The organism is Algoriphagus iocasae (assembly GCF_014206875.1).
In the GTDB taxonomy this organism is placed as follows: domain Bacteria; phylum Bacteroidota; class Bacteroidia; order Cytophagales; family Cyclobacteriaceae; genus Algoriphagus; species Algoriphagus iocasae.
This window is the reverse complement of the sequence record NZ_JACIJO010000001.1, coordinates 1,608,379-1,666,049: the sequence shown is the minus strand read 5'-3', so window position 1 is coordinate 1,666,049 and position 57,671 is coordinate 1,608,379. Positions and strand designations below refer to the sequence as shown.

Genomic DNA, 57,671 nt, shown 5'->3' with positions numbered 1-57,671 from the left:
TCCTACTTATTATTACTGACCGCTAGTTAATATTAAAATAGCGACTAAGTTTACACCAAAGCCTATAGCCCAATTGGTCCAAACCTTTCCTTGCTTTACTTTTTTAGCCTTTTTGGTATAACCGTTGTAATAATCTGCCTTCTTTATCAGCTCTGAATTTGGATAGCCCAGGTTCTCGTCTTTAGGCTGGGTGGAAGAAGTAGCAATTGCCGGCACTAAACCAACTACCGGAGAAACCAAACTTGCAATCAAAGTTCCAGTTCCAGCCCCTTTATATCCTTTATAGTGATTACCTGCATCCATCTGGCCCTTTACAAACAGGTCTTCATTATTGGCTTCAGAATAAAACTCAATAGATTCTGGAGTTTCATTTTCAAAAATATCTTTGGTTCCATTTTCATATCGGATCATCACAATCATTGACTTCTTCAAGGTATAGCTAGGTCCCTCTTGATTGTCAAATTTTTTATAGGTCACTTCCTTTTCGTTCACCTCCAATACTTTTGATTCTATATCTTCTCCTTTTTTTGTGGTGATGATATCCTGAGTATATCCAATGGAACTGATACCTAGAAATGCTAAACAGAAAATAAAATTGAATTTCATACAGTGATTTAAATTTTGAAACTTTTAGATATTATTGAATTAATGCTTTCTGATTAATCCAAAGTCAAAAACCAAAGAGCGACCAGAAAGCCACGAAATTCTTTCTTTTTTTAATAAATAAAAATAATTCACCTAAAGATTTTGTAATAAAATTTTTCCTTTCCGATCATGTCAATTTATAATGCTAAAAGTACTGGAATAGTCAGTTTTACTCTTGTGAATTCCCCATCCCGCCAAAGTCCTAATTTCTTTGACCCAAGGTTGAATTTGTCCAAACAATTGGCGGGGATTCTATCAATATATTCTTGCCAACCTGTATTTATTTCGTGAGGCACTTGGTTATTTATGCTATCTCCCATTATTTCCGAAATAATCGGGACTGGCTTTAAAGGAAGAACTATAATCCTCTAAACATGATTAATCAGAACATAGTTGAACCTTGTTCAATATGGAGTGATAATTATTTACTCTGTTTTCAAACTCAACACAGGATTAATATATGCTACTCGGATCACCTGATACCCCACTGTCAATGCAGCAATAATGATGGAACTTCCTATTGCTAAGGCAAAGGTCCATACATCCAAGGTAATCTTGAATTCAAAATCCTGAAGCCATTGGTTCATAAACCACCAGCCAATCGGTGCAGCGATCAAAAAGGCAATCAAAATCAAGCGCACAAACTCCTGACCGAATAACCAGATGATATGGGCTACGCCCCCTCCCATTACTTTGCGTATTCCTACTTCTTTGGTCTTCTGGGAAATCATAAAGGATATTAATCCATATAGACCCAAACAGCCGATGAATATGGCAATAAATGAAAAGAACTGAATCCCTTTCAGCAAGGTGTCCTCAGCGGTATAAAACTGGGCGATCTCATCATCCACAAAGGAATATTCAAATAGCTTGTCTGGGTTCTGCGCCTCCCATAGCTCCTCTATTTCTTCCAAGGTCGTTTTTACAGATTGCCCGTTGATTTTAATGGCATAATTGAAATACATATTACCTGCTGTAGTAATCAGCGCTGGAGAAATTTCTGCATGCATAGACCTATCATGGAAATTACGTACTATACCGACTATCGGTCCCACCATATTTCCCCCATTGGCATAGATCATTTCTCCCAAAGCATCCTCGTAGGAAGTGATTCCCAGACTTTGCAGCAGGGCTTCATTGACCACCATCTCTCTCACTGTATCGGAAGGAGTGAGATTTCTCCCTGCCAACAATTCCAGGTCAAAAGTGGAAATGTAATCCGCATCTGCCAGCTTCATATTGGTTGGGAAATTCACCTCTTCGGTATCTGAACCAAAGCGGATGGAATTATTCCAGGAGTTTTCAGAAGCAGGAGGTTGATAGCAAAGGGAGACTTTTTCTATTCCCGGTAAGCGCAAAAACTCATTTTTCAAGGATTTCATACTGTATAAGGAATCGCTTCCTATTCCCACCATCACGATGGACTCCTTGTCAAAACCAAGTTCCGCTTGCTTGGCATAGCGCATCTGGTTCATGATCACGATCACCCCGATGATCAATACTTGGGATATGGCAAACTGCATCACGATGAGCGAGCGGCGGGTATTGAATCCTCCCAATTGCTGCATGGAAAGCTTGCCTTTAAGTGCTGTTACAGGCTTGAATCCTGTGAGGATAAATGCGGGGTAGCATCCTGCCAAAAGCGTAATGAGCACATCTAAGCCTATGATAAATAAAACCAAGGTACCATCGGTCAAGAAATTGACAGGGATCTGTGTACTAAAAAAGTCATTAACATAAGGTACCAATGCAAAGGCAGCTACCAATGCAATCAAAATACTGAGGGTTGCGATAATGGCCGTCTCAAAGATAAACTGCCAGAAGAGCTGAGTTCTGAAGCTTCCCAATACTTTCCTTACTCCCACTTCTTTGGATCGTTTTAGAGCTTGGGCGGTAGCCAGATTCACAAAGTTGACACAGGCGGTAAGTAGTAAAAAGATACCAATGGCGATCAAAATCCCTATGTCTGATTTCTCCATGGCTCCTCCATATCTCCCGTCAAAATGAATGTCTGAAAGGGCCTGCAGCTTATAATGATGTACATTTTTACTCTCTGGTCTATGGAGCTTGACGTAAGGTGCCAGCGCTTCCTCCACTTCTACCGGACTCACACCTGGCCTTAGTAAAGCATAGCAATACATTCCTCCGGTGATTCCTCCCCAGGCTTCATCGCTTGCCAGCCAAGGATTAAAATCCTTCATACTGCTGTATGAGACAAAAATCTCAGTGGTTATATCTGTATTCTCAGGCAAATCCTCCAATACCCCCGTAATAGTGAAGGGCAAAAAATTGTCGTAAGTAATTACCTGCCCTATCGGATTTTGCTCTCCGAAGTACTTCTTTGCCAATCGCTCTGTAATGATAGCGGTATTAGGTTCAGCCAGGGCAGTCTTCATATTTCCCTGGGAAAGAGGAAAATTGAAAATATCAAAGAACTCAGGTTCCGTGAAAGCAAATCCCTGTGGTTCCTTTATCAGCTGTTTCTCACCATTTCTCTCAAAAGATATCACCGCATCAGCTTCCTGAAACATTCGGGCAACTTTCTCGGTATAGGAATGGTTTTCTCTCAAAACCATGCCTAAAGGAGATGGGACACTGTTGGTGAAGGATACTGACTCTCTATGTTGCTCCGTGACGATACGGTAGATCCTGTCTTCATTTTGATGAAAATCATCAAAACCTGAATGATGCTTTACCAGCACAAAAATCAAAATGCAACAGGTGATGCTGAGAGCCAGCCCTGCGATATTGATCAGCGTGTATTCCTTGTTTCTTAGGAGTGTTCTCCAGCCGATTTTAAAGTAACTTTTATACATGCCATAGGGGGTTAAGTTTTGATAAGGTTTTCTGGGGCGGATGATTCCGGGGCGAAATAGCAAAAGCACATCTTTGATAAAACGCCAATCTGCTTTCCGCTTTCCCAGAGTCTTTAAGTTCCGCTCATAAACTTCCAAGAGGTCGCCTTCTATATAATCCAGCATCCTAGGATGGCAGAACCAGCGGAAGAAGCGGAGAAAGAACTTTGGAGGAGTTGGGTTAGAATTCATAGGAATTACTCCGTTTTTAGGCTCCTAACTGGATTAATCAGCGCAGCTTTTAAAGATTGATAGCTAACAGTCAATAAAGTGATCAAAACAGCGCCAAAACCAGAGGCAGCGAAAATCCACCATGAAATTGGTGTTCTATATTCATAATTTTCCAACCAGCTACTTAGAAAATGGAAAGCGATCGGAATAGAAATTAAACTTGAGATGACAACAAGCCTTACAAAATCTTTGGACATCATGCTCCATAAATTGACTACAGAAGCCCCCATGACTTTTCTGATTCCTATTTCTTTTGTCCGTTGTTCTGCCATGAATGAAGCCAATCCAAAAAGTCCGAGACAGCAAATAAGCATGGCAAGTCCAGCAAAGGCGGAGGTCAGCTTGGCAATCCGCCTTTCGTTATCGAAATTTTTGCCATAATCCTGATCAACAAATGAATATTCAAAATCATTGGCAGGATCGTGTTTTTTGAATACAGTTTCAATCTTACTTAAAGCTTCGGTTGCGCTTACATCCGGATTGATCTTTATGTGCACCATATTCACGCGCTTATAGTTGAGGAAAAAAAGCATTTGCTTGACCGGAGAATATGGAGACTGTGTGACCATGTCTTTGACCATTCCGATTATTTTATATTCTCCATTATTTCCCCACTTGAGAGATTTGCCAACGGGATCCTCCATTCCAAGGTATTTCGCTGCTGATTCATTGATGATAAAAGCCATCGTGTCAGATGCAAAATCCCTTGAAAAATCGCGACCCTCCAGGATCTGCCAATCAATCATTTCCCCAAATTCATGGGTTACACGAAGCGTAGCAAACTCTTCTGCCATACCAGGATCTTTTCCTTCCCAGGTAAAGCCGCTATTTGTCACATTCGTTGCAGTCAATGGAGAATCTGTCAGGGCCACTTCCTTAACTGAACCAGTGTTTTGCAGGTCATTTCTGAAGGCATCAAAATGCTCCCTTATCCCTTCTGATCTTATTGGAGCCGAAATCACTCCCATATTATCGTATCCTATGGGGCGGTTTTTGGTAAATTGAATTTGTTTGAAAACAATCAAGGTTCCAATGATGAGTGTTATCGAAACTGTAAATTGAGCAACTACCAGAATCTTCCGAGGAACTGCCGAAAAACGACCTGCTTTAAATGCACCTTTCAAAACCCTAGCAGGATGAAATGATGAGATATATAATGCCGGAAAACTTCCTGCAATCATTCCGGTAAGAATGGTAAATCCAAGGCCAATGATCCAGAAATACGGATTCGACCATAGCAGGTCAATTTGCTTTCCCGAAACTTCATTGAACAAAGGCAAAGCCAGTTGGGCAAGTATCAGTGACAGGATAAATGACAGGATCACCACCATCATTGATTCTGTAAAAAACTGATTGATCAATTGAATCCTGACCGACCCAAGTGCTTTGCGAATGCCAACTTCCTTGGCTCTTTTTTCAGAACGGGCAGTGTTGAGGTTGATAAAGTTGATGCAGGCGAGAAATAAAACGAATACGCCGACTAACCCAAACAACCAAACATATTGAATTCCTCCTCCAACTGAAACCCCATTCTTAAAATCTGAATATAAATGCCAGCGGCTCATAGGATGGAGAAAAATCTCAGGTTTAAACAGGTCATCATTATCACCAGCTGCCACCACAGCATTGAGTTTCACATCTTTGATTTTGAGAGACACCTGATCCATGTCGGCATTGTCTTCAATTTGTGCAAGGGAATGAAACCAACTGTTGCCCCAGCCTGTTCGTTCTTCCAGATTTTCACTGGATACATACAGTTCCCAAGGAGCTATGAAAGTCAGGTTATGAAAACTTGAGTTTCTCGGCAAGTCCTCATATACACCAGTAACCATTACTTCCAATTTGTCATCCATCAGAATGGCTTGGCCAAGTGGTGATAAATCACCAAAAATGTCCTTTGCTGCGGATCCGGAAAGTAAAATGGAATTGGGATCGTTAAGACCATCGCGAGTTCCTGACAACATGTTGAGTGTCAACATTTCTGTCACTTCGGGTTCCATAAAACTCCCCTCTTTCCTCACATCTTTATCATCGAATGTGAATTTGTGAGATCCGTTCCAAGAGCTCATGATCACATACTTAAAATCACTTCCATAGTGATTTCGGAGTTCTGGAGCAATCTGCCTAGCCTGACTCCACCAGGTTTGTACCTCGCCATTGAAAGTCTGATTTTGTAGGACCTGAGCGATCTTGTCGTAGTTTTCGAAATTCTTGTTGAAGGACAATTCATCACGCACCCATAAGGCTATAAGAATTGCAGCAGTAAGCCCAACAGCCAGACCGCCTATGTTGATGGCAGAGTAACCTTTGTTCTTGATAAGATTCCTCCATCCGATTTTAAAGTAACTTTTATACATGCCAAAGGTGGTTAAGTTTTGAAAAGGTTTTCTGGGACGGATGATTCCAGGACGAAATAGTAAAAGCACATCTTTAATAAACTTCCAGTCTGCTTTCCGCTTTCCCATAGTCTTGAAGTTCCGCTCATAAACTTCCAAGAGGTCGCCTTCGATATAGTCCAGCATTCTGGGATGACAGAACCATCGGAAGAAGCGGAGAAAGAACTTAGGTGGAAAAGGTTGTTTACTTTTCATTTTTATATACCACCTAAGTTCGCTTGCCAAATCGTTTTAGGGATGGCAGCCCAGAGTTCATCCCGGGTATCTTTGGCATGTTGAATAGCTTTCTTACCCAATGCAGTGATTTCAAAATATCGTCTGGGTCGACCGGCCCTTTCTTCAGTTGATTCTCCGGAAAAGGATTTGAGATATCCTTTATCTTCCATCCTATTCAATGCTGTATGCAAAGCTCCCATGCTCACCGTCCTTTTAAGTCTTGCTTCAATTTCATCTTTGATGGCTACACTGTAGGCTTTGTTATTCAAAATGCCTACTGTTAGCATGACGATTTCTTCGAACTCCCCTAGTTGATAATCTTTCATAGAATTTTCCTTATTATCTAAATGTAGGAATAATAGTCGTGCCAAAAATTAAGCAGCTGTTTAGACGGTATTTAGGACATATTTTAAAAGATCATTGTACGCCAAAGGACATTGATGGTCGATACTGGGACTATAAACTCTATTTGGTTCTAAATCTGTGTAGTCTTATTCAAAAAGTAATTGGAGTTAAACCAGTTGGTGAAACGAACAGTTTTAGATACGCAGCCAATAACGGTTCAATATCAGCTTACTGAACATGGTCTCTCACTTAGTACATCTTCAATCTTCTTAAAATTGGGGATTGAAGCATAGGAAAGTGATTTAACCGATATTTAAATACAAAAGGAAAATAGATTTTCAAGAAATCTTAGGCCAGGTGTCTATTTTTCAATTTCCTCTCCAAACTTTTAATATAATCCTTCCTTTCAATCAGATCTTCCAGTTTTGCCTCAAAGGTTTTGGTGTCATCTATTCTCGGCCATGTCCATTTCCCCTTTGCCAGAGAATAGGAAATCAGGAGATTGAAGTAATTATAAACCAAAATGCACTTTTGTAAAAAATCAGTCTGAACGACCTTAAATCCTAATTTTTTGGCAGTCCTCTCATTAATAATGTAGCTAGTACCCCGAATGATCAGGTTCTCCTTATTTTCTTCTTCAAGGTGATCAATCAAATGAACCAATCCTTCAAGGTATTGGTGTAGGATGAAGTTCATTCTTTTCCTTCCATTTAGCTTTCTATCAATCACAAAGAAGTAATCAAACAAGGTTCCTCCATGGATGATTATCTTCTCCTTCTTTGGTTTTTCGGCCAAAAACAAAGGAGAATAATAGACCAAACCCCCAGTTTCTTTTAATGATGGCACATCAAAAAATGGAGCAATGAGGGATAATGTAATCGGAATGCAAATAATCAGCGGAAGAAAAAAACTGTACTTCCAGCAAATGAGAAATATGAAGAGAAGTAGCAGAAATGAAACAAGCCCTATTTTTACCTGAATCCAAACCTGTTCTTTTTTAGACTTCAGATAAAACCTATGATTCAACTTCAAGATTGAAAAGTTTTAATTTGATTAATTTAATGAGAGACCAAAACTTGCAAATAAGTGCATCAATACCATCGGTTTTTTTGAGATTATTTTCACTTGGCAAAAAGGAGCTTCATTAACTCTGTCAGGTTTATTGATCCAAGTGCAAAATTGCCTTTGCTACCCGAATAGGATAATCAGACTCCAATACATCAGCTCCATCTAAAAACACCTGCCTATATGCTTCATCCTGAGTATCTCCTCTTTCCATTTTATCATAGCTAGGAGCAGCAGACACCATTACTTTCACTCCTTTGGAGTGTAGCATATCATATAAATTCTTGTTTTCGGCTTTGCTCAATGAACCTACATATGCCATTATTTGAGTCCAAGGAATTTTGGCTTCTTCATAGGCTTCAAATTCTTCTACGGTTCTTATGAATGCAGAAAACATAAAACCCGGATGCTGGTCTAGATAATATCTTGCTTCGGATGGCTTGTGGACTGTAATCATGACATGGTCGAAGGCATCTAATCGCTTGATCAAGTCAGCGGTTACTTGCAATGGAACGTCTTTATGATCTAAATTAAGGATGGTTTTATCCTTACTCCAGCTAATAGCCTCCTCTAGGGTGGGAATTTTAAATGAGGTCAATTTGCCATTCACATCCTTCAAAAAAAGTTTGCTGGCATCTTCCCAAGTCAATTCAATCAAATTTCCTAATCCATTAGTTGTTCGTTCCAAAGAAGCATCATGCATCAAAACGACAACACTGTCCTTGGTCATACGGGGATCTATTTCAAAAATCGCCGAAGTATTTTTCAGTACATGTTCGAATGCTTCAATGCTATTCTCAGGATATCCAGCCTCCATCCCTCCCCTATGTCCACTAATCAATGGTGGATTTCCCTTTTTATAGCTAAAAAAATCATAAAGTTCTTTCGACGAATTGAACTCTAAGTAATTAACCTTATTCTCAGTTACTACCTGTCCATACCCATAGCTTACTGTAAAAAAAAGAAAGCAGATCAAAATTGATTTAATTGAAAAGATCATGAGACATCGAAAGGGTCTTGGTTTTAATAATTGTATTTCAATGGATAGTTTCATCTATTTTAACCTGTTTCAAGGCATGGAGTCTCAAAACAACAGTTTGGTCATCAACTCAGTATTACCTTTGGTTAAAATAATTATTAAATCCCTTTCCTCATTGACAAACTGAAGTAATTTCTTAAACCAAAAATAGATTGGATAGTAATGGTATTTTATAACTATGTTGAATAGAAGGACACTAATAGCAACCCTTTCGCAGTGATAAATCAACTTAATGAATGTCATTCATGTGACAATGATTTTACAGGGTTAATCATTGCTACCTTGATGGTATGAATACTGACTGTGGCCAATGTGATGATCACCACTGTCAAACTAGGAATTGCAAAAATCCACCAAGTCAAGGGGATCCGAGTAGCGAAATCCTGAAGCCATGAATTCATTATCCAAATTGATAGCGGTACGGCACAAATAATTGCTACAAGAATCAAAATGATAAAATCCTTTGATATCAACTGCAATAAGCCAGGGAGAGTAGCGCCCATAACCTTACGAATTCCTATTTCTTTGGTACGCTGAATGGCAGTAAGAGAAGACAGCCCAAATAATCCCAAACTCGCAATAAAAATTGCCAAAGCAGAGAAGATACTGAATATCGTCCCAAATTGTTGATCAGACTTGTATTGCTTGTCAAAGTGCTCATCCAAAAAGAAGTATTGAAATGGATTTCCCGGAAATAGCTCTTTCCATTCAGATTCAATACTTGTCATCAGACCTTTGATTTCATTGGGAGCTACTTTGACGGAATAGAATCCATTGGGTGCATCATTGTATCTGAAAATCATGGCATCGTAGGACTTTTTCAATGATTCCTGATGATAATCTTTCATCACACCTACAATTTTAAAGGTATCCCCCCAAAAGAAGATTTCATCATTGATAGCTTCTTCAGGAAAGTCAAACCCCATCAATCGGGTCGCTGTTTCATTGAGGAGCACATTCTTTTCCTCATTGGCCACCTCATCTGAAAATTCGCGTCCATGAAGCATTTCCAGTCCAAAACTTTCATTAAATGCCCCATCAGTCATGATGATTCTATATTGGTTTTGCTCGTCTTCAGCCTGACTCAACCTTCTTATCCCCCCGGCATTCCAACCTGGTTGGCTTCCTGGAACAGAGGTGGAAGCAGTCACAGATATCACACCGCTAAGGCTTGAAATTTTCTGTTTAAATACCTGGTATTTTTGTTTATAGGTAGAATCTGTCACACTCGGTGACTCAAACACCAGGGTTTGGTCTATATTCACACCCAAGTCTTGATTTTGCATAAACACCAGCTGCTGGTAAACTGTAAAAGTCCCGACCATCAGTGTAATGGAAGCGATGAATTGAGTAACCACCATGCTCTTGCGCAACCAAATACCGGCATCTGAATTTTTGAATTTTCCTTTTAGGACTTCCACGGGTTGGAAAGAGGACAACACAAATGCAGGATAAAGACCAGAAATTACAGCTCCTATCAGGATCAATCCCAGTAGAATCAACCAAAAAGCAGGTTGCATAAACAACTGGTATCCTAGTTCCCTCCCTGTGAGGCTACTAAACCAGGGTGTCAAAAGAATGGCAAAACCTGCTGCCAGAATTACTGCTATAAAGTTCAAAAACAGAGATTCGGTCAGGAATTGCTGTATGAGTTGGATTCGGTAACCTCCCATTACTTTTCTGATACCAACTTCACGTGCCCGTTCTATAGATTTTGCTGTTGAAAGATTGATGTAATTGATCCAAGCAATAATCAAAATCAATAAGGCCACTACAGACAAAAAATTGACAGACTGCCTGTTCCCATTTGCTTTAAATTCCATGATATAATCCGAATCCAGATGGATATCCGATACAGGTTGTAGATGAAATTCAAGACCTGCATTGTATTTTTTTAAATCTTCTCCCTTTTGGGTCTGAACAAAATCAGGCAATTTTGCTTCCAGTGATTGTGGATCGGTATTTTCTTCCAGCAAGATATAAGTGAGAAAACCATCCCAGTCCCAAGTCGTGATTGGTTCATCTGATAGTTTCTCCAAAGTGACAAATGATCCCAAAATATCTAGTTGCATATGAGTATTTACCGGTAGATCCTCAAAAACACCAGAAATTTCGAATTCTAGATTTCCATTTGCCCTCAATGATTTACCAACCGGATTTTCATTACCAAAGTATTTTTTAGCAGTAGATTCTGAAAGCACCATTTTATTAGGTTCGGATAGCACCAAAGAATCTACCCCCTCCAAAAGCTTGATAGAAAATATGTTAAAGAAATCTTCTGAGGCAAAATACAGATTGTCTTCTTTGAAAAATGTGTCTCCTGTTGCCAGTGTTGCCTCTCTTTTGGTAAGCCTGGTAAATGCCTTGACTTCAGGAAAATTAGCTTTTAGATCAGGCCCAATTCCAGCAGCTCCTGCTGCCCATTGAGTAGATAATTCACCTTTATCATAACGATCCTGTTGTATCCTAAAAATCCTATCATCTTTATCCAAAAAATTATCATAACTCAATTCATGAATAACAAATTGAGTAATCAGGATGCAAGCAAGCATGCCAATGGAAAGACCTGCTATGTTGATACTTGTAAAAACTTTGTTTTTGGAAATATTTCTCCAAAGAGAGGTGAGGTAGTTTTGAAACATGGCAATACCAAAAAGAAGTTATCAGGAAAGATTCCTGATAAGACCCCCATTTTTATACCGAAAGAAAAATCCTGCCCAGCAAACCGCAAATGCACAATATTTTATACGAGACATTGAATAATCGGACATTAATGACCGATGACGGTCAATAAAAAATCAACTCACCTCCTAAGACCGGAGGCAAGGCTTGTGGGAATTCACACCATCTTACATTTATTGAAAAAAGAATACATAGATCAAACCACAATCAGGTCTCTTTCCAAAAAAGGAACCATATTTATGCCCTCAAAAATGAGTGGATTTCAGCTTAAAGAAGCTGATTATATAAGAGTCAATTTTGATAGACACGGTTAGGTTTAACTTCGCCGCAAATCTGTCTCCTTGCTTTAAATTCCCAACGATTAATTACTAACGATCAGTCCTCCTTTGAAAGCTTTCTTTATTGTTCTTTTGAATGATACAAAAGAAGGAAAGATCAAGCCATGGCAAAGCTTTAGCCGCGCAAAATAGGCTTAAAGAGTAAGGTTAAGCGTATTTATACCTTCATTTAAAGGAATTAATTTACCATCTAAGGATAGATTTCCTTTTAAACCTTTAGGCAGCTCAATAACTGCCGTCAACTCTCCTCTTTTCACTTCATAACTGACATTAATTTTTCCATTAGGATGCGGCATAGAAGCTTTTAAATCTGTCAGGGAGCCCAAATGAGGTGAAATCAAAACTGATTTAAACCCTACTTCAGCTGATTTAATCCCTGCCACTGAGTTTAAAAAATAGTAAGCTGGATGGGCACTCCAAGCATGACTATCAGATCTATCATGAGAAGCAAAGCCCGTCTCCCCACAGGTTGTCAAGCCCCTGTCCAAGAAATCATACCAGAAATCCAGATTTCCCAGGTACAATTCCTCTTGGTCAGTTTTCTGCATGGCCTTAAATAAAAAGAATGAAAAATATGAACTTGCCATTTCATCAAAATCCTTGAAGGATAACACTCTTTTTAATAAGTCTTTTTGTTCATTTTCTGGAACTACATCAGAAAGTATTGCCAAAATATTGGTATGCTGAGAAAAAACCTGGCTGTTGGGATAGTCAGTGAAAAGTCCTTTTTCTTCATCCCAGCTGTTTTCCCGAATAGCAGATTTGATTTCTTCCGAAATTCTGGCCCATTGCATAGATTTTTCTTCATCACCCATGTAATTATAAAGTTTCACTGCACAATCTAGGGTATGGACATAATACATAGTAAGCATGGTGGACTGGACCATTTCCATTTGTTCATTCGCTCTGGGTATTGAGCCTTTTGTGATACTCCAATCAATGAAATTCTTGTTTCTAACAGTTCCAATAAGCCCTGTTTCTTCATCGAGATGCCTTTCATAAAACCCTAGAATTTTCTCCATATTGGGAACAAAAGGAAGTATAAAATCCATATCCCCTCGCATTTCATAATAATCCAACAAAGTTTGAATCCAGGCCATTGACCAAGTGCCTTGATCAAAATCAAATCGAGAGGGATAGGCAGACTTAAAAAGCCCCGTTTCATTATTCTCAGATTGCGTGTATAGTCGAAGTACCTCTCTTAAGAGTCGATCATCTGTTGAATTATAGGTAGAGATATTTGCAATGGGTCTATTATCACCACCATAACTTAATTGCTCGTAATAGGGTGTATCGTAGTATGTTTCCCCTGAGCACATTTGTAATGTTCGCTTACTGATCGTAAAAACCTCATTTAGTTTTGAATCATCACTTACAAATGTTGCCATATCTGGGTAAGGATAACCAGAATATTCATTTATAAATGATAAAATTTCCAGAGGCTTATCTTGAGTTTTTATTTCCAATTTGACGTATCGAAAAGTCCTTTTCCATAAGGGTCTAAACGTTCTGGATGGCTTTCCATCTGTCTGGAAAATATCCCAGACCCCATACATGGTCAAATTAGCCACCGAATCCCTATGTGCTTTGAGGTTTACCTCCTCGTATAGCGCCTCCGCATATTTAATTTTAATGGAACTGTTTTCTCCTCCTGAAGTAGTAAGCTCAGGATATCCCATGGTCAACACTTCAAAATCAATCAAAACAGTAGCCTCAGTATTGGAAGGAATGGTAATTTTACTTCGACCATTCCAAGCGCCTGATTTTTCATCAAAACCGGTTATTTCTCTGATACTTTGAGGATAAACCGAATGGGATGCCATAAAAGGAATTTTTCTAGGGACTAGATTCCAGGGAGCATTTCCATCAAAATGAAGGGGTTCAGCATTTAGCCAGGAACTTTCATCGAACTGTAATTCTTCCCATCCCCAAGGGTATTTGTTGCCATTGACTTGGTCTCCACCACCACAAGCATAAAACCCATAAAACCATCGCTCATCAAATAGCATTTCTTGATAAGAAATAACGGAATAGGCAGGATTTTCAAACACTTTCCAACTTGCATCTGTCCTCAAAAAGTCAAAATCTTCTTCTTCCACATCTAGCATAAAAGCAGTTTGAGCGGAGAAAAATGCCAAAGGTTTATCTTTTCCCCCATTGTAAACTAGTGCAGCAATTACATTATCCCCACTAGTTAAAAAAGGTGCTATATCCAAAACATCATAATTGTAAGTCTTGAAATCTCCTTTTGCAGGGCCATATGATACCCGTTGTCCGTTGACGAATAGGTTATATCTATTATCCGCAGAAACGTGGACAAGGAGATTTTCAGGAACCTCTTTTAAGTCAAATGTCTTTCTAAAGTGATAAACCCCGTAATCCGTCACATTTGCAGAAGGATAAGAAATCCAAGGAGCATTTTTTTTGGTTTGAGATTGCAGCAAAAATGGACTCAACAAAAAAACAAAGAGTGTTATATATCTTCTTAGCATGATAGATCTTTTAAATTTTATGTATTCCGAGTAAAATCTTTGGAAAAGTCAATAAGGAATTAAAGTTAATTTTAGAAAAAGCTCCTTTTAATTTTTCTGAAATACCCTCACTGGTTTATCTACCAATGATTGATCAACACCGATATCCCTTGGTTCGCAAAACCAAACCAACTTCCCTTCCAATGTTAGATTTTTGGGGCAATCAGCAGCATCTGGGTGAGTTTCCATAAATCGATTCAGCATTTCATTTTGCAATTCACTAAGTATTTTCCTGTTCTCAGGGTTTTTGGAAACGTCTTTTGACTCATTAGGATCTTCCTTTAGATCGTAGAGTCTATGTACAATACCAGAAGGTCCAAATCCAGTCTGGTAACCAATTCCTAAATCCCTACTCCCTGTGGTAAAAACATATTTCCATTCTGTATTTGCCACCATGGCCATGTTATCTTCCAAATATTCAGAGAAAACAAAAGTCTTATGATCGTCTTTTTCTTCGTTCAGGATTGGTAAAAAACTTGAGCCTTGCGCATTCTTCATAGTTTCCAATCCCAACCAATCAATAATAGTCGGAACTATATCTATGTATTCAACCAATGCTGATTTTTCAATTGAATTTACCTGATTCCCTGGTGTTTTAATGATTAAAGGTTGCCTAACTGCTTCATCCCACATCGTATGCTTCTCAAATCGTCTATGATCATTTAAAAGGTATCCGTTGTCGCTGATATACAAAATCATGGTATTTTCTTCTAAATTATTTTCCCTCACCGCATCAAGAATAATCCCTATGTTTTTATCCATGTATTCTGTTGAAGTATAATAGGCAGCTATAATACCTTTTCTCTCCTGATCAGATAACTCCCGAAATTTTGCAGGAATCCATCGTTCATCTTCCGGGCTGCCCACTGGAAGAGTCATATCTTCAGCTTGGTATATACCAGTATATTCAACAGGATAGTAGTAAGGATGGTGAGGTTGGAAGAAAGCCGTCCATAAGAAAAACGGTTTCTCATTGTTTTCAGAAATAAACTTTGCCGCCTCATTTGCATAAAAGGTTCCTTGGCTATACTCGTCTTGTATAGGATGAGGTAGATTTTGACTATTCATCCATTTCGCGATTTCTTTTGCGGGATCTCCTCCTTGATAGGTTTGAATGCTTGTAGTTATTTCTGGAGGATTACTCTTCTTTAAAAAATCCTGATAGGAAGCATTTTCTATCCAAGTATCAAAGCCATGATTAGGAAGACCATCAGGGTAAAGTTGTGACCAAAAACCATTGTTGAAATGACTCTTCCCTATCAACGCTGTCTGAAAGCCTTCGTCTCTTAGATATTCTGCTATAGTAACATTACTTTCATCTGGAAATGGAGTGAAAAGCAAATTTACTCCAGTGGCGTGGGGATATTTCCCAGTCAGCAAGGACTGCCTTGAAGCACTACAAATAGGAGAGTTACAGTAGGCATTAGTAAACTTCACTCCTTCTTTAGCAAGCCTATCAATGTTTGGAGTCCTGATTAAATCATTCCCATAGGTCCCTGTTACCTTAAGGGCATGGTCGTCTGCAAGAATTACAATGACATTCTTTATTGGCTTTAAGGGAGGTTCGGAAGGCTTCTGACAGGAATTAATTAAACAGATCAAGAAAAGTAGATTGATGGATCTTTTCATCTTAATTGACAGTTATTGATTCCCCTAACTCCTGAAGAGCCCATTCCAAAGCCCAACTTGTAAAAGATGCGAAATTGGCATCCTTATATTTCCTTTGAGAACCAGGTTGGCTTAAATTTTTATCAAGCACTTGGTACATTACTGGGATAGCAGGACGGGCATTTGGACCAATTAATAGCAAGTTCCTTGCAGCCATCAACGCTAACCATGGCCTATCATCCTGAACCCATCTTTCCAACACTTCTACAACACCTTCTTGATATCCAAAATGTGATAAGGTCTCAGCAGCTACAATTTGTACTGAAGCAGACTCATCTTTTAGAAGGTTTTTCAAAAGAACTGCAGTTTCCTCTTTGATACTTTTCAATTGCCTAATTCCCATAACCGCCCAATATCGTACCCCGCTCTCCTGATCTTTTAATCCAGAAATGAGTTTCTCTTCAGTCGCAATCCCTACTTTTTCGGCTTCCAAGAGAATTCTTTCAACAGCATAATCTTGACTTTTTCCATATTCGTAAGGAGTTGAGCTGCTACTTCTAGTCATATATTCAGCCTCTGCCAATAGGCCTAAATCATGGGATTCCAATATCCAGGTGTGAAGTCTTGTTTGAAGCCTTGCTTTGATTTGATCATACTCAGGGGAATCGGCTAGGTTCCTTGTTTCGAAGGGATCATTTTTTAAATCATATAATTCCTCAATAGGTTTAGGCTCCCATAGCTTCTGTTGCTCCTCGTTGGTTTTACCGACTTTCTCCAGATCTCTCAATGCCTTGAAAGCAACTTTCACATTGGAAAAAATAAACCCTTCCTGAATATAGGGCAAATGGGGCATAAAATGTCTGATATAGATATAATCCCCATCTGTCACAGAACGGGACATTTCTACCATATCATCGGCCCTATCTCTGGCTCCAAAAGCAAATTCTCTCTTGCTTTTACCAATTGCTTGTGGGCCTAAAAAAGGTGTGCCCTCAAAATAGGCTGGAATTTCTGCTCCAGCCAGGGAGAGAACTGAAGGCGCCAAATCAATGAAACTCACCAATTCATCCTTTTTTTCTACCAGGCTATCCAAACCTGCCCAATCTTGAAATTTTTCTGGAACAGACAGAATGAATGGTACATGCATTCCGGTTTTGTTTAACCATCTTTTATAGCGTGGCATCCCAAATCCGTGGTCAGCAATAAAAAAAATAATCGTCTCCTCTAGTAAACCATCTGCCTGAAGGGAATCCAACACCTCTCCTACATTTCTATCCAAAACCGTCAAAATATCATAGTAATGAGCCCAAACTTCTCTGGTTTCTTTACTATCTGGATAATAAGGAGGAAGTTGTACATCATTGGGATCATGAATTAAGGAAGGGTCTAAACCTTGAGTAAACCTTTTATAATTTTCTGGATTGTTTACAGATCCTTCATGGGATGGCCCAATATTGATAAAACTGAAAAACGGCTCGGTTGAAGTTCTATTTCTCCAAGGGGTAATTTGGGAAGACCAATGATCATAAATTCCCTCAGCTGAAAAATTATAATCCGTTTTGTCTCTGTTGGTAACAAAATAACCTTCTGCTTTCAGGAGTTCTGGAAGGGTATTGAGTTTAGAAGGGAATTCAATTTCCGACCTTAAGTGCTGTGTACCTAGAGAAGTAGGATAAATCCCCGTTATCAAACTGGACCTGGAGGGAGCACAAATTGGAGCAACTGTCCAGGCATTCGAATAAACGACTCCACGGGAGGCTAATTTGTCAATGTTAGGAGTATAAGCATAAGGATCTCCATAAGCCCCTAAAGCTGGACTTATATCCTCGGCTATTAGCCAGATGATATTTGGCAGCTTTCCTGTTTCCTGGGCAAATAAACTCTTCGTTTGGAATAAGGAAAAAATCAGAAAAATCAGTAGATAATTTTTTAGGCCTAATGATTTTTGTTTCAACGTCTTTCTAAATTTCATTGCCAATTTCATTTAATCAAACGACTATTTACTCTTGTAAATCAATGCTTTATCTCTATTCAAAACATTAAAAAAAACTTCATCCCCAGAAGCAAGCTTGATTTTATTAATACTTTTGACATTTCCATTTATGGTCAAACCGCTCTTAAAACTTGATAAAAATTTAAATCCCATATTAGGGTCAAACATCAAAACTCCACCCAAAGAAGCATCTTGTCTTCCTGATTGTACTTCCATTCCATAATCATTTCCCACGTAGACCAGATCTAAATAACCATCTTGGTTTACATCAATGACTTCTCCGTCTAAAATCGGAGAAAATTGAGCTTCAATGGGTAGAGGAACCAAATTAAAATTCAAGTCACCAAGATTTTCAAGATAAATAGATTGAGCATATTCTACTTTTTTCTCTAGAGCCGGGGAAAGCTCATCCTCTCTAAAGGTTTCCAGTAAGCTGGCTACAGCATAACTTTTATAATTTGGGAATCGCTTTTTAATTACAGGGATTTGACTGATTAAAAGATCTCTGGGCATTTTTACCACTTCAATACCCTGATTAAAGTAAGTGATGATGGGTTCGGCAGTACCATTTTTATCAAAGTCACTGTAATATACTTTAGCAGCCTGATCTCGATTAGGTTTAAACAATTGGTTCTCCCCCATATTACCAATAATAAAATCTTCATCCCCATCCTGATCAAAATCTCCTGGGATTATACTGCACCACCAGCCAAAAGGTATCAAATCGGCTTGACCGAAATCAGATTCTTTCAATTGACCATTATGATTTAAAAATATCCTTACTTTTCCCCATTCTTCAGCAATAAGCAAATCCAGATAACCATCCTTGTTGATGTCTGAAAGTTCCAAGTCCCTAACGATTCCAATCTTTTGGGCTATGCTTTTAAGCTCAATCTCCTTCCTACTGAATTTTCCAGATTGGTTGATTAAAATATAGGTGTCCGCTGCAAGTGGGAAATAACCAGGTAAAACACCTCCTCCCACTATTAAATCCATGTCCCCGTCTAAATCAATATCTCCAGCTTTGATCACAGAGGTATTGTTTGGATGGAGAGGAAAAGCCGTTGAATCATATTCAAAGCCTCCATCTTTATTACCTAAATACAGCCTATCAAAATATCTAGAACTTCCTGGTTCAAATTGACTTCCTCCACTAGCTACCACTAAATCTTGATAATGATCTCCATTGGCATCCATTATCACAGCACTTGCATCATGAAAAGGAATTGACGCATCAAATTCCTCAAAATGAAAATTAGCTTGTTGATCCTGAAGATAAATGCTTGCAGCCAAACCTGCAGATCCACCAATAAAAATATCCAACAATCCATCTCCATTTAAATCTCCTGTGGAAGTTGTAGGTCCATCCTGCGAAAACTTTCTTGGTAGTGCTCCTTGAATTTCAAAGTCATTGAAATCATCTTCAACATGTCGATAGTCTAAACCTGGGATATTGGTTTCTTCAAAATAGGTTTGGCCCTTTCCAGAAATTATTGAAGGTAATTCAGATTGATTGGGCTGATATTTTACCAGAATCTCAGTATTTAAATCTGGAAAATCCACAGATTGATAATTACCATCAGGCCATTGAACTAGTAATAAATCGATTTCTTCATTTCTCTTTACTCCAAAAATCAATCTTGGGTCTACAGAAGATTTATAACCTCTTACAGGTGACTTTTCCAGCAATTGAATTCCATTTGCAGTTTTTATCCAGATTTTAGCTCCGATAGCTTCTAAGTTCCCTGGAGGACCTTCAAGGTTTATCCTGATATAGGAAGAATTCCCAATTGAATTTTCGATGGAATTGTTTTTAAAAAGGGATGCTTCCTGATCGATGTTATTGGTTACCAATTCCAAATCACCATCGTTATCCAAATCAGCATAAACAGCTCCATTAGAAAAAGTCTCTAGTTCCAATCCCCAATTTAGACTTTGGTCCCTGAAAGTAAGATCTCCCTGATTTTGAAATAAAAAATTATGAAGTTTTACTCCTTCCAGATTATTCATCTCGGAAATAATATCTCTTTTATTGGATTCTTTTGTCCCAAATGCGGATTCACTTTGAGTATAAACGATGTAATCTAAATTGGTAACATCCTTTCTATATCCATTGGTTATAAATAGATCTTTATTCCCATCTAGGTCAAAATCAGCAAATAAACTAGCCCAGCTCCAATCTGTCTTTGCAATCCCTGCCAGTTGGCCAATTTCGCTAAAAACTCCCCCTTGATTCAATTGAAGTGTATTCCTGACATATTGAGGCTGATACCCCTGCAGCAATGACATTTGAAACTGATTGTAACTTGCCGGCATGAGCATCATTTTCTCCCTGTAATTATCCATCGGCAACATGTCCATAACCACAATATCAGTCCAGCCATCATTATTATAATCCGCGACATCATTGCCCATCCCGTTAAAAGTCTGATGGCTTACTCTACTGTTTATTTCATCAGCAAATGTTCCATCCGTCTGATTGATATACATCAGATCATTCGATAAAAAATCATTTGACACATAAATATCCGGCCATCCGTCTCCATTTAAATCCGAGACTGAAACTCCGAGTCCCCAACCTTCTTTAAGTATTCCTGCTTGAAATGTGACATCTATATAATTTCCATCCCCCTCATTTCTATATAATTTATCATTGCTCTTCGCAGATCCATCTAAAACCTTTGGCTTGATATTACCTCTGTTGAAATTTTCCAAAGCGTTATTTAAGACATAGAGATCAAGGTCTCCATCTCGATCATAATCGAAAAACACTGCTTGGGTACCATATCCCGGATCATCGATTCCATACTTTTTTGCTTCCTCTTTAAATGTTAAGTCGCCTTGATTGACATACAATAGATTTCTGGTTTCTTCTTTAGAATAACCCGCTACACTGAGATAAATATCTGGATAAGAGTCTTGGTTAATATCAACGATACTGACTCCTGTGCACCATATGTTTTTTGTATTAATTCCTGTCTTAAGGGTGATATCTTCAAATTTTAAGCTCCCTTTATTCAAATAAACCTGGCTAGGGATTTGATTACCTGCAAAAAAAAGATCCATCAAACCATCTTTATCAAAATCAGCTACACCAATCCCGGCACCATTGTACACGTACTCAAAAACCAATGCATTCAACGAATCTGAAATTGCTATTGTATTTGAAAAAGTAATACCTGAAGATTTAGAATCAAGGAGTTCAAAGACACTTGAATCCGACGATTGGCAACCCAAAAATATGAGGATGATTAAATAAGAAAGATTCCATCGGATCATTTTAAGGTTTCATTTTGGGCTTAATCAAAATACAAAAAAATAAATGCAGGAAGGAAAACAGAATCTCCTTCCTGCAAAAAACTCTATTAATATCCAGGATTCTGGGATAAAGAAGAGATTAAATCAAGTTCTCTCTGAGGATATGGCTTCAATAAATTGGTCTCAGACCAATTTTCATTTGCAGGGTCACCAAAATCAACATCTTGAGGTATATTAATTACACCAGCTTGATGCCATCTCACTAGGTCAGCGTATCTATGACCTTCAAAAGCAAGTTCAACTCTCCTTTCATGCATGATAAATTCCATTGCTTCATCTAAGGATGAACTTCCAGAACGTTCTGGCAATATTTCACCAGTTGGATCCGCTCTCCTTCTGACCATATTTACATAATCCATTGCTTTTTGAACATTGTTATTTCCAAGCAATTCCGCTTCTGCAGCCATCAAATACACGTCTGCCAAGCGAATTACTCGTTCATTATTCGATCCCGCATTTGGTTGCGCGTAAGAGACATAATCTAAAAGATATTTTGAGGGAGTTGCTCCGGTAATGGACCAAGTTTGACTATATGGTGTACCGAAATAATCATCTCCTTCTCTATAGAAAGTAAAAGGAATTCTTGGATCATTCTCTTCAAACTCATTCTGAAGATCTTCAGTAACGTGCATCCTACCATAGCCTTGGCCATTGGCTCCTGGAGCACAATTCCCCAGAAAACAAGAGGCTCTGAATACAATAGTTCTTCCTGTACCGGCATGACCGATATTTTCATTCCCCGCCAAGCCTGAATCTACTGGCAACCAAGGGTTGAAATCACCTCGGGTAAATTGAATTTCAAAGATTGATTCCGAATTATTTTCAAGACTTTCACTGAAATTATCTCCAAAATTATCCTGAAGTGAATAAGTACCACTATCGATGACTGCGTTTAATTCTGTTGCAGCCAAGCTATACTTTTGACGATATAAGTACACTTTTCCTAAAAATGCCTGCGCAGCACCAGAAGTTGCCCTTCCCACATCAGTTCCCGACCATGAACTTGGAAGATTTTCTTTGGCAAAAGCTAAATCCGTTTCAACTAAATCCAAAACCTCGCCGGGTTGGCTATTTCCAACCTGGGAATCGGCAATGGTAGTTATCAGTTCAGAAATCAAAGGAGGTGTTCCCCAATTGGTTGCAAGAACAAAATAGAAATAAGACCGGATGAACTTTGCCTCTGCTTCAAACCGAGCTTTATCTTCATCAGACAACTCAGAGTTTGGAAGAGAATTTAAAATCACATTCGCTCTCATGACTCCCTTATAACTCTCTGAAAACAACCATCCAAAATCCCCGTTATTGGGTAACCAGTTAAAGTCGTTGTTATTATCAATCCCCTGTCCGCCGTGACGACTATCATCCGAAGGATATTCTATTCCGTTGTAAAATCCTCTGCCGTTTTGTTCATAATAAAAATTAAGAATGGTACTATATGGAGATAATGAAGCAGCCTCAAAATCTTCAAAAGTTCTATAAAACGTCTCAGAGTTTAATTCTCCTAATGGTTGTAAGTCAAGTTTATTTTCACATCCTGCTATTAGTCCAACAAGGAGAATCATTGCTATAGATATATTTCTAGTATTCATGTTATTGGATTTAGAGATTAAAACTGAAGCTGGATACCCATTTGAACAATTCTTGGTTGAGGCATATTTCCTCCATCGGTACCAGCACCTATCTGGTTAGAATTTGACCCATAAGTCATCACTTCCGGATCCATTCCAGTGTATTTTGTGAAAGTGAAAAGGTTAGAGGCAGCCAAGTAGATTCGGCCAGTATTGAAACCGTTCATTTTGTCCAACACATTTCTTGGCAAGCTAAATCCAAACTGAACATTTCTAAGTCTTAAAAACCCTGCATCTTCCACAAACCTATCTGAAAAGCGACCATTTTGATTCGGGTCGCCACTAATGGCCCTAGGTACTGAATTACTTGTACCAGGTCCAGTCCATCTTTCCTGAGATTCCACTAACATATTTCTGCCACCACCAGTAAGATTTAAATTACTTTGTCTCACCTGATTGTAAACCTGAACATCTCCTACTCCTTGCCATAGCATTGAAAAATCAAATGACTTATAGTTTAGACCGATATTCAAACCATAGAAATATGTTGGAATGGTTTTACCCAGGTAGGTTCTGTCATTAAAATCTATCAAACCATCTGGTTCTCCTGAAAACTGAGCACCTTCTTCTCCCGGCCCGTTAACATCAAGAAATTTCACATCCCCTGCCCGAGGTCCTTGAGGTGCATTTTTATCCTCAAAACCTCCTGTGAAAATAGCATCGATTTCTTCTTGCGTTTGATAAATCCCATCGGTTTTATACCCAAAGAAATATCCGATTGGTTGGCCAACAGCAGTTCTATAAGCATCATTTGAAGAAAATTCCTCAATACCTGGTGCCAATTCCTCCAATCTATTCTTGATAGTGGTAAAATTACCATTCAGTGTTAATTGAAGTCCGTTTGAAAATGTCTTAGCATAACCAATTTCTATCTCTATCCCTTTGTTACTTACACTTCCAAGGTTTACTGGAGTACTTCCAAATCCAGTAATATTTGGCAAAGGCAAAGAATACAAGAAGTCCTTGGTAGTTCTGTCATAATATGTAACCAATAAGTCTACTTTATTATCAAATAAGCCTAAATCAACTCCAAAGTCGATGGTTTCCACTGTTTCCCAAACCACATCCTTGTTCACAAAATTAATTGGAGTTGGCGCCTGGATGGTTGTACTTCCGCTTCCATAATCAGGTGTCGTAGAAACTCTGAAAATATGAGGATAAGATGTAGTATTTGAATTTCCAAGTTGTCCCCAACTCGCTCTGATTTTCATTTCTGAGATCAGTCCTGACTCAGAGAAAAAGTCTTCCTGGCTGACGCGCCAAGCTGCTGAAAAGGAAGGAAAAGTCCCCCATCTTCTATTATTTTCAGGTGAAAAGGCACTTGTTCCATCCCTTCTAATTGTACCGGTCAAAAGGTATTTATCCTTAAAATTATAAGAAGCTCTTCCTAAATATCCTACAAAAGAACCTTGACCTGCTCCACCTCCTACATTAGGATCTCCTCGACCGTTTTTAACTACTTGATAAAAGTCAGGAGCATTACTAATGAAATCACTTCCTCTTACTGCGAGAGAGGTATTGGTGTTTTTTTGATATTCTATTCCAGCCAGTATATCAATAGAATGGTTTCCAAATACTTTAAAATAATTCAATGTATTGGTAAAAACCTGGGAAACGGATTCTCCTCTCGAATCATTAAATTCGTTACCTGGTCTATTTAAACCCACCTCAGAAACAAGATACTCTGGTCTCCATGAGTCATTTCTTGTAGTCAAGTAATCCACTGAAACCATAGATTTATAGGTAAGTCCTTTAAAAATCTCAAACTCACCATAGATGCTACCCAGCATCCTTGTCAACCTGTCATTGTTCTGAACAATCTGATTAATTCCTATTTGGTTAGCAATCGTAAGACCTGCCAAATCAGAATTTCCATCATATCCATAGCGGTTTCCTGGTATTGGGTTGGATGGATCCTCATAAATATTGAAAAAAGGTGGCATTGTGAGTGAATTTTGAAGTAAGAAACCATCTCCTCTACCATTCATACCTCTCTCAATTTCCTGATGGGAAACAGTAAATGTTTGACCCAATTTTAAGCGCTTATTGATTTTAAAATCAGAGTTAGCTCTAAAATTATATCGTTTCAAGTCCCATTTCTGTACCGTTGCCTCTTGGGCAAAATATCCTCCGGAAACAAAATAATTATAGTCATCATTACCTCCTGATACACTTAGGTTGTAATTCTGAATTGGGGCATTTTTATTTAATGCTTCTTCCTTCCAATTTTTCTCATTACTCCTATTTCTTATAGGGCTTCCTGATACTAAATCTGGATGAAGTTCCTGATAACTTGCATCTCCAGGGCTAAATCCATTTTGAACATTGGCAGCATCAAATGCATCCTGAGTCAAAGCAATCCATTCGTCTGTAGTGTTATATTCATTGAATTTTGCAATTTTCTGAACACCATAATAGGCATCAAAATTAACTGTTGGTTTGCCTTTCTTTCCCCGTTTAGTTGTAATTAGTACCACCCCGTTTGCGGCTCTCACACCATAAACAGCAGCTGCGGAGGCATCTTTTAAAACTGAGATACTTTCAATGTCAGAAGGGTTGATTGTAGTCAGTGGATTAGTTACCCCATCTGAATTGTTGCCAACTGGAACACCGTCAACGACAAATAGTGGCTGGGTATTTCCAACGGTACCAACTCCTCTTATCCTTACGGAAACTGGTGCACCTGGAGTTCCATCAACAGATGTCACCTGAACTCCAGAAATTCTTCCTTGCAATGATTGATCTGCAGAAGCAATAGGTAATTTTGTGATTTCTTTTGAATTTACAGTACCGATGGATTCAGTCATTAGTTTCCTGCTTTTTTCACCATATCCTATGACAATCACCTCTTCAAGATTCTGGGCATTTTCTCTCAAGGTGATATTGATGGTATTCTGGTTGCCAACTTGTACTCTCTGCTCATCAAAGCCTATAAAAGAGAATAGTAAATAATCCCCTTCTTCAGCATTGATTTCATACCTACCTTCCAAATCAGAAACTGTACCCTGGGTTGTCCCCTCTTTTAAAATAGTAACACCAGGAAGAGGCTCACCATTGGAATCCCTAACTATCCCACTTATTAAAACCAGCTGCTTTACTTGAATGGTTACCCGAGTCCCATTCTTATTTTGCTTGACGTGGATATTGTTATTGATTTGAACAAAGCTAAGTCCAGTTTTCTTCGCTAAGTCCTCCAAAACGGCATAAACACTTTGTTTACTTGCATTTGCAGTCACCCTTTGATTTAAATCGATTTTTTCTGAATTATAAGAAAATTCAAATCCAGACTGGTTTTCGATTTTTCTAAACAATTGCAACAGTGAGGATTCATTCACACTCAGTGTTACATTTACTTGATCAATAGTTTTCCTTTGTGCATTCCCATTACTGGCTAATAGAACCGTACAAAAAATCAGTTGAAAAATGAATCCGTAGAGTAATCTCTTAGATAGCATGATGAGTTGTCCCCGTATATATTTTTTCATATAATTGTTATGGTTTAAGTGGTCAAAAACTTGAACATTTGCCTGGAATGGTTAGCGCTCCTTCAGGCAAAATAATTAGGCAGTTGGAAGCTCTTTTAGAGCTTCTACTGCCTTTATTTAGGGGCTATTAAGATATTTCATAGGTTTAGTATTTTGGGTTATAATGTTATTTCCACTCTCTTTCCGTTAATCTTGTATTGAATTCTGGAAGTTTGTTTAATCCCTTCCAAAACGTTTGTTAATATTTCATCGTGATATTGGCCCGTATAAGCCCATTTTTTACTTACTTGTCCCTTTATGGAAATCTCTATCCCGTACCAGTTTTCAAGCTTTGATTTCACTTCTGAGAAATCATCTTCATTAAAAATCAAATTCTTATCCTTCCAACCCACTATTTCCAGAGAGTCAAATGTTGACTTGTAAAAATTGCCGTCTTTTTCCATAACCAGCATTTCCGAAGGATCCAGTACAACTTGATTCCCCAGATTATCATTCACCTTTACTTTGCCTGAAATCAGGGCAACAGCAAATTGATTGTTGGAAGATTGATTGACATTAAACTCAGTACCCAATACCTCTACAACAGCCTGATCCATCTGAACTTTAAATGGCCTACTTTCTTTGCTGACTTCAAAAAAAGCTTCTCCTTTAAGTGTGACCAATCTTAAACTGTCAGAAAACTCACTCGGATATATCAATTCTGAATCTGAGTTTAAGTGGATGATAGTTCCATCAGATAGACCAATACTTGATTTAATACCTTTTGGATTGGATTTGGTAATCAAATGCGTCTCTGTTTTTAGCTCTTTATCATAACTTTTGAAAATATCCCAGATCACCCAGGTACAAAAACAGCATAGCAATACAGCTGCTATTTTTCGAAGAGAAAAAAAAGAGAACCAACTCCCCTCCCGTGTAGTCTTCTTTTTAGCGCTTAATTCACCCTCCTCAAATCGGATAATATTCTCAAACAGTTCGAGATATGCTTCATTTGATAATTCAGGCCTCTCTTGGTAGGTGATGCTTTTTATAAACTGTGCAGCTTCAAATACTATTTCTCTTTTTTGAGGATTTGCTACAAGCCACTTTTCCCAAAAGTGTTTGGTGTTTTCATCAGGGTTCTTTACCCACTTGACAAAAAACTCATCACATAGAAAGTGTTCAAGTTTATAATCCTCGTATTTCATATGGTTTCTCTCAAATTCCATAGGAATTTAAATAGTAGGTTTAATAAATTCTTTTAAACTGGACAATGCCCTATAAATCAATTTTCTAGCAGACTTCACTTCATTAAAATCCATTATTTGAGCGATTTCTTTATAACTCAGTTCTTCTTCATAGAACAAGAGAATAGCCTGCCTTTGCTTTGCTGTCAATTTTTTTAAAGCTTCTTGTAATTGAATTTTTCTTTGATCTGCAGATTCTCTTTGGATAAATGATGTTTCAGGGGATAACTCTATTTGAAAAAAAGAATCCATTTGAGAATCATCTAAAACCATCTTTGAGCTTGTTTTTTTTCCGTTTCTGAGCACCTCTCTTTGGATAGACCTAAGTAAATAACCTTTGATGTTAGAAACTTCACTTAGACTCCCTCGCTTTTTCCTCAGAGATATAAAGAGATTTTGGATGCTATCCTGAACAAGCATTTGATCTTTAGAAAATTGACAGCCAAATTGAAACAATACTCCTGCGTAGGTTCTATAGAGATAATTGAAAGCCATTTCATCTCCTTTATTGAAAGAATTCCAAACTTCTAAATCAGATTTACTTTCAAATATTTTTACGACTTCTTTGTTAAACAAAGAAATTCGGGCCGTAGAAATGGTCATTTTGGGGTTATTGGACATTGGAAAGTATTTAGCTTCCTTTAGTGTAAGAGACAATAAATAAAAAAATGACCCCAAAATATTTTATTTTTTTTGAAATGCCACCAATTAAATTTGGAATCAGATTCTTAAATCAAAATAAAAAATTTTAATATTAACTTGTATAAAATTAAATTCTGTTTTTACAATTGTCTGAAGAGATAACAAATTAAAATATTGTTCTTCATAAAATTAGGCTTCTAAAACTTTATTTTAATTGATTTCTCAGTACAATAAATGGCGACCAGTCTTCAGACCAAAACTCTTGTTCTTCAGCATAATTCACTCCAGGCTGAAACATAAAAGAACCAGTGAGAATATCTAAATCCCCGTCTAGATCAATATCACCAGAGGATATGGTCAACCATTTTCCAAGCAAAGGAACAGGCAATCTGAAAACTGACTTATTTTCAACTTCCAAAGAATCAAAATATAACCAATCTACCCTTTCATCATTTCTAAAATCAGGAAAGAAAGATACTACAGCCATTTCTAAGCTTCCATCTTCATCAAAATCTTCAGCCACGAGACTCATGGCTCCCGGAATTGGGTAAAACCAATTTAATTCAAGTTGTCTATTTCCACTTCCTAAATAAATCCTGACACCATGATAAGGTTTGATAATTGGAGACAAATCCGCATTGTCTCCATTTACTAAAATGATATCTGGGTATCCGTCTTTATTAACATCTTTCACTGCCAAATCACTTAAGCCAAATGCAGGATGAAACTCTTCCAACAAATGATTTTCAAACCTTCCCTCTCCTTTATTTTCAATCCAATAAAGAGATTCTTTAGCTTGTCCAAAACCAGCTAGGATGTCCAAATCTCCATCAAGATCCCAATCAATTTGGATGGATTTCCTACAACCGGGTAAATTGACCAACAGCTCATTACTATCAGGTGATTGTATGCTTAATGCTCCTTCAAGATTGCCAAATTCAGATACAAGCCACTTTTTATTTTCTAAAGCATTTTGATCATAGAGCCTGAAATAAACGGGTCTATTTAAGCTATCCAGTAGTATGCTTGATCTTTTAGAAGAAAGGTCGTAGCTAATTAATTCACCTTTATAATAGTCCGAAGGGTCCATCTCCCCCATGGTTAGCACTTCAATAGTAGTAGAATCAATCCCAGTCAATTGAACCGGGGTACTTCCAACTTCTATTTTTTCTTCTACAATAAAATTCTGAGGATTAATCCCATAGATCATCTTCAATCTATCCCCTACCCAAATGCGGTTAGTTAGTGAATCAAATAAAACAAATGTGCTTAGGTTAAGTCTTTTTTCATCAAGTATTGGAGTTTCTACTTTGAAACCTGGGATCCCTGGAGAGGGATTATCTAAAGATGAAACAGTTAAGGATGAAGGTGCATTTGCTTCATAAAACGTAGCGATTGCCTCATATTCCTTCTCTGAACTTTTAGATTTATTTTTAGGCAACCAGAATTTCCATTGATCTTCCTTTTCATCAGAAATGATATACGGTTTCATTGCCGGCAATACACTTGTAAGCCAAGTCTGTTTGTCTAGAATTTCAGGTTCTGGATATAGATGACATGATCCACATTTAGATTCCGATAGGACTCTTCCTTTCTCAATCAAATCACCCTCTGAGAGTGAAATCACATTTCCCTGATCTTTCTCCTGACATGAAAAAATGAGAATAAATACAACTAGCCAGTACTTATAATCAGAAAATCGCTTCATAAAAATATAGTGAGCCTGTTGATTTCATAATAGGTATTAAAAAACCTGTTTGAGTGAGTTAAGTAACTAAAATCAAACAAGAAAAACTTAAAGCAATGGGGTTAATAAAGGAAAATCATTCTCTTATTCTTGAGAAACTTCTATTTCAAAGAATCATACTTAAGCTAAAATGACCCCAAAATCATACCTACTAATTTTATTTTCTTCTCTAACAATCCATTTATTTCACTCTAATAGTCAAAAGGCAAACCCGAGGTCTTGGTTTGTTTCACCAGATCAGGAGCAGCAAGGAAATGGAACATTGGACCAGCCCTTTAATACCATAGAACGTGGGTTATCGGAAGCTAACCCGGGAGATACTGTTTATTTGCTAACAGGTGTTTATGAATTGGAGAAAGGACTTTTAATAGAAAAATCAGGTACGGAAAACCAGTGGATTACATTAAGCAACTACAAAAACCTACCTGTAATGTTAGAAGGCAAAGATTATCTATTTGATTCTGAGGGAAAGCATTTAAGCACAGATCATCATGCAGTGGTACTCATTTCAAATAGCCAGTACTTCAGAATTCATGGGATTCAAGTAAGAAACAGTCACTCTCAAGGGATCATTGTCCGGGGTCCAGAAACTGCTCATATTGAAATTTCGAACTGCAAAATTGACAATACGTTTGGCTCGGGCATTGGCTTATGGTATTCAGACAATACGAAAGTTTTTGATTGTGAAATAACAGGTGCAAATAGAATGGAAATGGCCACACCGGGGCGAAAAGTAGGTTCTGAAGCTCCTCATGAAGCTTTGACAGTAGCAGGTGCAACTAATTTTGAAATCTATCAAAATGAGATTCATCATTGCGACAAAGAAGGCATCGACGTGAAGGAAGTCAGCCAAAATGGAAAAGTTCATCATAATGTGGTACATCATCTGAAAAGGCAAGCACTCTATGTGGATGCTTGGTTTGGAGAGTTGAAGAATATAGAATTGTATGAAAATGTGGCTTATGAAAATGAATGGGGCTTCGTAATTTCGGTAGAAGGCGAAAATTCCATCGTTGACGGAATTAAATTTCATCACAATCTAATCCGGGACAATAGAGGTTCGGGAATCTACTTTGGTATTTGGGGAAATAACCTAATGCGGAAGAATATAGAAATCTACAATAATACCGTAGTAAGAAATGGCAGTCCAAACCATTGGTCTGCACCCACGGGAGGGATAGATTTAAGGTCTCCAAACTTTCAAGATGTAGTAATAAAAGACAATATTTCTGTAAGAAACTATGGGTTTGACTTGGCTATTCCGTTTCCATACAACCAGGAAAATCTTGAAGAAAAACAATTGAGCTTGATAAATAATTGGGTAGGGAAAAACATGGTTGTCGAAGAATCATCCAGCTATGGCCCACTTTTCAAAGTAAATGAACCCACCGTCGGATCGGAAATATTTCAGGATTTTCAAAACAATGACTTCAGAATAGTGAAACAAAACATCCCTGAAAAGTTAAAAAAAAGAGCCCATCCCGGGGCATAATTAACTTTGAAGGTTAAGTCTAAAATATCTTTTTATTCAATCGAAGCCTTTTCAAAATTTAGTGTTTCTTAAATGAGTGGCCATAGATCAGGCTGATCTCTAAAGCGTTTCTTTAAATCACGCATCGTATCCACAAATAATTTACTTGATTGAAAAGGATCTCCTCCTATTGCCCAACCTTGGGAGGAAATAGGACCTTTGTAGCCGAATTTTATAATATTAGCGTAGACCCAAGCCATATCAATTTCACCTTCATTAAATCTCACCGCAGGAAAATTGGTACCGCTGAACTTTCCATTTGTCAACACCACATAATTTAATTTTTTCATGATGGAGTAATCCAAAACTTCCTCTAAACCAGCGGCAGCTTTATTTGCATACCAGTGATGTGAACAAAAAGCCGGACCGATTGAATTGGCATTTGCCCCTTCCAGAATTTTGACTTGGGACTCCGGTGTATCACAAAGCCAATGGGTATGAGGGTATAATGATCCGGTAACACCAAAACTTTTACAGGCAGCATCAAAAGCTGCAATAATCTTAAATGCCCGTTCCCAATGCCTCTCTTCCGCTTTTGCGGAACCACTTTCCTGAATAGTAGGACCACCAAGTTCATCAGTTCCACTTAGGGAAAGACTCATGTAATCAATTCTATTGTTAGCGCAGGCTTCCACAGCTTTTACAATTCCCTCTATGGCAGAATCAATCTGATTCGCATTTTTGTCTACTACAGTATTTGTAGTCCAGTGCAATCCAAAAACTTTAAAGTCGCTCACTTCCTTCAATTCCATCGCTTCCTTCCACAAATCGGAATCAGGATCAATCGAAACGAATTCAAACCCATCAAATCCAGCCTTTTTTGCTGATTCAAATCTGGCTTTTATGGAATAACTTCTCCTGTTTCCTGTGTGAAAATTATCAAACAATACAAGTGGATTATCTGGTATTTCTATGTTTGATGATACATAATCTGGAGCCTCTTTGGACAGATCCTGTGCCTTTCCCAAGATTGGAATACCTGAGGCCACAGCCATCAACGATGTAGTTTTCTTAAGGAAATTCCTTCTCGGTGAATTCTTCATAATCTTAGTTCAACGTTTTTAAATAGGCAATCAAATCAATAAACTCTGCTGTAGTAAATTGATTTATAAGATTTTCAGGCATCAAAGACTTTTCTGAGGGACCGAATTCTTTGACATTTTTAAATGTTTCAAACTCTCCATTCTGCATCATGATTTCAACTTCATTTGAACCTACATCAATCTGCCTTCCATAAACAGTTTTTCCTTCTTCATTAACTAGATACCAACCTTGCCATTCCGGAGAAATTTCTGCCGATGGCTCTAAAATAGCACTAACCAAAAGATTTTCATTTTTACTGCTACCGATGTTCGATAAGTCAGGACCCAATATACCTCCCCAGCCGTCCACCTGATGACAATTTGTACATTGAGATTTCTGCAATTGAAAAATCATTTTCCCTCGTACAGGATCTCCTGAAGTAATTAATTCGGATAAATTCTCTGTTCCATTTACAGTGGATGGGGTTTCTCCTCCGCAGTTATTCCAAATGGCCTCTAGTCTTTCATTCTTGTTAATTGTAGATTTAACCAAAGAAGCTATTCCTTGGTCATCGCTACATGAGCATAAATAATTGAGTGCGGTTTCCTGTATCAATTCCGAATCATCTTTCAATAAAGCTGTCATCTTTTGGCAGTAAGAATTACCATTGTAGCTTAATGCTATAATAGCATCAGATCGGATTTCATCCAAAACCTGTTCATTTTCTGCCAAACCTAACATCACTGATTCAGCTTCCTTGTTGGGTATTTTCTTGAACGTTTGAAGTAATGCTGCCTTTACCACAATTGGCTCATTTTGAAGGAGCTCCAATAAATCCTGGACGTGCTCATAAGGTTGATCAATATAAGGAATTGCAATACTCTTCACTTCGGCAGGGATAGCAGGATCTTTTACCAGATTAAACACATAATCTTTGGGCAATTTCCTTTTCAACCCTCTGCTATAGACTTCCTCTTTTGAAGCATAATTACTGACATATTCAGGGTCCAAATGGCTTATTGTAGCTAAGAACGTATCAAATAAATAAGTTGGGATTTTATTCTCACGAAGTGCTTTCTCCAATTCCCCTTTTAGTTCCACTCTCCCCTTGGTAGCAATGTAGATCATGGTCATTTGCTGTATTTTAGGGTCTTGATCCCTCAGCAATGATTTTAAAATAGTATCTGAAACTTCAAAATCAGTTTTTTGAAGCATCAATAATGCTTGCATTTGCAATTCTTTGTCCGAACCTTCCAACATAGAAATAAGATCTTCCTTTGAAATCAATTTCAACAACTGATCTCTGGCAACCGCCTGCTCAAATGGGTCTCCATTTTTCAATAGAGCCTTCATTTTATCAGGACTATCCAAATTTTCAATCCTCTGATCAAATCCATTCTTGTGAAGGACCCTATCTACATGAATCGGTTCGTTCTGGGGTCCAGATATTTTCCAAATTTTACCCAGGCCATGATTTGGATATGCCCGCTTTACCCAATCTGTTAAATAAATATCACCTTTGGAATTTGTGGCAAAAGCTACCGGGTGAAAAGTACTATCACCCTTGAAAAGAATTTTTGGCTCACCATAAATCCTATTTTCACCATCAAGAAGAGGAACAGTTACGATACTATTCTCTTCCCAAATACTTACCAATAAGCTCCTAGCATAATCTTTCGGTAAATTGGAAAATGCTGCATCAAGCAATCCAGATGGAGCCTCGCCCAGACCCGCCGAATAAGGTAAAGTACCGGGCAATTCTCCATTCCATGCCAAAAAAGGATGAATTCCGCTTCCTCCATAAATAGACTGATATCCATAATCCCCGCCTTTTACAATTTCAAGGAGCCGGTTTGGTCCTCTACTATCAGGATCATTGTCTATCAGCATTAATTTACCTAAATGATCAAATTTCAAATCAAATGGGTTCCAAAACCCGGTGGCGACTTCTTCTAATTCCGAACCATCGAGCTTACAGCGGAAAACATTACCTCCATCACCATACCCATTCAATTCTCTTCCATCGGATCCTTGTATTTTCCACTTCAAGCCCCCTGTATTTCCACGACTTATATAAATCCATTCATTCTGGATTGTCAATCCCAAAATCCCTGCATGATCATAAACATTGTCGGGCTCTACCATTCGAAGCAAGGTGTTTTTCACATCGGCAACACCATCTTGGTCAGTATCAGAAAAGCTAAAAGCTCCATCTTTTGAAGTGAGAAAAATATGATTGTCTGGACCAGAAAATAAATTCATACCATCCATAATGCTATCGGCATAAATCTTCCAACTTTCGGGGATACCATCTCCATTAGAGTCGATACCCTTCATAATCCTATCAAATTTTGGCCCTTGGTATTCACTTAATGGCGTATGGGTATGTGACTCCAAAAAATAAATTTGATCTTGTTTATCTATGGTAATCCCAATTGGAGTGACAATATCGGGGCTTGAAGCAATCAAAGAAATAGTAATTCTATCATCAAAGGATTCGGGATAAGAATCATTTTTATCATTATCCGAATTGCAACTAATCAAGAATGTAATTGGGCAAACTAAAAAAAAGTAAAGAATTGAATGAATTGATATTCTGTATTTACCAATGCCCATATCTTATTTTTTTGGTTTTAATCTTTTTCCGAAACCTAAAATATTGAATTCAAAAAAAATCACCTAATACTTCTTACGAAGATAAAAGATGATTCTTTTAATTAATGAAACCCAAATTCTATTAACAAGAGGAGTTTTTTTTTAAAACAACCCCATGTTTTTTAAGAAATCCACCAAATTTTCTTCTTTTTCTTAAAAATCACTGAAACCTCACTTTTAAATTGTAGTCAGTTCACTTAAAATGATTGGATTGATGTTGCTTCTACTTTGAAATATCTCTCAACGTCCTGTGGACAGTGGGCTATCGCTGATGGTCGATTATCCGCGACTTTCAAAACTCATTCTTTAAAACTGGTAACATTGCGGGTAATCATTTAATTTAAAATCGGAAGGACCAATCATGATAAAGTGTATGCAAGAAGTCAATAATCAGTAGCTCTCAAAGCACATTTCACTAAATGGGGACAATTCAAGAATCTTGGCAAAGTTCTCTCCTTAATTCTATTACATTCTTTAAGTCTTTGGTTTCCTGTTTCACATTTTTCCGGATGATCAATACCCAAATCACTACCATCAGCATATAGGAACCGTAAATCAGTACCATATAAAAAAGTGGGATATACAGAGAAAATTCAGGATACAACATCAAAAAACCCAGACTATATACAGTGAGGCAGGAATAGGTAAGAACACCGTTTATTTTTGTCCTTAAGTCTAGATATTTTTCATCTTGCTGAAGCTTTTTAGAAGCACTTCCCGTGAACTTGCGTTCACCAAAGTTGACCACTGAATAAGCCTCTCCCAAAACGCGTAATAACAAGCTTCCCAACATCAAGGCCACTCCTACCTGGCTTAATTGTTCCTGAAATGGAAAAAAAAGTCGCCAACAGATAGTTATACCGATTAAGGTAACACTCAAAAGGATAAGATTACCCCATTGGAGCTTTAAGCTTTTCTTTTTGATTCTAGTGGCTTTTTCGACCAGTTGCTCAGTGGCAACGGCTTTAGGTTTAATGGATCCCTGAACAGTTTTCCAGCTATCCAAAATATTTTTAGGAAGTTCATTCATGATTCATCAGTTTTTTTAGTTTCTTTTTGACCCGGTGGATCTTCACTCGCAAATTTGATGGGGAGACCCCCAGAACCTCAGAAATCTCTTCATAAGACAACTCCTCGAGCAACATGGTGACAATCAGCCTGTCGAGGTCATCCAATTGCCCCATAGCCCAGTATAATTTATCCAGTGTGTTTTGAGTATTCTCAGGTGCTTCATCAATATGATCAATTGGGTTTTCGGAAGATTTTTGAATAAAAGATTCCCGCTTTGTTTTCTTAAGATATCCCAGACAGCAATTCACAGTGATTCGGTAAATCCAGGTTTTATAAGAGGATTGCTTTCTGAATCCATCCAGATGATTCCAGACTTGGATAAATACCTCTTGACTCAAATCATCCGCTTGATCCCGATCTCCTTTGACAAAACCTAGGGCAAGCTGAAATACCATGGCCTGGTATTGTCCAAAGAGTTGGGAAAACAGATCTTTTTTTGATTCTCTCACTGTTCAATAAATCGCTGAAGTTCTTGAGCCATCCATTCAGGTTGATCCATCATGATAAAATGCCTGCTATTTTTGGCCATTTTAAATTCTTTGTTTTTCAGTCCTTGATATTGAATTTTCATAGTTTCTAGAGCCTGATCTCCAAAAGGCTGATCCGCCACCAAAATTAATACTGGAGCAACAATGCTCTCCATTCCGTCCCTGAGATCCAATTTAAGTAAGTCCGTATACCCATTTACAAATACTTGACGGTCAGCAGCTAAAAACCATTCTTTTAGCAGCTCTTGGTCCTTCACGTTTGAAGCCATTCCTTGCGCCATTTGACTCGCATAAGATTCAAAGTCAGTGGTATTCATTTTCAAAAGTTGGTCATTGTATGGACTATCATAAGCAAAAGCAGAAGCAGGTACCCCAGGCATCATCACCTCTCTCATACATGGCAAGGCGTCCACTATGATTATTTGAGCAATTCTATCTGGAATTGCTTTGGCTAGTTCCACAGCCAAGTTTCCTCCCATGCTATGGCCTACTACCGTCAGTCCATTTAAATTATTTTCTTTAACAAAATTGATCAGTTGATCACTGATCTGACTATACCAAGGAAATTCGATCGGGGACACTCCATCAAATCCGGCATAAGTCAAAGTGATGGATTCATGCTCAGGAAACTTTGAAATTAAAGGATCCCAAACATCTCCTGAACTACCAAACCCAGGAAGAAAAAGGATGGGTTTACCAGTTCCTTTCCGCTCTACCCTGAATGCATTTTGCCCCTGGGAAATTGAGACAAACAAGAAGGACAACAACAAGTAACAAATAAGCTTTTTCATAATTTCGTTTTTATTGCTTGGAGAATAAAAGCACCGAAATGTTACAAGCCTCATTAAAAAATTTCTGTAAAAATTCTTATTTGATTATTGGACAGATTTGAAATCATCTCTATTCCTGAAAATAAATAAATAAAGTCCCCATAAATCACTTCTTGAAATACTCTGGACCAGAAATAATTTTTTCAAATATTGCTATGTATCGCAGATCAAATGGGGAGTTTTAAGCTTAACAAGTTATTGGAAAATATTTTTGGCGCTTAAGAGGAATTTTGCAAGGATAAATTCTAGAAAAATAATGCAATTATTTACTAGATATATTGCCTTCAATTAAATCCACATTGTGGGTATTTTTTTGCTCTTTTTTTTCCCCATATAAATTGAAAACTGTGTTTTAAGGACAACCAAAAGCCATTTTGCTTTTGGTTACTTTTTTGCCAATAGTAATTCAGATTCTCCTAATGTGGGGACGAAGTTTCCTTCCTTATCAAATTGTAACTATGAATCATTCAAAATCAAGTGAACCTGAAACACCTCCCTCAGTAACCAAAGCAACTTGGTGTGCGGTGAGAAGTCGAAAAGAAGTAAATCTCCAGATAGAAAGATTAAAATCAGAAGGGATCTCCACCTTGAGATTGGGAATAGATTGTATCAAATTCAATACTAAAAAGGGTTTAAGCTGGTACAATTGGCTTCTACCGACTTTAGCATCTGATTTTGAGCTTGAACTTATTTTTGACAATTTTTTTCATTGTCCTCCAAGTGCAACACACAGAAAGCATAGTTTCCATGAAATCGTAGAGTATTTCATTCATAGACATGGTCAGTATTTTACACTTGTAGAACTATGGCGAAATCCAGCAAACAGAGTAAAGCATGATATTGATGAAAATATTTATTCAGAAGATGTGATTTTCACTGCCACCTGGGCAAAGAGACATGGCAAAAAAGTGAGTCTAGGAGGAATTCAAACAATTGATTTTGAATGGATTACTAAATTGATTTCCAGTCAGTTCTTTGGTACAATCGAATATCTCAATATTGACAAACAATCAGAAGATGAATGGCGAACAAATACAAAGTTCTTTGAACGGACATTGCGAAGTCTATTTAAAGCCAAAGGATTAAATACCCAAATTATAACCACTGATGATAACCTGGTCAATTTTCAACCTTTAAAAGAAGAGATTGCTTGTTGATTAAACTACAAAAGTAAGAATCCAAAGAAAATTCATAACCAATAAGCTTTTTCTCTTACTAACCATCGCTAGCGGTAGACCGCAATTCAAAAACCTTCCTATTATGCCTCTCTCCCATCCTCAATATTATTCCGGAATTCTTGACACTGTTGGTCGAACGCCATTAGTTAGGCTCAACAGACTGTATTCTGTTTACCAGTTAAAATTATTTGCAAAGATGGAAGCATTCAACCCTGGAGGAAGTATCAAGGACAGAACAGCTCTACAATTGATTACCCATGCAATGGAAAAAGGAAAATTAAAAAAAGGTGATACTGTAGTGGAATCGAGCTCCGGAAATATGGCAATTGGGCTTGCTCAAACCTGCAAATACCTTGGTTTAAGCCTAGAAGTTGTTGTTGATCCAATGGTCAATGGGCAAAACGTCAAAATCATAAAAGCTTACGGAGGAAAAGTTCATCTGGTAACCAAACCCGATAAACAAGGTGGTTTTTTGCAAGCTAGGTTAAATAAGGTTCAGGAAATTTTAAAAAATACTCCAAACTGCTTTTGGCCCAATCAATATGGGAACCCCCAGAATCCTATCGCACACCAACAAACCATGCATGAAATAATCAAGGATTTAGGCATGGCACCGGACTATCTCTTTGCTGCCACCAGCACCTGCGGAACACTTATGGGTTGTGCTGAATATATTAAAAAGAATAACCTCAAGACGAAGGTCATTGCAGTGGATGCCGTAGGAAGTGTAATTTTTGGTAGCCCTGCAGGAAAAAGAAAAATCCCAGGGCATGGTGCAGGAAGAAAATCTGAGTTTTTAAATCAGGAGTTGATTTTTGATGTGGTGCATGTAAATGATCAAGAATGTGTCGATGGATGTCACAAACTGCTCAATACTGAAGCATTGCTTTGTGGAGGTTCTTCAGGAGCCGTCACCTCTGCTGTGCAAAAATTGGCTTCTACCCTACCCAAAGGTTCCACTATTGCTATGATTTTGTGTGACAGAGGCGAGAGATACCTAGACACCATATACAATGAGAAATGGATTGAAGAAAATAATTTCAAAAACACACCAGTTCTTGTGTAAACAAGATTTTAGAGGCAAAACCTTTAGCAAATGATAGAAAATACTAAAATCCAAAAAATTGCTATTGTAGGCCTCGGACCAAAAGGACTTTATGGATTGGAAAGGCTACTTGCAAATCTTGGTAGATTGGAAGCCTCTTTTCCGGTAGAAATTCATCTTTTCAATAAATCAGATTCTTTTGGAGCCGGTGATATTTACCGTACGGATCAGCCAGCCTATTTATTAATGAATTATGCCAATGGACATATCTCAATGTGGCCAGAGGAAGATCCTGCACCAAATGTTACAAGGCCAAAATCATTTGTGCAGTGGTTAGAAATGCATCAACTGGAATATCCCGAATCAAATGCTTACACTTTTTCTTCACGTTGTACTGTGGGAAGATATTTGTCAGGAGGTTTTGAAGAATTACTCCAAAATTGCCCAGAATCAATATCAATAACCAAGCATGTGGGAACCGTCTCGGACATAAAAAAAGATGGTGAGCAATATCAAGTCAAATTCCGTGGCTTGAACTCAGGTCAAGAGATGATCATTGATAATTTTCAGCATATACTTATTGCCAGTGGACATCCCTGCGTTAATGATCCAGAAAGCCATTTAAAAGAGAATTACATAGACTTCATCTATCCAATAACTAAGAGACTTCAGGACATAGCTTCAGGGTCAAAAGTAGCGATTAAGGGTATGGGGCTGACATTTATTGATGCCATATTGGCTTTGACAGAAGGGAGAAAGGGCAAGTTTGAATTAAATTCAAATAATACTTTAACATATGTGAGATCCGGAGAAGAACCTGAAAAGATCTTTCCATTTTCCAACTCTGGGTTATTAATGATTCCAAGAGGAAATACCTATGGTAAACCGAGCTATAGGCCAACTTATTTCAATAAGCAAAATCTGGATAATCTTAAACCCAAAGACGAGAAGTTTGATTTTGAGAAGGAGCTTTTACCATTAATTGAGAAGGAGTATAAAGTTGTTTATTACAGCAAGAAACTTCAACAAAGAGGACGAACACTTAACATCTCAGAAGATTTCAAAAAAGTAGAATCTCAAATCCAGCGGTTCCATGAAATTTTCCCTGAAGAAGAACGATTTGATTTTCAAAGTTTTATAAGACCACAACTACCACACAAAAATCTTCAAAAAGGAACATTAAATTCCCTACAAATAAGTATAGAAGAGGCCCAGATAGGAATTGACAAAAGTGCATTTGCTGCTACTGCTGACCTTTGGAGACATTTAAGTGATCTTTTTAGTGAACTGTATCAATTTGGAGGCTTAAAACCGCAATCTCAAAAGAATTTCTTATTAAAATATGCGGGTCATTTGAATAGGATAAGCTATGGTCCCCCTATAGAAAACATGAAAAAGTTGTTAGCCTTGGGCGAAGCAGATTTGATTGATTTTTCCTTCTCTCAAAGCCCTACGATTTCTTTTGGCCGGAAAACCATACTCACCAATCCTACCAAAGAATCAGTCAGTGCTGACTACTTGATCGATGCCCGAATTCCTAAAATCAGGTTAACCGAATGTACCGATATGCTTTATGGAAATCTTTTAAAAAGAGAATTAATCACTCCATTTGTGAATCGACAAATCGGAAGCAAGGGTTTTCAACCTGGATGCTTAGCTATCGATAAAAAAGGACATCCCACAGATAAATCTGGACAGAAAAATAGCTCCCTTACCTTTACTGGTACTCCTACAGAAGGTATTACTTATGATAACGATTCACTTTCTCGAAAGCGTAATGATTTTGTCAGCCAATGGGCCAAGGATCTTGTAAGAAACTTACAGCAAAATGAACAGTCGACCAACTATCCAATCCCCTATTCCAATGCCTGATCTACCCAAACTAAGTCCGATAACCTCTACCTGGATGAAAGAATTAATGGGGAAATCTTTGTTAATCAGTGAATTAATTGAAAAACATGGATCCCCAATTAATATCCACCAACCTGACGCTATGGAGGACAATTTCATATCCTATCATAAAGTTTTTAAAGATTTCGGATTAAAGCATAAAATCTTTTTTGCCCGGAAAGCTAATAAAACCAAAGGGGTGGTTCGAAAAGCTAATTCCATTGGGATGGGGATTGATACTGCCAGCTTACAGGAATACCAACAATGTATCGAAATGGGTTTGGATCCTTCTGACTTGATTGTAACAGCTGCAGTGAAAAATAAGAAATTGGTTGAATCTGCTGTCAAGAATGGCAGTCTTATCATTTTAGATAATAGTGATGAGTGCGAGCTGGTTCAGAGAGTTGCAATGGATCAGGAGAGATCAGTAGATATTGCTTTTCGTGTCAGCGGCTTTCTAGCAAAAGATCAAAAGCTTTACAGCAGATTCGGATTTGATATCGATGAAATAGAGGACTTTATAACAGCAAACTTGTTGGATTCCGATCATTTCAACTTATTGAATTATAAAGGCTTACACTTTCATTTAAATGGATACTCTATCCAAGAAAGAGGAATAGCCCTTACTCAATGTTTAGCTTTGGCACAGAAGCTCCTTGATAAAAGAATGAAAACAGAATTCATTGATATTGGAGGAGGGTTTTTGATGAATTACTTAGAGAGTGAATTAGAGTGGGATTATTTTAATCAGCAACTTCGTCTTGCAGTTGGAAATAAAAGGGAAGAAATCACCTTCGAAAACCAAGGGTTGGGACTTCATATGTCAGGCGGAGTTTTACTTGGACAATTAAAAACCTATCCTTTTTGGAGTCCAGTGACAAAAGGAGAGTTTCTTAGAGGCATACTTTCTTCTCAAAGCCAATCAGGAAAAATGGCAGGAACTTTGGCGAAAGAGATGGGAATAGAAATACGAATGGAACCAGGAAGATCCATGCTAGATCAAGTAGGTTTGACTATTGCAAAAGTTGCATTTCGAAAGAAAGATCAAAAAGGTAATTGGTTGATAGGTTTAGAAATGAATATGACTCAGATGTTAAGTGGTAGTGCAGATTTTTTGCTTGATCCCTATGTTATCTATCAAAATAAAAAAGCTCAAGCAGAACCAGTTGAAGTTTACTTTACTGGAGCTTATTGTTTAGAGCGAGACATTCTTCTAAAAAGAAAAATTGCTTTGACGCAGCTACCAAATGTTAGTGACTTTGTAGTATTTGTAAATACAGCTGGATACATGATGCATTTTTTTGAATCAAGTGCACATCTTTTCCCCCTAGCGACCAACCTTATTTGGAATAGGAAATCTGGAGATTTTGAAATTACCTGATTTCAGCCTCTTTTAAACATCAAATTTCTGAAAGAAAATAGCAGGATTCACTAGATCTTTTTTGTTCTACGTTTAATGCGCTTTTGATTATTCTGGGTATAGAATATTATTTCTTATGTATATCTACTTTCCTACCTGAAGCGAAAGAAAAAAGCTTTGAAGTATCTCTACACGTGCTGAGGACAGTGGACTGTCGCCGATGGTCAATTATCCGCAACTTTCTAAACTCAATCATTAAACTGACACCATTGAGGATAATCATATTATTTCCTGACTTTATTCCTCTTCAGTTCGTAAACAAAACAGTCCGATCCCTCAAATTGCCTCTCTTCAATAAACTCAAAACCAAGTCTTTCATAAAATCTATGGGCTTTAACATTTGATTTTAATGGGTCAATAAGGATTCCGTCTATTTCTTGATTTTGGAAACATCTTTCAATGGCAAGTTTCATCATAAGGGTTCCGTATCCATTATTCAGATTGCTCTCTTCTCCTATCCAAATGTCAATGGCCTTCTTATTCTTTTCAACACTCCCCCAATAATGAGTTTCCTCTGAATAAGGGTCAATAATCTGAATAAAACCAATTGGCTCCCCGTTCAACTCAGCTATTAACTGTTCTCTCCAGGAAGGATTGCGGTTCAGCTCAATTTCCCAGTTCCATTCATCATCAGGATCACAATCAATCACATGCTGTTGCTTGTCCCAATATTTTATTAAATCAAGGTCATTAATTGTAGCAGCTCTTAATTTCATGTATATCCGATTTTTAGCTTGCTAATAGGGCTTTATGTATGAATATACCGGTAAAAGGCATTTCATAAGGTGGTTTTATGCATAGTTACTTGGGTATAAAAATCTTGTAGTAAACCAATCATATAAGATATTAAATCCAGCCTAATTCTTTTACAGTTTTATCGCTTTCCACATTGCCTGTGTGAAGTGTTGTTTTAGGCTCAATGAGTAGGCTAAACACCACTTCTCCATTTGTATGCGGTCTGTGCTCCACCCCTTTTGGAACAATTAAAATTTCTCCTTCCCTAATTTCAACTGTTCTTCCGTCACGAAAGTCCATTAGGAGTGTGCCCTTGAATACCATAAATAGTTCTTCTTCATTTTCATGGCTATGCCAAACAAAGTCGTCTTTTAGCTTTGCAAGCTTCACATATTGCCCATTGAGTTCTCCGATTATATGAGGTGTCCACTGCTTTTCAAACAATGAAAACTTTTCCATAATATTGATAGAATTGATTTCTTTCATTTTGGTTGATTTTAGATTATATAGATTAATTATTTGTCACTGTTTCCAGGGACTGTTGAAACTTGTTTTCGTCAAAGGGTTTTACTTGCTCCAATAAATTGGTAATAGTTTCTTGTGCCGATTCTGGCGCCACTTCCCGAAAATACGGAATTAGGTCCTGGGTAGTAGCATAGCGACTTTTCTTCGCAGGATTATTAAAAGAATGCCAATCCTTAAGGAAATTCCCCAATGCCATGTTTACATTTTTCTCACCTAGATGTTCCTGCAATTCATACATCGCTAGCGCTCCTTTGTTATAATAGATATATTCTTCATTCTCAACCATGGCGAGTGGAAGTTCTTCTTTACTTGTTTTGAGCCGAGCTTCCGTATATTCATCCAATTGAAAATTCAAAAACTGCTGAATTTTCTCTTCAGAAAATTTTCCTTTAAGCACCATCATTGCAGAATACTGAGCCAGCGTTTCCAAAATCATATTTTGACCCTGAACGTTTGCGGCTTCTAGTTGCAAGCCCCACCATTGGTGCGCCACTTCATGTGCTGTGATAAAAAACACCATGTCCACATCTTTTTCATCATCTATGTCCATCACAAAACCGATTGCCTCCGAAAATGGGATAATGCCGGGTAAAGATTGAGCGTATGATCGGTACCTGGGAAATTCCACAATTCTAAGATGTTTGTATTGATACGGACCAAAATTGGTGCTGTAATAGTCCAGAGACAATTTCATGGATTCTATCATACGGCTGAGGTTGTACTCATGCCCGTTTTGATAATAGATCTCCAGATCAACAAATTCACCTGAATTTTCTCCTGTGGGTTTCCATTGATCAGTCAATACCTCATAATTTGCAGAAACGATTGGACAGAAATTGATGATCGGTTGATTGGTTTTGAAATGATAATAATTGCGGCCATCCAAATTCCAATTATCGACAAATTCACCTGAAGTCAAAGCAGTCTGATCAGCATCTGTACTAATACGCATTTCCAAGTAAAGGCCATCCGAGTCAGATCCGCTGCGTGCATTTTTCAATTCCCTTACATGATCAAGCTTTGCTTTTTGTACTCTAGGATCCAAGCCAAACTCTTTTCGATAATCTTCATTTTGAAGTTCGTATTTTTTCTGATACCCAAAGGTAGGAAGCTCTGCATTGTCAAAGAAAGTCCCGTTATACACCACATCTATATCCGAATTATCACCTTCAAAACCTCTGGGATTTAAAGTTTGTCTGAAGTTCATCTGAATGGTATCACCCGGAGCTAAAGCTTGATTCAGTTCGTAAATAGTATAATGATAATCACTATACTTATTATTTTTTGAAGTAGTCCGATCAAAGGTTACATCCATTAATTCCACATTTGACTCAATTAGTTTTTGGACATGGATCTCCCGAATGGGTTCTGTCGAGGAATTGGTTAGCAGATATTGACCTGAAATGTTATAGGCCCTTTTTGAAGGGTACAGGTCTATTTGAAGGTTTGCATCTATAATTTTTGGTTGAGGAATATATTCATAACGCTTCAGTTTCTTTTCGTAATCAGCCCTAAAACTGGATTGTTTGCCCTTAGTCCAGAATTCATTGAGCACATTGGTATTGTAAAAAATATAGCCACCAACAGCAATGAAGAGACCTAAACATATCACGGTGAATGATGTCAGCGGTTTTCCAATATGCTTTAATCCGCTTGTCCATCGTTGTTTAAACCCTGTATCGGTACCTCTTACCCTCAAAACACTGGCAAAGATTAAAAGCAATAACCCAAATAAAAACCAATAGAATTTAACCCAGATATAAGCTTTTAGGAAGTGTCCATATCCATTCATATCTGAATAAGTAGGAAGGGATTGTCCTCCAAAATTAAGGAGGACATGTTCCATACCAAAAACACCAATCGCCACATTGATTATTGCAAATGCAATAGTGGCGAGCATTCCCATAAACTTGTTTCCGGTAAGTGCCTGAAAGAATATCGACGCATTGGTGTACAAGGCTAAGAAAGGAAATAACTCCAAAAAGAATCCATAGAAATAGACTTTCAATTCATAGTGATAGTAACCCTTCCAAGTTTGGAACAACATGCCAGCAACAATAAGCGAAAGCATCACGATAGCATAGATAAGTAGCAAGGCGAAAAACCTGCTTCCCAAATTCACAAAACTAGAAAGAGGTGTAGCGTCATGAATAAGATCTAGCTTCACTTCCCGCTCCTTCCATATGATTTCACCAGAATAAAAAACCAATAGAATCATAAAGAAATAGATGGACATTTCTTGTAATTCTTCGATAATCAGGTAAGTGGTAGGATAACTATCTACACCATAGGAAGTACCTAAACTCAGGGAATTGACAAGAATAATAATGAAACAACACAGGACAATCGCCCAAAAGGATTTGAGCTTGAGAATGGAAACAAAATGAAACCAGGTATTATGTAATAGTTGGGCGAACTGCGCTTTTGCTGAGTAAACAGGAGTAACTAATGGTATGCATTTATTAAAAAGCTTAGGATAGCTTTCAGAGTTTTTCTTCTTCTTGTTGCTAATTGCCTTTTCGTTGACAACGATGAACTGAAATTTGAAATAGGTTATGATTAGTGCAGAAATACCTAATATAACCCAGAAAAGCTTGTTGAACAGCATAATCCCGGTAAAAGGAATAAGGAGAGAATTTCTATCAGATACTGTCCAATCTTTACTTGCATCGGTAAGTGTAGTCAGGGAAAAAGGGTCTAGAAGTGACTGTAAGGTTTCATTTGTTATACCTTTTGTAATCATGAACAAAACAAAAATGATCACTCCCTGAGTGTACACCACCATTAAATTTTTGCTGATCGTGCCAGCTGCAAAAAAGACAGCTGCACCAAAGAACAAAGTGGGTAAAACTACCCATAGAAAAGGCTGCAGATAGTAAATTGATCGGAATGGAAGGAATTCTCCTGAATCATTCCAGGGCAGAAATTCCCCTATCATCATTCCCCATAATACCCCACTGAAAATAACCAGTAACACAAAAAAAGATCCCAGAAAACGGCCTAGCAAGTAGTCTTTTTTTGAAATCGGGTTGACATAAATAATTGAAGCAACGTCATATTGGAAGTCTCGCAATACTGGAACTCCCATAATCATAGACGCAATGACCATGGACAGGCCCGAAATAGCTCCCATGGTTTTTGCAATCACCAGGGGTGAATTCTTCTTAACTAATCCCAAATCTATTCCTTCAAAAACAAACTCAACTCCCACAGCTGAAAACATGAAAAGCAGAAGGAAGAAGAAATAGGTCTCAGGTCGCTTTAATCTATATCGTAATTCGAATTTGAAAAATTCGTAGAGCATAATAAATCGGAATTACGAATTGAAAATTTGATACATATAAACATCCTCCAGATTGGCATCAATTGGATTGAAGCCCGAACCAGGATATGAATCACTGACTACATGCACCAGTTGATTTCCCAGATACAGACGATCACTGATTACCTGATATTCCTTCCGGTAAAGTTCCAGTTCGCTTTTTTGGATGGTCTTTTCATACAAACGCCCTCGAAGATTGTCCATAATTTGTATTGGATTGCCCTGAACAATCACATTCCCTTTGTTGATAATGGCCATGTTGGTACACAGCTCCTTTATATCATCAACAATGTGTGTGGATAGAATCACGATGGTCTGCTCCCCTACCTCACTCAACAGATTGTAAAAGCGGTTGCGCTCCGCTGGATCCAGTCCAGCGGTTGGCTCATCCACAATCAATAGTTTAGGATTATTCAGCAAAGCCTGGGCAATACCAAAGCGTTGTTTCATTCCTCCAGAGAATTCACCCAATTTCTGTTTTCTTACTTCGTACAAATTAACCTTGTGAAGTAGCGCATGCACGATGGCTTTGCGTTCATTTTTTTTGATTACTCCTTTTAAAACAGCCAAGTGATTTAAAAGCATTTCTGCTGATAGTGCCGGATAAACTCCAAACTGTTGGGGCAGATATCCCAACACTTTTCGAAGTTCATTTGGTGAATGTAGAATATTGATTGCTCCTAGTTGAACACTTCCTGTGTCGGGTTCCTGCAAAGTTGCAATGGTTCGCATGAGTGTGGATTTACCGGCTCCATTAGGTCCTAATAGCCCAAACATACCTTTGGGTATTTGAAGCGAAATATTTTGAAGTGCTTTGACCCCGTTGGAATAGGTTTTAGAAAGATCCTTGATGATTAGTTGGTCCATAAATAAATTAATTTGACCTAATACTAGGGTCTTTGAAGTGATCCGAAAAAAATCTGGGACAGACAGCTTTGTATCGGGTTTAGAACACTGTTATTTGATGGAATAAAGCTTTACACCTTGTTGACAAACGTTCATCACTCCTGTGCATACTTCTACACCATGAAGTATTGTCCTTTTGAATTTTGAGTAACTTCGCAGGATGGCTTTATTTCAGAAATTCTTAAGCAGGCGACTCCTCAAAAAGCTTATTCCTTACTTTTTTATTTTCACAACCCTATTGATTGTGATTTTCAACGATGCTTTTGGAGAACAAGAAGGGTTTGAAATATTCGCTTTACTGTTTTTCACAGCCATGTCTGTCTGGATGATTCGATGGATGGTAATCCAGATCAAGCTAATTCTTCGGCTTAAAAAAGAAAAAAAGCAAGCCGAGCTAATGCACTTAAAAAGCCAGGTCAATCCACACTTCTTTTTTAATACCCTGAATAACCTATATGGGTTAGTGGAAAAGGATCCTGAAAAAGCGCAACAATTAATTCTTAAGCTATCTGACTTAATGCGGTACAGTATTTATGAAGGCCAGAATAATTGGGTAAGCCTAGGCGAAGAAATAACCTATCTTGAAAATTACATGGATCTGCATCGCATGCGATATCACAAGGAAATTGCAATACGATTTGATGTAGAGGTTGAAGATAAGGATATTGAAATCATGCCCCTGTTGTTTATCATTATGGTCGAAAATGCTTTTAAGCATGGCGTAGAAAAACTGAGAAGGGATGCTTTTGTCCACATTCGATTAAAGGCTAGCAAAAAGCTTATTGACTTTGAAATTGAAAATAATTTTGATGTTGATGATATAAATCAAAATGAAGGAATTGGACTAAAAAATCTTCGGAAGCGGTTAGAATTAGTGTATTTGGACAAGCATGAACTTGAAATAACAAACAGCCAATCCGGCATTTATAAAATTCGATTAAGCCTGCGTTTATGAGTATCAAATATATTATCGTGGATGATGAATCGATCGCACATGACATCATTAAGAAGTATTGCGGATTATTACCCAATATGCAATTAATGAAAGACTGTTATGATGCTATTGAAGCGATAGATTTTCTAAGTAGAAATTCTGTTGATCTGATTTTTCTAGATCTAAATATGCCAAAACTCCACGGGTTCGAGTTTATTAAAACACTTTCTAATCAGCCAGAAATAATTGTTACTACAGCATACAAAGAACATGCATTGGAAGGTTATGAATTAAATATTGTGGATTACCTATTAAAACCCTTTTCTTTCGAGCGTTTTTTGAAGGCCGTCAATAAAGCAAAAATAGATAGAGTCAATACTGTTTCTTCCTCACAAAATGAAGTGGTTGATACCCGTCAGGATAGAATTTTCATTCGGTCAACCAATAAATATATACAAGTAGAGGTTGATGATATTCTGTTTGTAGAAGCTTCTGGTAACTATATTAAAATAGTGATGAAAAAAGAAGTCATCACATTGCGAGGGAGTTTATCTTCAATTTCAGAACATATTCCTTTAGATGGATTGATTCAAGTTCATCGATCTTTTTTGGTAGCAAAAAAGCATATAAAATCCATATAGGGAAATCAGATTGTAATAGGTGATAATACTATACCAATTGGGAAATCATATAAAGTTCAGATCGATCGCATTTTAAAGTAAATTCTTTTTAGTTTAGGTTGGATCAAATTTAAAACCCCAAAATCACCAATGAAAAATGACTTGGTGATTAGTCCGCTTGCTTTAAGTATCCGGCTAATTGATTGGAAGAATTCGGCTAATTCCAAATTAAGGATTTCGTCGAGGGGATTTAGGGAAAGGGCTCGTCATAAGATTAGGTATCGCAGTGCTTATGCTTTTTTATTTATTCAAGTTCAATATCCATTCTCCGAAATAAATTGTCTTGGATAGTGATGATATGTTTTACGACTCCGTCAAATACCACATCGCCATTTAAGTCTTTTACTTTTTGCAATACAGATACCTCAACTGTTCCATTTGTCCGTTCAATAAATCCGATTGGTTTGACATTCGGGTCTATTTCCGTCCATTGTCTTGTCCAATATTTCCTGACTTCCTCGTACCCACTAACATACCCACCTTCAAAAGCTTTTGGCCATTCTACTTCGGGATGAAAGGCAGAAAGTGCAGTATCTATGTCTCGGGCGTTAAAAGCCGAATAAGCTCTTTTTATTAACCCTTCAATTTGGACGTTCATATTTAATTCATTTTCTATTATCCGAAGTTTTTTCTTTCATAACTCACCACATCAAATCTTTTTGAAGAAGCGCCATTTGAAAAAATTACCTGCTATTATTTACAAAAGCAAAATAGTGGATTGTGGATGAATGATAATAAAATAAGCCCGTAACGTCGCCAGGCTTGTTCAAATTAGTCGTTAAATTCTAATTGGCTTTTTCGAATACCGTCGTCCAGGAACGCTCAATTTTTTCAGATTTTTCTTTTGCCTGAGAATGAATAGTAATCGTGTTGCCATCATCACTCAATTCCCAAACCTCCGTTACAAATACAAGCATTTGTTCCATAGGGTTTTCTTTATATGGCTTATGGATCATCAGGTGAACGGTGGAATTAACAGTCAGAGTTTTTCTATCGGCAGACCATTTTGCGCTAAACTCCTTCCCTCTATCAGGCCCATGATCAATTTGGCCTACTTTACCATCAAAGGTCAGTTTTTCAGTACCTGCAACCGGCACCTCACCAGGAAAGGAACTTGATGTCTCGATAGTAAGAAAAGTGGGCTGTTGTATTATTTTCATAGTATTCGCCAGCATACGATCACCAGCGTCGAAGCTGCAGACTATATTTCCGCCCATACTGATCGACTCCTTGGATTTCCATACCCCGGAATAGTCAGCGCGTTGGGTGTTGCTATTTTGTTGAGCCTGTGTTGCATAATAAGTAACACCAGCCAAAAGAATAATCAGACAAGAGAATACGGTTCTTTTATTTTTCATTTTAAAATTGACTTAGTTTTTGAACTTGCTTTTTATAGGCTTGTATTTTCCTTTTCGACAGGAACCTTGGGATCAAAACACAACACCCCTAAAGATCCAACCCAAATACTTCCGTCATTGTCTTCCATAATCCCAAAAAGCATCTTTCCTTCATTTGGATTTATTTCGGTAACAGCAGGCTTATTTTGGGACAATGAAAGTGCATCATAGCGTGAAAGTATCCAGCCTTGAGGGCCTTCAGAAGTTGTCCATATATTCCCTTTGCTGTCTTCAATTATTGAACCCATAAAATTCTGAGAGAAATTAGTAAATGTGCCGCCACCTATAATGGACGCAACCGAAGGGTCATAGCGCCAAAGACCATCATTTCCACCAAGCCAAATATTTCCTTTTGAATCTTTGAGAAGTGATCGGACATTCTTGAAAGGTTTACCTTGGTAGGTCACAGCAGTAAATTTTTCCCCTTCATAAATAAAGGTATTGCCCCTTGTGGCAATCCAAAGCTTGCCAGTCTTGTCTTCAACAATAGAAGTCACTTCGATTGGAGGACGTGAAAAATCAGGAATAATTTTCCCTGAATGATCTTCCCTGATTGAATCATCTTCAATTATGAAATTTTGAAGGATTGATTCACCAATTGCTTGGACTTTTTCACTTTTCATGGACACTTCCGAAGGCTCATAACGGCTTAATCCCCCATTGACACCAAACCAAATATTACCGGATTTGTCTTCATAAATACTCGTAACTTCATTATTAACAAGTCCGTCCTCGGTCGTAAAATTTTGAAAGTTTACTCCATCGTAAAAATAAACACCAGAGCCAATGGAGCCCAGCCAAATGTTTCCCTTGCTATCTTCCAAAATAGAAAAGAATCGAGCCGAACTAACTTCACTGGTCATGTTGGTGAATAATTTTTCTTGCCTTACAGGCTCATTCCCTTCAGATCCTTCACTAGAAGGTAGACTGGCATCATATTTAAAAACACCCTCAAAAGTAGCAATCCATATATCGCCATTTTTATCTTGAAGTATGTTTCGAGTGATCGTTTTGGGTCCGTGAGAGGTAGTCTGGACTTTAATTTCGGATTTTTGGTCTACAGGGTCAGGACTTTCTTTGGCATCCTTGGTCTCGCCTGATCCACAAGAAGCGAACAGAACAAGCATCAAGAATAAAATGGGCAGGGAAAAGAATTTTATCATTTTTAGTACCTTTCAATGATTGATTCAACAAATCTATTTGGATTCCTCTCGTTCAAAGAATCCTGATTGTAAAGAAGAATGTAAACTTTGTAAATAAACTAGTAACACAATGAAACTCATGCAAAATCTCTTCTCCGAAAAACGCAACTACCTGTTGGGAGCAATTCTGCTGGTCATTATCTCTTTGGCTAGCGTGGGATTCAATTGGGTAGACAGAAGTGATTATGATTTGGCAAGGCAGGAAGTGCTGCTTCGCAAAATCGGGCATGAGATACTCCTACAGTCAGACGACAATACCTCAAGGGTGCTTCCAATAGAAAAGATCGCAGAAAATGAATATCAGATCAGTTTTGAGAATGAGCTTACTTTCCAAGCCGATTCCCTTGTAAACACGATCAAACGTTTGTTAGCCGAAGGTCCTTTTCCACGTGATTATGTGGTGAGTGTAGTAAACCCTGCTGATGCCAAGGTGGTGTTTGGATATGCAATATCCAAAGACAAGAAGGATGACATTATCGCCTGCAAAGGAAGAATCCAACCGCTAGGAAACTACAAAATCAACATTCAATTTAAACCAGCAGCTATTTCCTTCTCTAAAAATGAATTCTTAATTGGATCTCTTTTAGCAATGGCATTGGTTGGTTTTATTTTCTTCAGATCTATCAAACCTAGGAGATCCTCTTCCAATCCTGAGGATAATAATTTGCTCAGATTGGGATCTATGTCATTCGACGCAGAGACCCGACAGCTCAAAATAAATGGAGAGACCATCGAGCTGACTAAAACTGAAACCCGTGTGTTGCATATTTTTGCCTTGTCACCAAACGAGGTTATCGAGCGAAGCCGACTTCAAAAAGAGATTTGGGAGGATGAAGGAGTGATCGTGGGCCGCAGCCTTGATGTGTTCATTTCAAAACTCAGAAAAAAACTGGAAGTTGATCCGAACATCAATATTGTAGTTAAACGAGGCAAAGGTTACAAGCTGGAAGTCATTGCTTAAGAAAATCCTTCTAATTTGATTTAATAAATTTGAAAGCTTGTTTTACTAGTATTATTCAACTTTTAGATATGCTGCGCCACAACAAAGGTTTCCTATTGAAACTTTTGTTGTGGCGCAGGTTTTATACAGTCTGAATTGTTTCAGTTTTCAGGGCAGTATTCCTGAATTTCCTTTCTAGATTTTTTTTAATTCAACCACTTTAGAATTGCCATATTCGTTTCCTCTGGCTTTTCTTGTTGGATACAATGACCACAATCTATACAGAATACATCTGCATTCGGAACAAAGTCTGTCAAGTTCTCGAACTTAGGAATCATATCTTTATCACCATAAATCATCAAAGTTGGGTGATTGATAATTGGGTTTACATCAGCCAGTAAATGCCAGTTTCGATCAAGATTTCTATACCAGTTGATCCCTCCAGTAAACCCAGAGGTTTCAAATGCAGAAATATAAACTTCCAGTTCACTTTCACTCATTAGAGGTTCACCGATTGGATTTTCAGCTTTTGCGAGATTTATCATTAACATTCCTGGCTCTGGTGGTGCAAGAGGCACATTCTTACGGAACAAATTGCGAAGGAAATTAGGTTTGTTTTGATCCAAAATAGCATCTGCTACCCCTTGTTGGTTATTAAAGTGAACAAAATAGTTGTCTTCACCGAAGATTTCTTCCATCCATTCTATCCACGGTTTTTCTCCACGAACTTGATAGGGTAAAGCCAGGTTTATTATTTTTTTTACTCGCTCTGGGTGCAATAATGCAAAGTTCCAAACAACATTTGCTCCCCAATCATGGCCAATGAAAATAGCATCTTTATACTCAAAGTAATCGAGTAGCGCTACCAGGTCACTTGCCAAATGATGAATATCATAGGCAATTACTTCAGTTGGACAAGATGAATTCCCATATCCCCGCTGATTAGGAACAATGACATGATAACCTGCTCTAACAAGCTCAGGGATCTGAAAACGCCAAGAAAACGCGTTCTCCGGAAAACCATGACAAAGTATTATTGGATTGCCTTTATTTTGTTTACCTGCCTCAAAGACTTCGAGATGAATACCATTTACTGTAATCAAGGACGGTTTTGGAAAATCGATTGAATTGAATTTGATGCTCATTACGCTGTCGTTTTTTAAAAAGAATTATGACGCAAACGTAAATCGAGGGAGTGACAGCCTTATGGCAGGAGCTAATGATTTTTATTAAAATTTAATCAAATAATGGAATTCAATAAGAACCAAGCTATCATTAGTCAATGCATTTGGAAATTCACATAAGTCCCAAATTACAAGAGTAATAACATTCCGAATTATAGGTATCGATTCAGTTTAAAAATAGTCAGGAAACCTTATCTTTCACCTTGAAATAGAGGATTAATAAGACCACAATTGCCAAAACGAATAAAATCGCCCCCATAAAAAATTCAAGGACTTTCATAACCAGCGTTAGGACGAGAATAGCCCCAAGGATAATTATTCCTAAAATGATTAAACCTATTTTTTTCATAGCTATGTTTTTTCTTGAATCAAAAATCTAAGAATGAAGATCAATTTGTTTTAAGGCAATGTACTAATTCCCTTGTTAACTTAAATAGCCAAGTATTTTTCATACTAATGCAAATCCCGACTTAAAAAAGCCTTATTAAGGAAGCAATTACAAGCTAGCTAACCAACTTAAGTTGGTAATTAATTGGTACAACTTAAAACCATTGATCCTTTCTTATTGAATTTTTACGTTTTCTGAAAGCTTGGCAACATTTGGCCGACACTTTTCTATTCTTGTTCAAAGTCTAAATAGAAATCAAAAAATGGCAACATTTGATTTGGGATACGGCCATCTTTGGTATAGATATTATTGACATGGGTTCCTATGTATTCCTCTGCAAAATGCTTGATTCCTACATTTTCCAATTTCTGGCTAAACATTTTGCATTGAATCGTAAACCGATCCCCCGCATTTCTTCCCCAATCAAATTTTATGGCCTTTAATTTTTTCAAATTATCCAGATAATCATCTACCATATAAAAGGGCATATTTTTATACCACTTTTCCAAAACATCCTGATTTACTATCAATTCTTCGCCCTGATATTCAAAGGGAACATCTACATAGAAAGGTGGCTTGTTAGGATTAGGCGACCATGATCTACCAAATGCCACGATCACTTTTCCAAAATATAATTTATTGAGTTCCTCTTGATTTTTCACTTTTGCAAAATCACTATAGGTACTGCTGTTAGGGCCATATTCTCTTACAATCGCCAAAGCTCCGGGACTTATCCCATAAACACTGCTGAATATTTCAGGATGATGCATGGCTATTTTAATGGCTCCATATCCTCCCATGCTGTGTCCTGTGATACCTCGGCTTTCATTTTTAGCAATGGTTCGGAAATTATCATCCATGTATTTCACCAGATCAAAAGCGGTGAAATCCTCCCAATTGCCAAAAATCTGACTATTACTGTAAAAGCTCCCATCATAGGTTGTTTGTTGATCCGGGATAACCATTATAAAAGGGCGAATTTTATTCGTAGCTATCGCAAAGTCCAGTAACTCAGCCATTGGAGTTAACATCGAATTATTCCCAGAAAATCCATGCAAAAAATAAATCACCGGATATCTTTCATTGCTTTCACTATATCCAGGTGGAAGGTAGACTGAGACGGCACGATTCGGATTTTCCCCAAAATTATTTTCAAGATTTTTTGAGTAAAGCGTATCAGTCACTACAGTCCCTTTGTCGCTTTGTGGAAACGCCAAGAAATTGAAACTTAGAAACAGTAAGCAAATGATGAGTAGGTTTTTCATAGGGTTTTTGGTAATTATATTTTTGATCAGGTTTTGGGTTTTTCTATTAAAGCAGTAAAAACGAATTGATCTTAAATTACTATTTTTTTGATGACAATGGATCTACATAGAAATTATAGATTCTTGATGTCCAGATTGATGGCAAATTTCCTGATTTGCACTCAGCCTGATATAAAATTCCTTAACCTTACCTTAGCCCCTACTCCCCATTGCCATTACCCCATTTTAATTATTTTTGCTTCAGATGATAGTTTGTATTGCTGAAAAGCCAAGTGTTGCCCGGGAAATAGCCACCGTCCTCGGAGCTACTCATAAGCATGATGGATATTATGAAGGGAATGGATATCGTGTGACTTATACTTTTGGGCACTTTTGCACCCTGTTTGAACCCAACGATTACGAAGCACATTGGAAAAGCTGGAGTCTCAGTCACTTGCCCATGCTTCCTGAGAAATTCAAAACCAAAGTCGTCGATAATCCCGGCGTCAAGAAGCAATTCGATATTGTAAAAAAACTATTTGATTCTGCCTCATTGGTCATCAACTGTGGTGATGCCGGCCAAGAAGGAGAACTGATCCAACGCTGGGTATTAGAACAGGCTGAATATAAAGGGGAAGTCAAACGCTTATGGATTTCATCCCTGACCACAGAGGCAATCAAGGAAGGCTTTGAAAAACTGCAACCCTCTTCAAAGTACGACAACCTGTATTATGCCGGTTTTTCCAGAGCGATCGGCGATTGGCTTTTAGGAATAAACGCCACCCGCTTGTATACGGTCAAACATGGAGGATACAAACAAGTATTGTCTATCGGCAGAGTTCAGACACCTACGCTGGCGATGATCGTGAATCGCTACAAGGAAATTCAGAATTTCCAACCCCAAGCATATTGGGAATTACAAACAGTTTACAGAGAGGTAACATTTAACTGTGAAGAAGGGAAATTCTTTAAGAAAGAGGATGGTGAGGCTTTCGCCAAAGTGGTCAAGGAACATGACTTTGAAGTGGTCTCCATGGAGAAGAAAAAAGGCAAAGAATATGCTCCTAAGCTTTTTGATTTGACTGGTTTACAG

General features: G+C 37.8%; 40 protein-coding genes (1 of these 40 running past the window's edge). 10 read left to right on the top strand and 30 right to left on the bottom strand.

Annotated features, from left to right (window positions below; genetic code table 11):
• Positions 1-12: 12 nt before the first annotated feature.
• From FHS59_RS07170 to FHS59_RS07155, 4 genes are all read right to left on the bottom strand, one after another.
• Positions 13-606: a hypothetical protein gene (locus FHS59_RS07170; RefSeq protein ID WP_184494370.1), complete on the bottom strand. Its 594-nt coding sequence runs from the start codon at positions 604-606 to the stop codon at positions 13-15.
• A gap of 464 nt (positions 607-1,070) precedes the next feature.
• Complete coding sequence (locus tag FHS59_RS07165; RefSeq protein WP_184494368.1) at positions 1,071-3,692, bottom strand: ABC transporter permease; 2,622 nt, start codon at positions 3,690-3,692, stop codon at positions 1,071-1,073.
• A gap of 5 nt (positions 3,693-3,697) precedes the next feature.
• Positions 3,698-6,322 carry an ABC transporter permease gene (locus FHS59_RS07160; protein ID WP_221444451.1) on the bottom strand — a complete coding sequence of 875 codons (2,625 nt, stop codon included), beginning with the start codon at positions 6,320-6,322 and terminating at the stop codon, positions 3,698-3,700.
• Positions 6,323-6,324: 2 nt separating this feature from the next.
• Positions 6,325-6,669 carry a PadR family transcriptional regulator gene (locus tag FHS59_RS07155; RefSeq protein ID WP_184494367.1) on the bottom strand — a complete coding sequence of 115 codons (345 nt, stop codon included), beginning with the start codon at positions 6,667-6,669 and terminating at the stop codon, positions 6,325-6,327.
• Between the two features lie 198 nt (positions 6,670-6,867).
• Between FHS59_RS07155 and FHS59_RS23590 the strand changes: the two genes are divergently transcribed.
• A complete protein-coding gene (locus FHS59_RS23590; protein ID WP_221444450.1) occupies positions 6,868-6,981 on the top strand; it encodes a hypothetical protein in 114 nt (37 codons plus the stop codon).
• 55 nt (positions 6,982-7,036) lie between these two features.
• Here FHS59_RS23590 and FHS59_RS07145 read toward each other — a convergent pair whose 3' ends face one another.
• From FHS59_RS07145 to FHS59_RS07090, 12 genes are all read right to left on the bottom strand, one after another.
• Positions 7,037-7,720 carry a hypothetical protein gene (locus tag FHS59_RS07145; protein WP_221444449.1) on the bottom strand — a complete coding sequence of 228 codons (684 nt, stop codon included), beginning with the start codon at positions 7,718-7,720 and terminating at the stop codon, positions 7,037-7,039.
• 127 nt (positions 7,721-7,847) lie between these two features.
• Entirely contained in the window at positions 7,848-8,753 is a 906-nt protein-coding gene (locus FHS59_RS07140) for a glycerophosphodiester phosphodiesterase family protein (protein ID WP_184494365.1), read from the bottom strand.
• A 278-nt stretch (positions 8,754-9,031) separates the two neighbouring features.
• Positions 9,032-11,434, bottom strand: coding sequence for an ABC transporter permease (locus tag FHS59_RS07135; RefSeq protein WP_184494363.1), 2,403 nt, complete (start codon positions 11,432-11,434; stop codon positions 9,032-9,034).
• A gap of 512 nt (positions 11,435-11,946) precedes the next feature.
• The gene (locus FHS59_RS07130; protein ID WP_246388333.1) at positions 11,947-14,304 is read right to left on the bottom strand and encodes a family 78 glycoside hydrolase catalytic domain; all 2,358 of its coding nucleotides are present in this window, start codon (positions 14,302-14,304) and stop codon (positions 11,947-11,949) included.
• 87 nt (positions 14,305-14,391) lie between these two features.
• Entirely contained in the window at positions 14,392-15,972 is a 1,581-nt protein-coding gene (locus FHS59_RS07125) for a sulfatase family protein (RefSeq protein ID WP_184494361.1), read from the bottom strand.
• Between the two features lies 1 nt (position 15,973).
• Positions 15,974-17,923: a sulfatase-like hydrolase/transferase gene (locus FHS59_RS07120; RefSeq protein ID WP_184494359.1), complete on the bottom strand. Its 1,950-nt coding sequence runs from the start codon at positions 17,921-17,923 to the stop codon at positions 15,974-15,976.
• Positions 17,924-17,947: 24 nt separating this feature from the next.
• A complete protein-coding gene (locus FHS59_RS07115; protein WP_184494357.1) occupies positions 17,948-21,223 on the bottom strand; it encodes a VCBS repeat-containing protein in 3,276 nt (1,091 codons plus the stop codon).
• Between the two features lie 86 nt (positions 21,224-21,309).
• On the bottom strand, positions 21,310-22,851 hold the full coding sequence (locus tag FHS59_RS07110) for a RagB/SusD family nutrient uptake outer membrane protein (protein ID WP_184494355.1): 1,542 nt from the start codon (positions 22,849-22,851) through the stop codon (positions 21,310-21,312).
• A gap of 17 nt (positions 22,852-22,868) precedes the next feature.
• Positions 22,869-26,375, bottom strand: coding sequence for a TonB-dependent receptor (locus tag FHS59_RS07105; protein WP_184494353.1), 3,507 nt, complete (start codon positions 26,373-26,375; stop codon positions 22,869-22,871).
• A gap of 158 nt (positions 26,376-26,533) precedes the next feature.
• Positions 26,534-27,583, bottom strand: a complete 1,050-nt coding sequence (locus tag FHS59_RS07100; RefSeq protein WP_246388331.1) for a FecR family protein — start codon at positions 27,581-27,583, stop codon at positions 26,534-26,536.
• A 6-nt stretch (positions 27,584-27,589) separates the two neighbouring features.
• A complete protein-coding gene (locus FHS59_RS07095) occupies positions 27,590-28,222 on the bottom strand; it encodes an RNA polymerase sigma factor (RefSeq protein WP_184494351.1) in 633 nt (210 codons plus the stop codon).
• A 226-nt stretch (positions 28,223-28,448) separates the two neighbouring features.
• The gene (locus FHS59_RS07090; protein WP_184494350.1) at positions 28,449-29,951 is read right to left on the bottom strand and encodes an FG-GAP repeat domain-containing protein; all 1,503 of its coding nucleotides are present in this window, start codon (positions 29,949-29,951) and stop codon (positions 28,449-28,451) included.
• Positions 29,952-30,120: 169 nt separating this feature from the next.
• On the opposite strand from FHS59_RS07090, the gene FHS59_RS07085 reads away from it, so the two are divergent.
• A complete protein-coding gene (locus FHS59_RS07085) occupies positions 30,121-31,482 on the top strand; it encodes a right-handed parallel beta-helix repeat-containing protein (RefSeq protein ID WP_184494348.1) in 1,362 nt (453 codons plus the stop codon).
• 68 nt (positions 31,483-31,550) lie between these two features.
• Here FHS59_RS07085 and FHS59_RS07080 read toward each other — a convergent pair whose 3' ends face one another.
• From FHS59_RS07080 to FHS59_RS07060, 5 genes are all read right to left on the bottom strand, one after another.
• Positions 31,551-32,564, bottom strand: coding sequence for a sugar phosphate isomerase/epimerase family protein (locus FHS59_RS07080; RefSeq protein ID WP_184494346.1), 1,014 nt, complete (start codon positions 32,562-32,564; stop codon positions 31,551-31,553).
• 4 nt (positions 32,565-32,568) lie between these two features.
• Positions 32,569-35,088, bottom strand: coding sequence for a PVC-type heme-binding CxxCH protein (locus FHS59_RS07075; RefSeq protein WP_184494344.1), 2,520 nt, complete (start codon positions 35,086-35,088; stop codon positions 32,569-32,571).
• A 541-nt stretch (positions 35,089-35,629) separates the two neighbouring features.
• A complete protein-coding gene (locus tag FHS59_RS07070; protein ID WP_184494342.1) occupies positions 35,630-36,229 on the bottom strand; it encodes a hypothetical protein in 600 nt (199 codons plus the stop codon).
• Positions 36,222-36,719 (bottom strand): RNA polymerase sigma factor, encoded by a 498-nt coding sequence (locus FHS59_RS07065; protein WP_184494340.1) that lies wholly within the window; start codon positions 36,717-36,719, stop codon positions 36,222-36,224. Before FHS59_RS07065 ends, FHS59_RS07070 begins: the two co-directional genes overlap by 8 nt.
• Entirely contained in the window at positions 36,716-37,549 is an 834-nt protein-coding gene (locus FHS59_RS07060) for an alpha/beta fold hydrolase (protein WP_184494338.1), read from the bottom strand. Before FHS59_RS07060 ends, FHS59_RS07065 begins: the two co-directional genes overlap by 4 nt.
• Before the next feature lie 497 nt (positions 37,550-38,046).
• Between FHS59_RS07060 and FHS59_RS07055 the strand changes: the two genes are divergently transcribed.
• The 4 genes from FHS59_RS07055 (at position 38,047) to FHS59_RS07040 (ending at position 43,082) form a co-directional block, all read left to right on the top strand.
• Positions 38,047-38,745, top strand: a complete 699-nt coding sequence (locus FHS59_RS07055; protein ID WP_184494337.1) for a hypothetical protein — start codon at positions 38,047-38,049, stop codon at positions 38,743-38,745.
• Between the two features lie 103 nt (positions 38,746-38,848).
• Complete coding sequence (gene sbnA / locus FHS59_RS07050) at positions 38,849-39,832, top strand: 2,3-diaminopropionate biosynthesis protein SbnA (protein ID WP_184494335.1); 984 nt, start codon at positions 38,849-38,851, stop codon at positions 39,830-39,832.
• Positions 39,833-39,862: 30 nt separating this feature from the next.
• Positions 39,863-41,683, top strand: coding sequence for an FAD/NAD(P)-binding protein (locus FHS59_RS07045; RefSeq protein WP_184494333.1), 1,821 nt, complete (start codon positions 39,863-39,865; stop codon positions 41,681-41,683).
• Positions 41,640-43,082, top strand: coding sequence for a Y4yA family PLP-dependent enzyme (locus FHS59_RS07040; protein WP_246388329.1), 1,443 nt, complete (start codon positions 41,640-41,642; stop codon positions 43,080-43,082). Before FHS59_RS07045 ends, FHS59_RS07040 begins: the two co-directional genes overlap by 44 nt.
• Before the next feature lie 263 nt (positions 43,083-43,345).
• Here FHS59_RS07040 and FHS59_RS07035 read toward each other — a convergent pair whose 3' ends face one another.
• The 4 genes from FHS59_RS07035 to FHS59_RS07020 form a co-directional block, all read right to left on the bottom strand.
• On the bottom strand, positions 43,346-43,837 hold the full coding sequence (locus FHS59_RS07035) for a GNAT family N-acetyltransferase (RefSeq protein ID WP_184494331.1): 492 nt from the start codon (positions 43,835-43,837) through the stop codon (positions 43,346-43,348).
• Between the two features lie 130 nt (positions 43,838-43,967).
• Positions 43,968-44,342 (bottom strand): cupin domain-containing protein, encoded by a 375-nt coding sequence (locus FHS59_RS07030; RefSeq protein ID WP_184494329.1) that lies wholly within the window; start codon positions 44,340-44,342, stop codon positions 43,968-43,970.
• A gap of 25 nt (positions 44,343-44,367) precedes the next feature.
• Positions 44,368-47,685 (bottom strand): M1 family aminopeptidase, encoded by a 3,318-nt coding sequence (locus FHS59_RS07025; RefSeq protein WP_221444448.1) that lies wholly within the window; start codon positions 47,683-47,685, stop codon positions 44,368-44,370.
• A 12-nt stretch (positions 47,686-47,697) separates the two neighbouring features.
• A complete protein-coding gene (locus FHS59_RS07020) occupies positions 47,698-48,570 on the bottom strand; it encodes an ABC transporter ATP-binding protein (RefSeq protein WP_184494327.1) in 873 nt (290 codons plus the stop codon).
• A gap of 199 nt (positions 48,571-48,769) precedes the next feature.
• On the opposite strand from FHS59_RS07020, the gene FHS59_RS07015 reads away from it, so the two are divergent.
• Positions 48,770-49,564 (top strand): sensor histidine kinase, encoded by a 795-nt coding sequence (locus FHS59_RS07015; RefSeq protein WP_184494325.1) that lies wholly within the window; start codon positions 48,770-48,772, stop codon positions 49,562-49,564.
• Entirely contained in the window at positions 49,561-50,184 is a 624-nt protein-coding gene (locus tag FHS59_RS07010) for a LytR/AlgR family response regulator transcription factor (protein WP_221444447.1), read from the top strand. The genes FHS59_RS07015 and FHS59_RS07010 overlap by 4 nt, the downstream gene beginning before the upstream one ends.
• A 283-nt stretch (positions 50,185-50,467) precedes the next feature.
• Here the strand turns inward: FHS59_RS07010 and FHS59_RS07005 are convergent, their stop codons facing one another.
• The 3 genes from FHS59_RS07005 to FHS59_RS06995 all read right to left on the bottom strand — a co-directional run bounded on the left by FHS59_RS07005 (position 50,468) and on the right by FHS59_RS06995 (position 52,783).
• On the bottom strand, positions 50,468-50,821 hold the full coding sequence (locus FHS59_RS07005) for a nuclear transport factor 2 family protein (protein WP_184494323.1): 354 nt from the start codon (positions 50,819-50,821) through the stop codon (positions 50,468-50,470).
• 187 nt (positions 50,822-51,008) lie between these two features.
• Entirely contained in the window at positions 51,009-51,581 is a 573-nt protein-coding gene (locus FHS59_RS07000) for a hypothetical protein (protein ID WP_184494321.1), read from the bottom strand.
• A 32-nt stretch (positions 51,582-51,613) separates the two neighbouring features.
• Complete coding sequence (locus tag FHS59_RS06995; RefSeq protein WP_184494319.1) at positions 51,614-52,783, bottom strand: ligand-binding sensor domain-containing protein; 1,170 nt, start codon at positions 52,781-52,783, stop codon at positions 51,614-51,616.
• A 109-nt stretch (positions 52,784-52,892) separates the two neighbouring features.
• Here FHS59_RS06995 and FHS59_RS06990 point away from each other — a divergent pair, with 109 nt between their 5' ends.
• Positions 52,893-53,783 (top strand): winged helix-turn-helix domain-containing protein, encoded by an 891-nt coding sequence (locus FHS59_RS06990; RefSeq protein ID WP_184494317.1) that lies wholly within the window; start codon positions 52,893-52,895, stop codon positions 53,781-53,783.
• A gap of 185 nt (positions 53,784-53,968) precedes the next feature.
• On the opposite strand, the gene FHS59_RS06985 is transcribed toward FHS59_RS06990, so the two are convergent.
• Both FHS59_RS06985 and FHS59_RS06980 read right to left on the bottom strand, forming a co-directional pair.
• A complete protein-coding gene (locus tag FHS59_RS06985; protein ID WP_184494316.1) occupies positions 53,969-54,907 on the bottom strand; it encodes an alpha/beta fold hydrolase in 939 nt (312 codons plus the stop codon).
• 654 nt (positions 54,908-55,561) lie between these two features.
• Positions 55,562-56,599, bottom strand: coding sequence for an alpha/beta hydrolase (locus FHS59_RS06980; protein WP_184494313.1), 1,038 nt, complete (start codon positions 56,597-56,599; stop codon positions 55,562-55,564).
• Between the two features lie 244 nt (positions 56,600-56,843).
• Between FHS59_RS06980 and FHS59_RS06975 the strand changes: the two genes are divergently transcribed.
• Positions 56,844-57,671: the 5' end (the start) of a DNA topoisomerase 3 gene (locus tag FHS59_RS06975; RefSeq protein ID WP_184494311.1), read on the top strand. Its footprint extends 1,482 nt past the window's final position; only the first 828 of its 2,310 coding nucleotides appear in the window; its start codon is at positions 56,844-56,846; the stop codon falls past the right edge of the window.

Bases quoted from the DNA above. Each gene is read 5' to 3' on its own strand.
- FHS59_RS07170 (WP_184494370.1), bottom strand. From the start codon at position 606: ATGAAATTCAATTTTATTTTCTGTTTAGCATTTCTAGGTATCAGTTCC.
- FHS59_RS07165 (WP_184494368.1), bottom strand. From the start codon at position 3,692: ATGAATTCTAACCCAACTCCTCCAAAGTTCTTTCTCCGCTTCTTCCGC.
- FHS59_RS07160 (WP_221444451.1), bottom strand. From the start codon at position 6,322: ATGAAAAGTAAACAACCTTTTCCACCTAAGTTCTTTCTCCGCTTCTTC.
- FHS59_RS07155 (WP_184494367.1), bottom strand. From the start codon at position 6,669: ATGAAAGATTATCAACTAGGGGAGTTCGAAGAAATCGTCATGCTAACA.
- FHS59_RS07140 (WP_184494365.1), bottom strand. From the start codon at position 8,753: ATGATCTTTTCAATTAAATCAATTTTGATCTGCTTTCTTTTTTTTACA.
- FHS59_RS07135 (WP_184494363.1), bottom strand. From the start codon at position 11,434: ATGTTTCAAAACTACCTCACCTCTCTTTGGAGAAATATTTCCAAAAAC.
- FHS59_RS07130 (WP_246388333.1), bottom strand. From the start codon at position 14,304: ATGCTAAGAAGATATATAACACTCTTTGTTTTTTTGTTGAGTCCATTT.
- FHS59_RS07125 (WP_184494361.1), bottom strand. From the start codon at position 15,972: ATGAAAAGATCCATCAATCTACTTTTCTTGATCTGTTTAATTAATTCC.
- FHS59_RS07120 (WP_184494359.1), bottom strand. From the start codon at position 17,923: ATGAAATTTAGAAAGACGTTGAAACAAAAATCATTAGGCCTAAAAAAT.
- FHS59_RS07115 (WP_184494357.1), bottom strand. From the start codon at position 21,223: ATGATCCGATGGAATCTTTCTTATTTAATCATCCTCATATTTTTGGGT.
- FHS59_RS07110 (WP_184494355.1), bottom strand. From the start codon at position 22,851: ATGAATACTAGAAATATATCTATAGCAATGATTCTCCTTGTTGGACTA.
- FHS59_RS07105 (WP_184494353.1), bottom strand. From the start codon at position 26,375: ATGAAAAAATATATACGGGGACAACTCATCATGCTATCTAAGAGATTA.
- FHS59_RS07100 (WP_246388331.1), bottom strand. From the start codon at position 27,583: ATGGAATTTGAGAGAAACCATATGAAATACGAGGATTATAAACTTGAA.
- FHS59_RS07095 (WP_184494351.1), bottom strand. From the start codon at position 28,222: ATGTCCAATAACCCCAAAATGACCATTTCTACGGCCCGAATTTCTTTG.
- FHS59_RS07090 (WP_184494350.1), bottom strand. From the start codon at position 29,951: ATGAAGCGATTTTCTGATTATAAGTACTGGCTAGTTGTATTTATTCTC.
- FHS59_RS07085 (WP_184494348.1), top strand. From the start codon at position 30,121: ATGACCCCAAAATCATACCTACTAATTTTATTTTCTTCTCTAACAATC.
- FHS59_RS07080 (WP_184494346.1), bottom strand. From the start codon at position 32,564: ATGAAGAATTCACCGAGAAGGAATTTCCTTAAGAAAACTACATCGTTG.
- FHS59_RS07070 (WP_184494342.1), bottom strand. From the start codon at position 36,229: ATGAATGAACTTCCTAAAAATATTTTGGATAGCTGGAAAACTGTTCAG.
- FHS59_RS07060 (WP_184494338.1), bottom strand. From the start codon at position 37,549: ATGAAAAAGCTTATTTGTTACTTGTTGTTGTCCTTCTTGTTTGTCTCA.
- FHS59_RS07055 (WP_184494337.1), top strand. From the start codon at position 38,047: ATGAATCATTCAAAATCAAGTGAACCTGAAACACCTCCCTCAGTAACC.
- sbnA (WP_184494335.1), top strand. From the start codon at position 38,849: ATGCCTCTCTCCCATCCTCAATATTATTCCGGAATTCTTGACACTGTT.
- FHS59_RS07045 (WP_184494333.1), top strand. From the start codon at position 39,863: ATGATAGAAAATACTAAAATCCAAAAAATTGCTATTGTAGGCCTCGGA.
- FHS59_RS07040 (WP_246388329.1), top strand. From the start codon at position 41,640: ATGAACAGTCGACCAACTATCCAATCCCCTATTCCAATGCCTGATCTA.
- FHS59_RS07035 (WP_184494331.1), bottom strand. From the start codon at position 43,837: ATGAAATTAAGAGCTGCTACAATTAATGACCTTGATTTAATAAAATAT.
- FHS59_RS07030 (WP_184494329.1), bottom strand. From the start codon at position 44,342: ATGAAAGAAATCAATTCTATCAATATTATGGAAAAGTTTTCATTGTTT.
- FHS59_RS07025 (WP_221444448.1), bottom strand. From the start codon at position 47,685: ATGCTCTACGAATTTTTCAAATTCGAATTACGATATAGATTAAAGCGA.
- FHS59_RS07020 (WP_184494327.1), bottom strand. From the start codon at position 48,570: ATGGACCAACTAATCATCAAGGATCTTTCTAAAACCTATTCCAACGGG.
- FHS59_RS07015 (WP_184494325.1), top strand. From the start codon at position 48,770: ATGGCTTTATTTCAGAAATTCTTAAGCAGGCGACTCCTCAAAAAGCTT.
- FHS59_RS07010 (WP_221444447.1), top strand. From the start codon at position 49,561: ATGAGTATCAAATATATTATCGTGGATGATGAATCGATCGCACATGAC.
- FHS59_RS07005 (WP_184494323.1), bottom strand. From the start codon at position 50,821: ATGAACGTCCAAATTGAAGGGTTAATAAAAAGAGCTTATTCGGCTTTT.
- FHS59_RS07000 (WP_184494321.1), bottom strand. From the start codon at position 51,581: ATGAAAAATAAAAGAACCGTATTCTCTTGTCTGATTATTCTTTTGGCT.
- FHS59_RS06995 (WP_184494319.1), bottom strand. From the start codon at position 52,783: ATGATAAAATTCTTTTCCCTGCCCATTTTATTCTTGATGCTTGTTCTG.
- FHS59_RS06990 (WP_184494317.1), top strand. From the start codon at position 52,893: ATGAAACTCATGCAAAATCTCTTCTCCGAAAAACGCAACTACCTGTTG.
- FHS59_RS06985 (WP_184494316.1), bottom strand. From the start codon at position 54,907: ATGAGCATCAAATTCAATTCAATCGATTTTCCAAAACCGTCCTTGATT.
- FHS59_RS06980 (WP_184494313.1), bottom strand. From the start codon at position 56,599: ATGAAAAACCTACTCATCATTTGCTTACTGTTTCTAAGTTTCAATTTC.